Below are 57,671 nucleotides of genomic sequence, written 5' to 3'. Positions count from 1 at the left end.
GCCCCCGGTGCCCGACCACCGCCGGGTGCCGACCGACCGGGTGGCGTTGCCCGCCGGGGATGCCAAGGGCGGTCTTGTCCGGCGCGCGGGCAAGGCGGTGACCGGGTTCTTCGTCGAGGAGGAGGACGCGCGGGAGGCTCCGCCGCGCGAGTCCACCGGTGAATCTCCTGATCAGCCCGCCGGCAGGCACTGAGTGGGACAGCTTTTGGATCAAGAACGATACCGGGCCGCCCGCGGAGCGGGTTGTCAGGCGCGGTAGACACCGAGCAGTGCTCGATCCCGGACCGGGGGTCGTTGCGTCCGATACCAGGACGTAACGACCCCCGGTTTTCGTTTCGGTGGCTCTCCTCGGCGGCGCGGGTCGGGTGTTGGCCGAGGCCAGGCGCCTGATCCGGGTGACGGGAGAACGAGAAAGGCAGATAGTTAGTTGTAGGAAGGAAAAGATATGGAGGCTGGATGTCCATCGAGCAGTCCGTACGTGCCCCGTCCAGCGCGTCCTCGGGCGACCCGCCGGCCCCGCCGGCCCTGGCGGTCCGAGGCCTGACCTACCGGTTCGGCGGGCACACAGCGGTTGACGCGGTTGACCTCGACCTTGCGGCAGGGGAGATACTCGGCCTGCTCGGGCCGAACGGGGCCGGTAAGACCACGGCGATCCGTGCCGTTGTCACGCTGCTGCGGCCGGCGGCCGGGTCGGTGCGCGTGTTCGGGATGGACGCGGTACGCCACCCGATCCACGCGCGCCGCCTCATCGGCTACGTGCCGCAGATGCTCTCGGCGGATTCGGGCCTGACCGGGCGGGAGAACGTGGCACTGTTCGCGGGGCTGTTCGACGTACCACGGCGGCAGCGGCGGGCGCGGGTCAACGAGGCCCTGGCCGCGATGGGGCTGACCGATGTCGCGGACCGGTTGGCGCGTACCTATTCCGGCGGGATGGTGCGCCGGCTGGAGCTGGCCCAGGCGCTGGTCAACGCGCCACGCCTGTTGATCCTCGACGAGCCGACGGTGGGGCTGGACCCGATCGCCCGCGACAGCGTGTGGGCGCACGTCCACCGGCTGCGTGCTGAGCAGGCGATAGCCGTCCTGCTCACCACACACTATATGGAGGAAGCGGACGCCCTGTGTGACCGGGTCGCGCTCATGCACACCGGCCGGGTACGCGTCACGGGTGTCCCGGACGAGCTCAAGGCGGCCATCGGAGCGCGGACGAGCCTTGAGGACGTGTTCCGCCACCACACTGGTGATGCGCTTGAGGGTGGCGGGGGAGGTGATTTCCGTGATGTCCAGCAGATCCGCCGTGTCGCCAGCCGGGCCGGTTGAGCGTGCCGATCCACCGAGCCCCCTGTCCTCGGTGGGGATCACTTTTGGCGGAGATCGTGACGGGCCGTTCGGCGCGGCGCGGCTGTTGTTCCGCCGCTTCGCGACCCTTTCCCTGGTTGAGCTGCAGAAGCTGCGCCACGACCGGGTCGAGCTCTACACCCGGGCGGTCCAGCCCGCGCTGTGGCTGCTTGTTTTCGGCGTGACTTTCAGCCGTATCCACGCCATTCCGACCGGATCCGTGCCCTACCTGGACTATCTGGCACCGGGGATTCTCGCCCAGTCGGCGCTGTTCATCTCGATCTTCTACGGCATCCAGATCATCTGGGACCGGGACGCGGGCGTCCTGGCCAAGCTCATGGTCACCCCGACACCACGAACAGCGCTGGTCGCGGGCAAGGCGTTTGCGGCCGGGGTGCGGGCGCTGATACAGGTGGCCGTCGTCCTGTTACTGGCGGCTCTGCTCGGTGTCGGGCTCACCGCCAACCCGCTGAAACTGGTCGGCGCCGCGGCCGCGGTGCTCCTTGGCGCGGCCTTCTTCTCCTGCCTGTCCATCGTGATCGCTGGGCTGGTGCTCTCCCGGGACCGGCTGATGGGAATCGGCCAGGCAATCATGATGCCGATGTTCTTCGCGAGCAACGCCCTGTACCCGGTGTCCATCATGCCGAGCTGGGTCCGCGTGGTCAGCTATCTCAACCCGCTGAGTTATCTGGTCGACGCGTTGCGCGGCCTGCTCATCGGTACCCACGGCCACCTCGTGCTGGATTTCGCCGTTCTCACGGGCTCCGCGGTCCTGACGATCATCGTGGCCAGCACGCTGCTCGGCCGTCTGGCTAGATGATCATGAGCCTGTTCCGCATCACGCTCGCCCAGGCGAGCCGCGTCCAGCCGGTCCCTGGCTTCGGCTGTCACAGCCCCTGTCCCAACCGGAACATCTCCCGGGCGGCTCCGTTCGCCGGCGAGGCCCATTCGCCGTCCAGGACGGCAAGGCGGACACCGGGAGCGGACAGCCAGCGCTGGATCCGTTCCGTCTCCTCCGCGCTGGCGCACGGCGTGGGCCCTGGCCCCGGGCGCACGGTCTCGGCGCTGGCCTGGGCCGCGGCGACCCAGGGCCGCGGATGCGCTCGCGGCGGGGTGCGGGCAGCCGCGACCAGCCTGCCGTGACGGATCACCGCGATGTCCCAGCCACCGTCGCCGCTGGGCGCGGCCGCCGCCATCTCGGCCACGCCGGTCAGCGCTGACAGGCGTTGCAGCCGCCGCGCGCCGTGCAGAAACGCGAGCAACCGGTCCCGCTGGACGGCCGCGTCCTCGAAACGTTCTTCGGCGGCGAGGCTGTCGATGCGTTCCCGCGCGGCGGCAACGACCACAGACGGGTCGGTGGTGATGGCCCGGCGGGCCGCTTCCACATGCCGGGCGTACTCCTGCGGGTTTTCCCGGCCGTCGCAAGGGGCTCCGCAACGTCCCAGGTCCGCGAGTGCGCAGGCCGGCACCGGACGCCGCGGCGACAGGCGGGCGGTGCACTGCCGCAGTGGAATCGCCGCGTGGATCGCGGTCGCGGCGAGCTCGGCCCCGGCGGTCCCCGCGAACGGGCCGAGGTAGATCCCGTCATCGCGGACCGCCCGCACCCGTGCCAGCCGCGGGAACGGCTCGTCGGTGATCCGCAGGTAGACCGCCCGCTCCGGATGCCGGGACCGGCGGTTGTACGGAGGCTTGTATTCGGCGATCAGTCGCAGCTCGCGGACCTCGGCCTCCAGCGCATGCGCGCACGCGATCGCGTCCACCCGCTCGGCCGTCGCCACCATCTCGGTCATCCGTGCCCGTGGCTCACTCGCGGTGAAGTAGGAGCGGACGCGTGCGCGCACCGACCGCGATGTCCCGACGTACAGCGCCCGGCCGTCGCGATCGCGGAACACATAGACCCCGGGCCCGGTCGGCAGCCCGTCCGCCAGGTGCCGTTTCCGCCGCCGCGCCGGGGAGACCTTACGGGTGAAACCGTGGACGTCCTCCAGCGTGGTCACGTCGAGGCTGCCGAGCCGCTCGAACAGGCCGTGCAGGACGGCGACAGTCGCCCGTGCGTCCGCGAGCGCCCGGTGAGACGGCTCGGCGTCCGCGCGGAAGAGCCGGGCCAGTGAGGCCAGCGTGTGGTCCGGGCATTCATCCCTGGTCAGGGCCTGCCGGGCGATCCGGAGGGTGTCCAGATACTCCCACTCGGGAACCGGGTAACCGCCGCGTACGCACGCCTGGCGCAGGAAGCCCAGATCGAACGGGGCGTTGTGGGCGACCAGGACGCTACCGCGGGCGAACTCCAGAAAAGTCGGCAGCACGGCGCCGATGGGCGGCGCGGTGGCGACCATCGCGTCGGTGATCCCGGTCAGAACCGAGATGAACGGCGGTATCGGCGCGGCCGGCCGCACGAGAGTCGCCATCTCCGCGAGGATCTGCCCACCGCGTACCTTGACCGCGCCGAGTTCGGTGATCTCACTGTCGGCGCTGCGGGTACCGGTGGTCTCGAGGTCCACCACAACAAAGGTGACCTCCCGCAGAGGCCGGCCCAGCTCCTCGAAACTGGCCTGTCGCGGTTGGGACCGGGCCGTGGGTCGCGACGGTTGCGTCGAGGGGCGCACCGGCGGGGTCTGGTGGCCGCCGCCAGGCGCCTGTGAGAACAGGCTCATGTCCGCGCAGGCTATCGGCCGCCTCGGACAGTTCTGCCGCGGACATGTTTTGTGCCGTAGCCGGGTTTCGCCGCGGACGGCCCTCTTCCAGCAGGTGGCTTTCTCGTCATCCTCGGCGGCGGGGCCGGCCGGCCGGAGCGCCCGGGCGGCACCTCGTGCCGATGACCCTCCTACCGATAGTGTCCAGGTATGGTCAGCGTCTTCACCCGGATCATCAATCGTGAGCTGCCCGGGCGGATCGTCTATGAGGACGGCCACTGCGTGGCGTTTTTGACGATTGCTCCTATCACGCCGGGGCACACCCTGGTGGTCCCGCGGCTGGAGGTCGATCACTGGATTGATCTTCCGTCGGACGTGCTGCGGGAGCTGTGGAGCGGAGCCGCGCGGGTGGGACGGGCTGTGGACAAGGCGTTTCGTCCCCGGAAGGTGGCCGCGCTGCTGGCCGGTCTGGAAGTGCCGCACGTCCACGTGCATATCGTCGCGATCGATTCTGAGGCCGAGCTCTCCTTTGCCAGAGCTGATCACAATCCCGACCCGGCCGCGCTGGATGACGCGGCCGACCGTATCCGGGCAGCGTTGATCTAGGGCGTGTTTCACAAGCCATCTGTCCGGCTCACCGCGCCCAGGCGGCCCCTGGCCGCGTTCTCGGCCACACCGATACAACTCATCCGGTATCGGTGTGGCCTGCGGCCTTGCCAGGAACCACCTGGGCGCGGCTTCCTGATCGAACGACGACTTCTGAAACACGCCGTAGTCAGCTGACGGCCGAGCCCGGCCGCGTAAAATGATCAACTGGGCTTGGCGCGCCCGGCAGGAGGCGCGTGCCCCAGCCCCGCGATGCCGCGTCTCCCGGTTTGTCACCGCTGGGACGAGCCGGCGCGGAACGCTGGCGATCCGGAAGGGCCTGCCTGCTCCCTATACGCTGATGCGTCATCGTTGTTCCCATCGCGCCCCGGAGTCCGCGCCGTGCCCGTCGACCTGCCCGGACCGCATACCCGCTGGCGGTGCGGGATATGTGGTAATCTAACCCGTTTCGATGTGGCCAGAACGCTACGGTCACGGGATTATGTCCATGTCGATCTTGCTGGTGCCCCGCGCGTGGAGGAACGGGACATCGTGGACGAGAAGATCGAACATGTCTGGTGTCGCTGGTGCGGCGCGGTGGACAGCGTGGTGTGTGAGCCTCGGCCGGCGTCCGGGTGAGCGAGCCACTCCCGCCCAACGTCCGGGCGCAGGTCGTCACGTTTGCCGCCGACACTCTCGCGGACATTCCGGAGCAGGACGTGCCGGCCGCGCTCATCGCGGTCCGGCGCTTCATCCCGTCGCGACGCGCTCGGCTCGGGGCCACTCCGTTGGCCGCCGCGATCGCGAACGACGCGGTTTTCCGCGGGCGGGTGGCCGAGCGGGTCCGGCTCGCCCTGCCCGATCTCGTCGCGGCACTTTCCTCAGCCGAGGGACCGCCCGAAGCGGCCCCACCCGAGGAGATCGCGGCCGTCGCCTACGTCCTGCGCCTGCCCGGCTGGGAGCGGATGGTCGAGGCCGCCGCTCAGGAACTGGCCGAGACGGCGGCTTCGGCCCGCGCGGCGCAGGCCGCTGATGCCGCCGCACGTCTCAATGAGCAGCTCGAGGCGTTGAAGCGCAGTTCCAGGGCTGAGAGCGATCAGCTGCGTGACCGGCTGGCGGCGGCCCGGACCGAGGTTGAGGATGGTCGTCGGCGGCTGAGATCATCCGCTGACCGGTCGCGTCGGGTCGAGCTGGACGCCCAGGAGGCCATCCAGGCGGCTGAGCGCAGTCGCGACGACGCGGTCGCCGCGACCCGGGAGGCCGAGACCGAGACCCGCCGGTTGCGACAGCGGGTCGCCGAGCTCGAGGCGGCGCTGGCGGTGGCACGGCGAGGCAGCCGGGAAGCCAGGTCCGTGGAGGACGTGCGCCTGCGCGTTCTGCTGGACACCCTGATGGCCGCCGCGAACGGTTTCCGCAAGGAGCTCTCGCTGCCGACCGCCGTACGGCGGCCCGCGGATGTCGCCGGCCGCGAGAGCGATGGCACGGCACTGTTCGATCCGTTCTGCGGGGTGGGCGTGCGCGGCCTGGCTGAGGACGATCCCGGGGTTGTCGACGAGGTCCTGGCGGTTCCCGGAGTTCACCTCATTATCGACGGTTACAACGTGACCAAGCGTGGTTATGGCTCGTTGACCTTGCAGGCGCAGCGCGCCCGGCTGCTGTCCGGGCTCGGCGCGCTGGTCGGCCGCGCGCCCGAGAGCGAGATCACGGTGGTCTTCGACGCGACCGCGGTGATCGCGCGGCCGGTCGGGGTGGCCGCACCCCGCGGGGTGCGGGTGGTGTTCAGCCGGTCCGGTCAGCTTGCCGACGAGGAGATCATCCGGTTGGTGCGGGCTGAGCCTGCGGGCCGCCCGGTGGCTGTGGTCACCTCCGATCGGGAGGTGGCGGAAACGAGCCGGATGTCGGGTGCCCGGCCGGTCCCGTCCGCCGCGCTGCTGACTCGCCTTGACCGATCCTGAGCCGCCGGGGCCTGGGCGCTGACAGGGCGGCCGGGCCCCAGCACGGTCGGGACGGTTGTGAAAATTTGTCGGACCCCGTGGCTACGTTGTGTCTCGATGCTACCCGTTGCCTGTGTTGCCGCGGGTGCTGGCGAATCTTGACGTAGGCGGCCGGTACCGGCCGGAGGGGCGGAGACGATGTTGATCGACTGTGGCACCTGCGCGGTTCGCGGGGACGCCTGCGGCGACTGTGCGCTGCACGTCCTGCTCGGGCCTGAACCCGCGGCCGGCTGGGAGGAGACCGAGCTGCGGGCGTTGGCGCTACTGGCCGACGCCGGGCTGCTGCCGCGGATGACCCCGTGGCCGCGTCCCGTGCCGCTCGCGCCGCCCCCTGCCGGGCCGGCACGCCTCTCGCCCGCGCAGGACTCACACGGACGTGCGCGCCGAGCCGGCTGAGCCCCGCGGCACTGGCCGATGGCGCTCGTCATCGAGGGGCCGGCCATCGTTGCGCGGTCCGCGGCGACAGCCGAGACGATGGCCGCGGCGATTGTCATCGATTGTGATCGTGGTTGCGCTCGTGCTCCTGCCTGTCGCGGCCGGCGTCGGGGCGTCGCTGGTCGCCGTCGTTCCTTCGGGCCAGGCCGATGCGGCCCATCGCCCCACCGACCAACTCACCGTCACGGGTTACGGCGTGTCACCCGCACGGCTTACCCGGGTTCGGCGGGAAGCCGGTGACGCGCTGCGCTACGTGCGTGGTGTCTGGGACGGGGCATGGTCCGCCCATGTCGGGATCGACCTTCCCGCGGACAGCGCGGGGTTTCGCGCACAGGTGGGTCGCGCGAGCGCGGACGGCGAGGCTGCGGTCGCGGTGATCCCATGGGCGGGTGGGGCTGGAGCGCCGGGCAGCGATGCCGCCCGGGTGGTCATCAATCCCGATGTCTATGAACGGCTCACCCCCGAGGGCCGCCAGGTGGTACTGCGCCATGAGCTGACCCATCTGGCGAGTGCGGATGTGACCGGCCCCGGTACCCCCACCTGGCTGGTGGAGGGTCTTGCCGAAACCGTGGGTCATGCCGGCGTGGCCCTGAGCGTGATCAGAGCGGCCCCGGAACTGGCGGCCGAGGTCCAGGCTGGCTGGCTGCCTGACGCGCTGCCAGATGATGCGGCGTTCACAGCCACGGATGGGACGGTTCCCCGTAGTTACCAGGAGGCGTGGCTCGCCTGCAAGTTGATCGCGGACACGGTCGGCACGGACGGGCTCATCGGTTTTTACCGACAGGTGGGGTCGGGCGAAGGCGGCCCGAATACTCGGCTGGCCGGGGCTTTCCAGCGGTTCCTGGGCACCACGGAGGCCGGTTTCGTCGCCCGGTGGAGGTCGTACCTGCGTGTTCAGCTCCCGACCGGGACGGACCGGCGGCCGCCCGCGTGAGCCGGCGCTGACCGGCGCTGAGCGGCGTGGACGCCCGGGCCCGAGCCGGCCGCCGCGGTGTTGATGGAACAGGGGAGTGAACAGGGGAGTATGGCCTGATGCGGGTGCTTGTTGTGACCAACGACTTTCCGCCCCGTCCGGGTGGGATTCAAGCCTATATACATAATTTTGCCAGCCGTCTTCCCGGCGGAGCGGTAACCGTGTACGCGCCCGCCTGGAAGGGGGCGGCCGCTTTCGACGCGGCCGCGCCGTTCCCGGTGGTGCGCCATCCGACTTCGCTGATGCTGCCTACCCCGGATGTGCTTCGCCGCGCCCGGGAAGTCGCCCGGTCACACGCCTGCGATGCGGTGTGGTTCGGGGCCGCCGCGCCGCTGGGCCTGCTCGCGACGGGGCTGCGCCGTGATCTGGGGGTGCGCAGGATCATCGCGAGCACGCACGGCCATGAGGTGGGCTGGGCGGCGTTGCCAGGCCCCCGTCAGGTGCTGCGCAGGATCGGGCGGTCGGTCGACGCTGTGACCTATCTCACCGACTACACCAAGGTGCGCCTCGCGTCGGCCTTTGGCCGCCATCCGGCCCTGGCCAGGTTGCCCAGCGGTGTCGACACGGAGCTCTTCCGGCCGGAGGCGGGCCGCGACGACATCCGCAAGCGCCACGGCCTGACCGATCGTCCGGTTGTCGTGTGCGTGAGCCGGCTGGTTCGGCGCAAGGGGCAGGACATGTTGATCAAAGCCCTGCCGGCCTGGCGCCGCAGGGTCCCCGGAGCCGCGCTTCTGCTGGTCGGCGGGGGAGCACACCGAGCGGCGCTGGCGCGTCTCGCCCGGGATGCCGAGGTCGACAAGCACGTGGTGATGACCGGTCCCGTGCCCTGGGCGGAACTGCCGGCCCACTACGCCGCCGGGGACGTGTTCGCCATGCCGTGTCGGACGCGGTTGGCGGGGCTGGAGGTCGAGGGGCTCGGCATCGTCTACCTGGAAGCGTCCGCCACGGGGTTGCCGGTGGTGGCCGGGCGCAGCGGCGGAGCGCCGGACGCGGTGCTCGACCGCCGGACCGGCATCGTGGTCGATGGCGGTGACCTGGCACGGGTCACCGACGCTGTCGGTGGGCTGCTGGCCGATCCTGAGCGCGCGCGGGCGATGGGTGCGGCCGGCCGCGCCTGGGCCGAGGTGTCGTGGCGCTGGGACATCCTCGCGGCCAGGTTGCATGACCTGCTTACCTCCCCGGGGTAGCGGCCTCGTCGTGGTCCGGGGAGTCCGAGTTCGTGAGCGGGCACATGCTCGCGGTCAGCGAGTCATGGCGGCGGGTCAGCGGGCCTGTGATCAGCATCATGATTGTGAAGCCCGCGGTCCCTAGACTTACCGCGCATGAGGGTACACGTGGTCAGTGACGTCCATGGGCGTGCCGACGCGCTTGCCGCGGCGGGAAGGGACGCGGACGCCTTCGTCTGCCTGGGCGACCTCATCCTCTACGTGGACTACCGCGATCACAGCCGGGGGATCATGGGTGATCTGTTCGGCCCGGTGGCGGTCGGAAGAATGATCAAGCTGAGGACCGAGCAGCGTTTTGACGAGGCACGCGAATGGTCGCGCGGTCTGTGGGCGACGCTGGGCGACAGCCGTCAGGAGATCATTGAAGCGGCAATCCGCAAGCAGTACGAACAGGTGTTCGCCGCTTTTCCGGCGCCGACCTTCCTGACCTACGGCAATGTGGATCTTCCGCATCTTTACCAGGACTACCTGCGCGACGGGGTCACGCTCCTGGATGGTGAGGTGGCTGAGATCGGCGGGCTGCGTTTCGGTTTCGTGGGCGGGGGGCTGCGCACTCCGATGCGTACTCCCTGCGAGATCGACGATGACATCTATGCCGCGAAGGTCGCCGCCGTCGGGGTGGTGGATGTACTGTGCTGTCACGTTCCGCCGCACCTGCCCGAACTCGTGTACGACACGGTTGCTCGGCGTTACGAGCGAGGCAGTGTGGCGGTACTGGAGGCTATTCACGAAATTCAGCCCAGGTATGTGCTTTTTGGGCATGTTCATCAGCCCTATCGTGAGGTTCTTGAGATCGGACGAACGCGGTGCGTGAACGTCGGACATTTCAACGCTCGAGGGACGCCGTTCGTGCTGGAGTGGTAGGTGTCGGACGAACCTGCGGGCCATCCGGTAGCCTCGACGACCGGTCACGATGATTATCCTGGCTTCCAGTGGGTGGAAGACCTCTTGATCATGAATCTTCTCGCGTCGGGGTTCCCGGGTTCCGGGAGGCCTGGAGAACCTGGAGAGCCGGTATGTCAGGCAACCGGTATGTCAGCGACGCCGGGTATGCCCGGGTAGTTTGTGGAGGCACTGTCACCGATGGCGGATCAAGCCCGAGCCACCCTTACGATCAATGCCGAGCCCGCGGAGGTGATGGCTGCGATTGCCGACACCGCGGCGTATCCGACCTGGTCGGGGCCAGTGGAACGAGCCGAGGTCGTCGAGGCCGGGCCGGATGGTCGTCCTCGCCGGAGCCGCTTCCTGGTCAACGCGATGGTGGCGAAGGAAGAATTCGTCATCGAGTACACCTGGTCGGGTAACGAGTCGGTGAGCTGGACGCTTGTCGAGGGGCACAACATGACTGCCCAGGAGGGCAGTTACACCCTATTTGATCTTGGTGATGGCAGGACGGAAGTCACCTACGACCTGACCGTCGAACTTAAGATCAAAATTCCTGGCCTGCTCCGGCGCAAGGTCCAGAACGGCGTTGTCGACGCCGCGTTGAAGGATCTCAAAAAGTATCTCGAGAGCTGACAGCGCGTGCGATGCGTGCTCTTTTCCGGCAAGGGGGGCGTCGGGACAACCACGGTCGCCGCGGCAACGGCAACTCTGGCGGCTCAACGCGGTAACCGGACGCTGGTGATGTCGGCTGATCCGGCGCGAGGCCTCGCGGCTGTCCTGGATCATCCGCTGGCCGATGTTCCTGTTGAGATCGAGTCCGGCCTGTTCGCGCAGCAGGTGGACATCCAGCGGGCGTTCGAGGACCAGTGGCAGGTGCTTCGCGGTTCCTTCGGGCGGCTGTGGGAGGCGACGGGAACCGAACCGATCGACGCCGGTGAGCTGATGCCGCTTCCCGGTGCCGAGGAGGTGCTCACGCTGCTCCAGCTGCTTGATCAGATCAGGTCCGGAGCCTACGACGTCGTCGTGCTCGATACCGGCCCGGTCGCGCAGCTGCTGCGCCTGCTGACGCTTCCCGAGACGCTGTCGTGGTACCTGCGCCGGATGATCCCGGTGGATTACCGCATTGCCCACCTGCTGCGCCCGAGCTCTCGCATACTCGGGCGCGGCGACGTGACGGAACCGCTGACGGGCGCCGCCACTCGTCTACGGGAGATCATGAACGAGGTCCGGGAGGTGCTCCTGGACCCGTCACGATCGAGCGTGCGGCTCGTTCTGACTCCGGAGAGCGTGGTGGTGGGACAGACCCGAGGAGCGTTGACGGCACTCGCGTTGCACGGTTTCGGCGTGGACGCGGTGGTGGCTAACCGGGTGCACACCCAGGCCGGTGCCGATGCCTGGCGGGCCGGGTGGGTGGCCGTCCACCGCGAGCAGCTGCTGGACGTCGAGGTGTCCTTCGCGCCGATCCCGGTCCTTCGCGCGGCCTACCGCGCTGGTGAGCCGATCGGTCTGGAGGAGCTGGCGGCTTTTGCCGCCGCCGCCTACTCGGGCCTGGACCCCGTGGCTGTTCTCGGCGGTGGCGGACTGACCGGCAGCGAGGCGCTGCGCGTCGAGCGCACCGGTGATGGCTTCTCGCTCTCGCTGAGCCTGCCGTTCGTGGAACGCTCCGAGATCGACCTTGCGCGGATCGGGGATGACGAGCTGATGGTGTCCGTCGGACTGCAACGACGGCTGTTCAGCCTGCCGTCAGCGCTGCGTCGTTGCGACGTGCGTGGCGCGGTGTTGCGAGATGATCGTCTGGTGATTTCTTTTGTGCCCAATCCGGACTTCTGGGTACGCACATGACCCGTAACACGGGTGGGCCGCTGGCGCGGGAGGCAGCCCTGCTGGCGGCGGCTCTGCGCGACCTGCTTGCCGAGCCGGCGGTGCACGCCGGTGCGGGCGGTGCGGATCATAATCATGATGGTGCGGCGGCGGGATTCGGCGCCGGACCGTTTTTCGGGCGGGCCGCGGGCTGCGACGGCAGCCAGGCCCATACCGGTTTTCCAGCGGGCCAGCAGGACGATCGATCTGGTAGGGCGCCGATCGTGGCCTGCCAGGTGTGTCCGGTGTGTCGGCTTGTCGCGACTGTCGCCGCCGGTCGGCCGGAGGTGGCGGTACATCTGTTCGCCGCCGTGACGTCGCTTGCCGCGGCGCTGCGGGCGACCCTTGCGGCTCCCGTCTCCGACGTCCCCGGAAGTGCCGGCAGCCATGCTGGGACAGACAGGCAGGAGAGCACGACCGAGCGACCGCGGCCCCGGTCGCGTGTTCAGAGGATCGATGTCGAATGACTGCCGCAACGGCCTTGGGGCACAGCCACCCAGAGTCGGGTCTGGTGATCGGCGTGGATGTCGGCGGAACCAAGGTCGCCGCGGGCGTCGTCGACCGGGACGGGGCGGTCCTCGCCTCGGTCCGCTGGCCGACTCCTACCAAGGAGCCGGCCGAGGTGGCCGACTCGATCGCCGCGGCAGTCGATGACCTGCGCGCCGCCGTGTCGCCTCGTCCGGTGGAGGCGGTCGGTATCGGAGCGGCCGGCTGGATCGACCGTGAACGGTCACACGTCCTGTTCGCGCCGAACCTCGCCTGGCGGAACGAGCCGCTGCGGGACGAGGTCAGCGCCCGGATCGGGCTGCCGGTGATCGTCGAAAACGACGCGAACGCGATGGCATGGGGGGAGTACCGGTTCGGCGCCGGCCGTGGCCACGACGACCTGCTGTGCGTCACCGTGGGGACCGGTATCGGCGGCGGGATCGTGCTCGACGGGAAGCTGTACCGGGGACACGCTGGCATCGGTGCCGAGATCGGGCACATGCAGATGGTGCCCGGGGGCCACCCGTGTGGCTGCGGGAACAGGGGATGCTTCGAGCAGTACGCGAGCGGTCGCGCACTGGTCCGGACCGCCCAGGAAATGATTATGGTTTCGCACGCGGCCGGCCGTCGGCTGTTGGAGCTGACAGATGGCGATGTGGCCTGCCTGACGGGCCCGATGATTACTGATGTTGCCCGGCAGGGCGATCCGCTCGCGGTGAAGTGTTTCGAAGAGGTCGGCAGCTGGCTGGGCCGGGGGCTGGCCAGCCTTGCCACGATCCTTGATCCCGGCCGTTTTGTTGTCGGTGGCGGAGTGGCGGAAGCAGGGGATCTTCTGCTCGGCTCGGTGCGGGCGGAGTTTCGTAACAATTTGTCAGGTCGCGAATACCGCCCTGAGGTGGAGATAGTCGTGGCGGAACTCGGGCCGCCAGCGGGGATCATCGGTGCTGCGGACCTGGCTCGACGCTGAGTTCCCGCTGTCGCACCGCGCGGGGTGCCAGCCGTCGTTCAGACAGACCCCGGCAGCGGCCCTGTCCCGGAGCGGGACGGGTAGTCCGCGACCAGTTCCTGAGCCAGCTGTTCCAGGAACAGCCCGCTGTCGGTGACGACACCGACAGCCTGGGCGAACCCGCGGTCGACCAACCTGGTGACGTTGCTCGGGTCGATGTCGACACAGGCTACCGGGATGGACGCGGGCAGGATGTTCGCGGTTGCCACCGAGTGCAGCATCGATGCGATCATCATGGCGAATCCGACACCGTGCAGGGCCTCTCGCATGGCTCGCTGCCCGGCCAGCACATCGGTATGAACGTCAGGCAGCGGACCGTCGTCGCGAACCGAGCCGACCAGGACGAACTTCTTGTTGGCCTTGACGATCGCATGCATGATCCCGCTGGTGAGGATGCCGTCCTCAACCGCCGTGGTGATCGAACCGGCGCCCCGGATCGTGTTGATCGTCCGGATGCGCTGTTCGTGACCACGCTCAGTGGCATGGGCGCGGGCCGACTCGTTGCCGATCGCCGCGCCGTAGAGGGCCGCCTCGATGTCGAGGGCGGCGAACGCGTTCCCGGAGAACAACACGTCCACATAGCCCGCCTCGACCAGGGCGACCATGGCGGGAGCCGCGCCGGCCTGTACGACCGCCGGCCCGGCCACCCACAGGACTGAGAAACCCTCGGCCTTGAGCTCGCGGATCTGGCGTGCGATCGTGCGGACCAGCAGCGCCTGGTACTGCGGTGACATCGATGTCGTTGACGACGACAGGGACTGGAAGGTTCCGTACATGCGGGTCGAATGATCGCTGACCGGTAGCACGGTCTTCACTCCGGACACTCCACACACGATCATGTCGCCGGCCCGGACCTCGGGCACCGGGATGGTGCGGACCCGCCCGCCGGAGACGACCAGGCCGCAGTCCATCTCGGGATGTTCCACCGGCACCCACTGGCCGCCGAGATGGACCACGGTCTCCAGATTGGTGGTCGAGTAGAAGTCCGCGGGGAAGACGCCGTCGCGCTCGGCGGGCCGTAGCAGCACCTCGTCAGAGCTCACGCTGTTGACACCATGCACCTGGATGTGCATGAGAATCCGGGAAAGCTGGTCCGCTGAATCCGCGCCAACGATGATCTTTGCGTGTGACTCGTCGTCGTGGCTCTTGCCGAGATCAATGCTCTCGACCTCGTAATCGCCCCCGTAGCTCAGGACGTCATCGAGCACACGAGCGAGAATCCCGGTGTCCATCAAGTGACCGTGGATCTCGACCGTTTCGTGAAAGCGCACGCAGCCGCCCCTTCCATGCCGTAGCTCTGGCGCCGAGGCCCACCCGGAGCCAGGCTCAGACGACCGCGCCGTCGTCGCCGTCGTCGGAATCGGTGGGTGGTCGATCCCCCAGCTGTGCTATCAGTGTGGCGACTCCGCCCAGCACAAGCACGACTCCGGCAATGTCATGACCCGTGCCCTGCCTGATGCCGGCCACCGCTGGTACGAGCAGGATTCCAAGGCCGAGCGCGAGGGAGCACAATGCCCACCGCGTGACAGCACGCATCCGTGGTACCGGCGGCGGCGGTGGTGGTTCGTAGTGATCGGACTGTCCGTACGAGCCCGCCACCTGATCGGATGTCGGCACGTAGCCGGGGCCACTGCCAGCTGTTCCGTTGCCAGCTGTTCCGTCGGTCAGGCGGGCGACCAGCGCGGCGAACGCCGCGTCCCACTCCGCCGCGTTGTCGCTCAGGGCAGCGGCCGGCGCTGGCGCCCGGAGCGCGGAACTTTCGTCCACCGTCGCGTCAGCCGGGAAATCGCCAGGTGCCGGCTCCCGGTCTGAAGTGCCGTGCGCGGGTGCGGGGCCGCGCTGGCGTGCGTCGTACGTCTGGGCGGGCCCACCCGTCGGCCCGCCCCGGCCGCCGCCCTCGCCCCCGTCGCGGCGGTTGGCCTCGGCATCATGCCGCGCCCGCTGGCCCGAGTCGTGATCGGAATCTTTTCGGTCGCCGGGTGTCATGTCGGTCATGGCTCAGCCCGAGAGCGGCCCGGAGGCCTGGGCCTGCGGCAGCGCGTGGGTACGGATGAACTCAAGACTTTCCTCGAAGATTGTTTGGCGATCGTTGTCCAGTGTCGCCACGTGATAGCTGTCCTCCAGGACACGTTCGGAGACGGTGCACGATGCCGCTCCAGCCAGCAGGATCTGCCCGGACGAGGCCTCGACGACGTGGTCGACGCGGCTGCGGAAGGTCAGTACGGGGCACACGACGCGTCCCAGCTCCGCGACTGTCACCCGCCACAGGTGGGACAGGGAGACGTAGGCCCGCAGCGGCACGCGCTGATAGGCGATCTCCCGCTCGCCGCGGGCTTTGATGTCGCTGGCCACCCCCGGCACAGCCGGTATGATGCGAGAGAGCAGCGGGGCGAGTACTGAAATCTTCCGATCGGTGCCAAGACTCGGGTTGACGGTGACCGCGCCGGCCACAGCTGAGCCGTGTACCTCCGCGAGGCGCAAGGTCAGCGTTCCACCCATGGACAGCCCCATGACGAAAACAGTCTCGCAGCGTTGCCGGAGCCGCGTGAACGCGTCGTCCGCCGCGCCGAACCAGTCCTGCCAGGTTGTGGCGTTCATGTCCTGCCAGCGGGTGCCGTGGCCCGGCAGCAGCGGACAGCACACTGTCAGGCCGGCCTCCGCGAGGAACTCGCCCCATGGGCGCATGCTGTGCGGTGTGCCTGTGAATCCGTGGACCAGCAGCACGCCGGTGCCACCACCGCCGAGCTCGAACGGCTCAGCGCCCGGTATGACCGAACTCCGCGGTCCGCTCCCCATGGTTTCCGCCCTCTCGTCAGATGCGCGGGACCGCTCGCCCCCCGTAGGGGCGGATGGCTTCTCCGTCATCGTCACGCAAACCGGTTTTGCAGCATGCTCGCACGCCCGGGAGAGACAGGCCATGCTCAGTGCGCCGCTCGAGGCGGCGCGCCCGTTGCCGGCGGCCCCGTGCATGGGCTCCGAGCTGGTGTCCGCGAGTGGGAGGCAGCGGAGGTGGCTGCGGCGAGGCGTTTGTGACGGCGGCAACACGCTGGCATGGTTCGACACCTGCCGGTGGACGCCACCAGCGAGGATACATAGGGTTATTCCGGCCACCGTGCGCGGGTGTGTCCGGCGAATATTTGGTGGACGACCACACCGGGAGCTGACGTGTTTTACTGGGTCGTCAAGGCATTTCTCACCCCCTTCCTGCGACTCTTCTGGCGGCCCTGGGTGGAGGGGCTGGAAAACATCCCGGAGCGGGGTCCCGCCATCCTCGCGGGTAATCATCTGTCCTTCGCGGACCACTTCTTTCTCCCGCTGGTCGTGCCGCGCCGGGTCACCTTCCTGGCTAAAAGCGACTACTTCACCGCGCCGGGGATCAAGGGCTGGCTCAAGCGGGTGTTCTTCAGCGGCGCGGGGCAGCTCCCTATTGACCGCAGCGGCGGGGCCGCGAGTGACGCGGCGCTACGAACCGGGGTCAGGGTGTTGCAGCACGGCAAACTGTTGGGCATCTATCCGGAGGGCACCCGGTCGCCCGACGGGCGGCTGTACCGTGGTAAGATCGGCGTCGCTCGGATGGCACTGGAATCGAAGGTCCCAGTGATCCCGATCGCGATGATCGGTACTTTCGAGGTGCAGCCGCAGGGGAAGGTGATTCCCCGCATCCGCCGCGTCGGTATTCGGATCGGCCGTCCCCTCGACTTCAGCCGGTACGAGGGAACAGCGGATGATCGTTTTGTGCTGCGCTCCATGACCGACCAGATCATGTACGAGCTTATGGTGCTGTCAGGCCAGGAGTATGTCGACGTGTACGCCCAGCGTGCCAAGGTTGAGATTGCCGCCGCGCGTGCGGCCGCGGTCGAGGCGGCCGGGGGTATGGGCCCAGGTCCCGCCGGGCGGACGCACGATCGCCAGGCTGCCGCGGTGTCCCGGGCCGCGGGCGCTCATGGCGGGATTGCCGGGGACCGCGACAGCCACGACGCCGCGGACGGGACGGATACCCGCCAGGCAGGCTGACGGCTCGCGCGGTGGGCACGGCAGGATGGTTGGCGTGTACTCATCGGGGGGCCCCAAGGCGCCGAGGCCGCGCTGGAACGAACACCGGCCGACCGGGCGCTTCGCGCCGGGGCGGCGCGGCCTGGGACGGCTGATCACAACGGGTGTGACCGTGACTGTCACCACAGTAGCGGCGATGGCCGGCGTTGTCTCGGCGCTCGGGGCTCAGCCCGCGCGCGGCGCGGAACCGACGGGCCTGGCGCTGACCGCGATCGCGGCGGGTGGCCCGCCCGCTGGCACCGTGCTGCGCGCGGGCCGCTTTATTGTTGATCTTGAAGGCCGCGTGTTGTTCCTGCACGGTCCCTCGGTCCCTCCAGGGGCTGTCGTTGACACCGCCACCGTTGGGCAGTGGGCGGCCGAGGGCTTCAACGCGGTGAGTATCGGCGTGCGGATGGACGCCGACGGGACGTTCGCTGGTAGTTCCGGTAGCTCCAGCCACGCTGGCATGCCAGCTCGGGCAGCCGCCGATGGCTCCGATCCCGGGCTTGAGCAGCTTGCCACGGCCGTCGATACCGTTGTCGCTCAGGGACTGCGAGTGATGATCCAGATTGTGCCGACCGCCGCCGCGATGCGAGCCGGTGATGAGGCATTCGCCGCTGGCCTACGGCGGGTGGCTGGCCGTTTCCACGATGTCGCCGGGCTCGTCGGCTTCGAGCTCGCTGCCCCGGCCGGTTCACCCGCGCTCAACGGGGCGGTCCGGGACACCGATGCCCACCATCTGCTGTGGCGGCAGGGCATCGCCCCATTCGACGCGGCCGCGAGTGTCGTGACCAACGACGAGGCCACGCTGCTGGCCGGGTGGGCCGCCGGCGATCCCGCGACCGTACTGCGGCTGGTGTCGGCCGCCGACGCGACCCAGCTCGGCTGGTTCTTCGACCGGCCGCTGAACGACACCACGCTCGGTGCCGTCGCCAGGCCCTATCCGGCCGCGGTCGCCGGTGTACCGGTCGGCTTCACCTACAGTCCGTCGGGGCGGCTGCTGACACTGTCCTACGTACCGGTGCCGGCCGGCGGAGGTGCCTTCAGCGGTGGGGCCGCGACCCAGATCCGTGTTCCCAGGCGCGTCTACCCTGACGGTTACGTGGTCCGGGCGAGCGGAGCGACGGTCGTGTCCGCTCCCGGCGCGGGTGTGCTCTGCCTGGTCACCGATGCCCGAGCCGCCCGGGTGGACGTCAGGGTCGAACCCGCGGCCGCCGGGCGGGAACCACCGGTGGCGGCGCCGACGGCCGGTGACCCCTGCCCAGGGGCTGCCGCGCGGCCAACGGCGCCCCCCGCCGCAGGGCAGGCCGTGGACGGCGCCATGCGGACGGACAGAGCCGTCGCCCGTGCCACCGGCAGGGCTGGCGGCACGGGCGACGGCCAGGCTGGCGGCGGGGCCAACGGCATGCTGCTGTGGGCACTGCCGCTGGCCGGCGCCGTGGGAATGGCGTCGGTCCTGGGCGGTCTGCGGTGGAGAATGCGCCGCGGCCGCGGTGGACGGGCGGCTGTCGCCGGCAGCCGGCGCTTTCCCTGACGTGGGCAGGCAAACTGGACGGGTGGGCACCCGATATCTTTATGACACCGAGTTCATCGAACGTTCCGAAGCCGGCCACCACTGGCTGGATCTGGTGAGCATCGGGATCGTCAGTGAGGACGGCGCCAGAGAATACTATGCTGTGTCCACCGAGTTCGATCCAGCCTTCGCGGTGCCGTGGGTGCGGCGCAACGTGCTGGACAAACTTCCGCCGCCGGCTGATCCGTGCTGGCGGTCGCGGTCGCGGATCCGTTCGGACATCGCCGAGTTCCTCGGTGTCGACGGGCCGCCGGAGCTGTGGGCCTGGTACGCAGCTTATGACCACGTGGTGCTTTGCCAGCTTTTCGGCACAATGACCGATCTTCCCCGTCCTTTCCCCCGGTTCACCCGTGACCTGCGCCAGCTCTGGGAGGAGGTCGGCCGGCCATCGCTGCCGCGGCCGCCCCACGACGCCCATGACGCCCTCGCCGACGCCCGGCACAACCTGGCCCGTTGGCGTGTGCTGGCGCCGTTGCGGGCAGCCACGTCATCGTTGGCCGCGGAAGCCGCGGAAGCCGCCGGATAGGAGCGTCTCTTCCGGCGGTCCTTCCGGGGGCCGCCGACGGCCGTGCGAGCGGAACTATGATCTTTTGGTTTTTGTTCGACCGGATTTTCGCGCCACGGATGCCGGTTCTGTTCCTGGAGCGCTCTGCCACGACTACGCTCCGCCCTGATGGGCTCGATGCAGGTCATCAAGGCAGGTCGTCAAGGCGGCGAAAAGGGGTGCGGTCGTGCGGATCGGCGTACTGACAGGCGGTGGGGACTGCCCAGGACTGAACGCGGTCATACGGGCGGTTGTCCGTAAGGGAGTCGATATCTATGGATATTCTTTCGTAGGTTTCCGGGACGGCTGGCGCGGTCTTCTGGAAAATTCGACGGTGCCGCTCGGTGTAGCCGCGGTCCGGGGGATTCTTCCGCGCGGTGGGACGATTCTCGGTTCCAGCCGCACAAATCCCTACAAGGTGACTGACGGGGCGGATCGCATCCGGCAGACAATCAACAGCCTGGGGATCGACGCCCTTGTCGCCGTCGGGGGCGAGGACACCCTCGGCGTCGCCGCCCGGCTGCACGCCGAGGGCATTCCGATTGTCGGGGTTCCCAAGACCATCGACAACGATCTGTCGGCCACCGATTACACCTTCGGGTTCGATACGGCGGTGAACATCGCGATGGAGGCCATCGACCGGCTGCACACCACCGCCGAGAGCCACCACCGGGTCCTCATCGTCGAGGTCATGGGCAGGCATGCCGGCTGGATCGCCCTGCACAGCGGGATGGCGGCCGGCGCCAACGTCATCCTCATCCCGGAACGGCCGTTCGACATCGACAAGGTCTGCGCATTCGTCGAGCACCGTTTTGCCTCGCACTATGCGCCGATCATCGTGGTGGCCGAGGGCGCGAGCCCGGTGGCCGGCAGCCTGGTGGTCAAGGAGGGCGAACTTGATGCCTTCGGACATGTCCGGCTGCAGGGAATCGCGTCCGTCCTGGAGACCGAGATCCGTGGCCGTACCGGGCGCGAGTCCCGCGCCACCGTACTCGGCCATGTGCAGCGGGGCGGTACACCAACGGCGTTCGACCGCTGGCTTGCGACCCGTTTCGGCCTGCATGCCATTGACGCCGTGTACGACGGCGCCTGGGGCACGATGGTCGCTCTGCACGGCACCCGGATCGACCGGGTACCGCTGACGGAGGCGACCCGTCAGCTCAAGCTGGTCCCCGAGGAGCTCTACACCGAGGCGGAGGTGTTCTTCGGCTGAGACACGGCTGGGGCACGGCGAAGCCGACACGACCGAGGCATGGCACGGCCGTGGTGATTCATGATCAAATATTTACGCCGTAGCCTATTACACTGTGGACGAACTGGATGTCTGGCGGACCCTGCCGGCTAAGCAACAGCCGAGCTGGCCCGACCCGGTGGAACTGGCGGCGGCCCGTGACCGGTTGGCGATCCTCCCGCCGTTGGTCACCGCGCCGGAAATTCGGGTGCTGACCGAACGGCTGGGGTCGGTCGCCCGCGGCGAGGCGTTTTTGCTCCAGGGCGGCGACTGCGCGGAAACCTTTGCCGCGAACACCGCCGACAAGATTCGCGACAAGGTGAAAACGCTGCTGCAGATGGCGGTTGTGCTTACCTACGGCGCGAGCGTGCCGGTGGTGAAGGTCGCCCGGATAGCCGGCCAGTATGCGAAGCCGCGGTCAGCCGACATCGAGGCGAGCACGGGGCTGCCGTCCTACCGCGGTGACGCGGTCAACGGCATCGCCGCGACGGCGTCGGCCCGCCGGCCCGACGCCCGCAGACTCGTGGATGCCTACCATGCCAGCGCGGTCGCGCTGAACCTCATCCGCTCCTTCGCCACCGGCGGATTCGCCGATCTGTCGAAGGTGCACGAGTGGAACAAGACGTTCGTGCGGGACTCCGCGGCTGGGCGCCGGTACGAGCTCATGGCCACCGACATCGAGCGGGCGTTGTCGTTCATGGCGGCCTGCGGCATCAGTCCCGAACGCGCGCCCAGCCTGCACGGCGTCGAGCTGTTCACGAGCCATGAGGCGCTCCTGCTGGAGTACGAGCGGGCGCTGACCCGGACAGAGGAGGCGAGCGGCGCGGTCTACGACCTCTCCGCGCACATGCTCTGGATCGGTGAACGTACCCGTCATCTCGATGGCGCGCATGTGGACCTGATGTCCCGGGTCGGCAACCCCATCGGGTGCAAGGTGGGCCCGAACGCATCCCCGGACGACGTCCTCGCGTTGGTCGATCGGCTTGACCCTGAGCACATCCCAGGCCGTTTCACGGTCATCACCCGGATGGGAGCGGGCCGCGTCCGCGAGGTGCTTCCCGCGATCATCGAGAAGGTCAACTCCGCCGGGCATCCTGTGGTGTGGTCGTGCGATCCCATGCACGGCAACACCCGTGACGTGAACGGGGTGAAGACCCGGCACTTCGACGATGTCCTCGACGAGGTGTTCGGTTTCTTCGAGGTCCATAAGTCGCTGGGCACCCATCCTGGCGGCGTGCACATCGAGCTCACCGGTGACAACGTGACGGAGTGCCTCGGTGGTGGCGAACAGATCGGTGAGGCCGATCTTGCCGGTCGGTACGAGACCGCATGCGATCCGCGTCTCAACACCGGCCAAGCCCTGGAGCTGGCCTTCCTCGTCGCCGAGATGCTTCAGCAGGGCTCCTCCGGGGTGGCGCCTGCCAGCGCCCGGGTAGCGCCTGCCAGCTCCACCGGGGCAACATAGATCATCTTTGTCGATTCAGCAGCGGGCGTGGCGGAGCTGATCGCGGGAGCTGGCGGGGTCAGCCTGGGCCGGCGGAGCCCAGCAGACCCGCCACGATGCCCTCGGGATCGACAGCGGGATCGCTCTCGGTCGGTGATGCGCTCGGCGTCCGCGATGCCCCGGTGGCCGGGGTGGTGGTTGCCGTCGCGGTGCTGGTGTTCGCGGGCTGTCCGGTGCTGGCCGGGCTGGTGGGGCTCACCGCCGGGACATCGGTGGTGGCCGTGCTCGGTGCGCTGGGGGTTGTCGGGACACCTGCGCCCAAGACCGGTGCGGGGGACGGGCTCACCGGTGGTGTCCCGTCTGTGTCCTGGCGGGCCGGCTGCCGGGTGCGTGAACCGTCCGTCTGGGTGGGAGTGGCCTCCGAGGCGCTCCCACGCGACGGCGCCGCGATTGCGGCGGTGACGGTGTCGTTCACACCATGCACGTAGTCAAGGGCTGCGGAGGTCATCGTGCGCAGCTGACCGCCGGGCAGACCGTCGAGCAGTGCGCGCAGATCTCGGGACTGGTCGGCGGTGAAATCCCGGACCGTGCGCAACGCGTCATCGCTGCCGTTGCGGGCCTCGGCGACCAGCACCTCCCCACCGGCCGACGCCTCGTTGCGCCAGGCCGTGAGGAGAGCGCGAACCTCGGTGGTCCTCCTCGGGAGCAGACCGTCGTCCATGATGGTGCGGATCTCCCCGAGCCTGGTCCGGGCAATGTCGAGATGGACCTTGGCTTTTTCCACCCGGCTGTTGGTGAGATCGAGCTGGATCTGCTCGACTCGGAGCTTGAGCCCGTAGAAAGGCTCACCGGGAAGCGCCCGATGGGTGTTGACCGCGATGCCCGTCACCACGACCGAGGTGGCGAGGGCACCGATCAGGGCCGGGCGGACGCAGACCCGCGCGCGGGAGCCGCGCGCGGGAGTACGCCCGTCGCTGGTCAGGAGTTCGGTAGCTGGTAGCTCGGTAGCCGGGAGGTCGGTAGCCTGAAGCGCCCCGGCCGGTAGCTCGCCGCTCAGCAGCGCGATGTCCGGGGTTTCCGCGCACAGCAGGGCGCGCAGGGACGCGCGGAACTCCTCCCGCGGCGATACCTGTTCAACCGCTCGCAGCGCGGTGACGACATCCATCCTGGCGCGGTCGCGCGAGCCGACGGCGGGCTGTCGACCGTCCGTTAACCGGTCGAAGTGTTCCGCTCGCCGCCGAGTGAGTGGCACTCCCACGGACGTCCCCCTGTTCCCCCTGTACGGTGCGCCGTCCAGGCGCTGATCGGCACCCGTATACACCGTCCGGTCCCATGGTGACGGGGAACACCCCGCGTGGGCACGTATCTCGCCCTCGCCGCCCATGGTGATTCGTCCGGGTAGGCCGGTACACCCGGGGATACACCCATTCTGAACGATCGCCAGATAATCATCCGCGCTATCCCACTGTGAGGGTCACCTTGGTGCCCCGGTCGACCGTGCTGCCGGCGGGCGGGTTCATGCTCTTGACGGTGTCACCGAAGATGCCGAGCCCGTCGCGCTCGGCCTTCAGCCCGGCGCGCTGCAGTTCCCGGGCGGCGGCCGGGTACCTGAGCCCGACAACATCGGGAACCTGGACCAGCTGGCCGTCGCCACCCCCGCCGTTATCGTTGCCCCCGTTGTCGGCGGGGCCCTGGGAGACGAACAACGTGACCGTGGAGCCGCGATTGACCTGCTGTCCTGGATCAGGGGAGGTACGTACGACGCTGTTGACGGGGACGGTGTCGTCGTTGATGTTCTGAGCGGTGACTTTGAGGCCGATGGCCTGGAGCTGGTTCCGGGCCTGCTCGAAGGTCTGCTGGATGACGTTGGGCAGCACGAGGGTGGCCGGACCGGTGCTGACGACCAGCGTTACCTGGGTGCTCTGGGCGAGCTCGGTGCCCGCGACCGGGTCTGTTCTGATCACGTTGCCGGCCGCGATCGTGTCGCTGGCCTCCTGGCGTGACACGGCCGCCACGTTGAGCTGCTGACGAGTGAGCCGGCTCTGGGCTTCGGCCACCGTCAGGGTGGCGACGTCGGGTACCCGGACCTTCGCCTTGCCCAGGCTGAGGCGTATCCGCACCGTGCTGTTGGGCTTCACCTCGGCGGCAGCGGCCGGAGCCTGCTCCATGACCTTGCCCTCGGCGAACGTGTCGCTGGTGGCGGGATCGTCGAAGGCCGCGAGCAGCCCGGCGTCGGTGAGCCGGCGTTCGGCCGTGGCCCGGTCGAGACCGACCAGCGGGGGAACCCGCACCGTGCCCGGCCCGGCCAGCAGCTTCATCACCGCAAGCCCCCCGAGCAGGGCGATGAGGGAGACGATCGCTATCGCGGCGAGCCGGCCGCGCGACCAACGCGGCTGTGGCCGATAGCGCGGCTCGAGACCGTGCGGTTCCCCGCCAGCCAGTTCGTAGCCGGTGGTTGCTCGCGACCGGCTGGCTGCCGGCAGCCCCCAGTGGGCACCGCCGGCGTGATCGGCGGGTTGGCCGGAGTCCTGACCGGGCTCTGGCAGGTACGCCGCGAGCTGGCGTAGCTCGTCCAACATGGCGCCGCCGTCGGGTGGCCGTTGGTTCGGGTCGCGTGCCGTGGCGCGCAGCACGAGCGTGTCCAGCGCGGCGGGGATGCCCGGCACGACGGTGGATGGCGCGGGAACCTCGCCGTGGACCGCCTGGTAAGCCACTGACATCGGGGTGCTGCCGGTGTGGGGCAACTGCCCGGTCAGCATCTCGTAGAGCACGACCCCGGCGGCGTAGATGTCACTGCGGGTGTCGGCCGATCCGTCGCTGACCTGTTCCGGCGCCAGATAGCCGACCGTCCCCATCACCACACCTTGTGTCATGGCGTAGGTTGACTGGTTGAGGGGCCGGGCGAGCCCGAAGTCCGCGACCTTCACCTGGCCGTCGTTGCCCAGGAGGATGTTCTCCGGCTTGATGTCGCGATGTATGATCCCGGCCTCATGAGCCGCGGTGAGAGCTTCGAGGACCGGCTCGATGATCTCGACGGCATCGGTCGGGGACAGCCGGCCGCAGCTGCCGATATACTGGCGCAGGGTCTGGCCCCGCACAAGCTCCATCACCAGGTAGGTCACATTCCCGTGGGGGCCGTGATCACTGCCCTGGTCGAGGATGGAGACCGCGCGCGGAGTGTTCAGCCGGGCCGCGGCGGTTGCCTCCTGGTGGAAGCGCCGGACGAAGTCCTGGTCGTGGGCGAGGGCCGGATGCATGACCTTGAGAGCGACCAGCCGGTCAAGCCGGTTGTCGTGAGCGACGTAGACCGTCGCCATCCCGCCTACGGCAATGCGTTCCTGCGCGGTGTAGCGCCCGTCCAGTAACCGTCCGATGACGGGGTCTGCGACGGTCGCGTCCATATCGCACAGCTTACGATCGAGCGCTGCCACCGCGGGCATCCGGTCGTAAGAGCGTGGTTGAGATCGGGCTTTCGATCAGTGAGCCGTGTCCAGGCGCCCCCTGGCAAGGCGGGAGGCCGAAGCGATACCGGATGAGTTGTATCGGTTTGGCTGACAACGCAGCCAGGGGGCGCCTGGGCACGGCGAGCCGGAATGACGATCTCAAACGCGCTCTGAGAGCCGGGTGTGAAACGCGGATATGCCGCAGTCGCCACCGGCTACCCTCGCTGGCATGGAGCGGATCGTGGTTGTGGGCGCGGGGCTCGCGGGGCTGCGTACCTGTCAGGAGCTGCGGGCCGCCGGCTACACCGGGGTGCTGGTCCTGCTCGGCGCGGAGGAGCACGTCCCGTACGACCGGCCGCCGCTGTCGAAGGCCGTGCTCGCCGGGCGTCGCGACGACACCGCGTTGCCCCTTGGCCAGGTCGATGCCGAGCTGCTGCTCGGCCGGCGCGCTACCGGACTGCGGCCGGGGAGCGTCGAGACCGATCGCGGTCCGCTTGATTGCGACGGGCTGGTCATCGCCACCGGAGCCGACCCGGTGCGGTTACCCGGGGACGGGCCGCAGCGCGTCCTGCGCACCATCGACGACGCTCGCGCGTTACGGGCCGTCCTGCGTCCCGGTCTTCGGCTGGCGGTGGTCGGAGCGGGCTGGATCGGCGCGGAGGTGGCGACGACCGCCGCGGCCGCGGGGGCGGCGGTGACCGTCGTCGAGGCCGCGAGCGTCCCGCTGGCGCAGGCACTGGGGGAGGCGGTCGGCGCCCGTATGATCGACTGGTATGCCCAGGCCGGCGTGGCGTTACGGCTGGGCACATCGGTGCGTGCCGTCCAGCCGGACGGGCTTGATCTCGTCGGCGGGGAGCGGCTGCCCGCCGACGAGATCGTGGTAGGCATCGGGGTGCGGCCGGCCACCGGCTGGCTCGCCGGCTGCGGGATCGCGCTCGACCGCGGGGTCGTCGTGGATGAGCACCTTGCCGCCGCGTGGTCCACACCGGTCGTCTGTGTGGGTGACAGCGCCGCGTGGTGGTCACGGCGCTACTCGGCACGGATGCGGGTCGAACACTGGGACTGCGCCCAGCAGTCACCCGTTGTCGCCGCAGCCACCCTGCTGTGCGCGGCCGCGGGCTCACCACTGGCGGACGCCCCGGTCTACGACCCGGTGCCCTACTTCTGGTCGGAGCAGTTCGGGCGCATGATCCAGTTTGTGGGCCGCCGCCCGGCCGGCACGAAGCCGGTCTGGCGGGGTGACCCGAGCCAGCCCAAGGGCTGGTCGGCCGGCTGGTTCGACGATGCCGGCCAGCTGACGGGGGTGGTCGCGGTCGGCCGCCCAGCTGACGCCGTGCGTGGCCGGCGCATGATGCTGGCCGGCGTGCCGATCGATCCGGCCGGGTTCGCGGACGTGTCGGTGCCGTTGGGCTGAGCCGCGCTGTTGGGCTGAATGGTCATGAGTCGCCGCTGTTTCCGGGCAGCCCCCTGTCGGGATGCTGGTGAGACGATTACTACAGTGCCTGGGTGCCCCGCATTCACCTGGTCTCGAACCTGCCCGGCGCGAGCGTTCTCGGCGACCACCTGCGGGGTGCCGGGCTTGGGCCCACGTCCGCACGATCCGCGGACGCGCTGCTCGTGCTCATTGACCGTCCCCTCGACGGTGTCGAGCAGGACGTGCTGGACCGTGCGCGGCAGTCCGTCCCCGTGTTGCTCGCCGGTCCCACGCTGCGCTCACTGCCACCGGACAGCCCGCTGGTCGAGGCGCTGGGGCTGCTGCCCGGGAGAGTGACGCCGGTCCACGAGCTCCGGCTGATCCCGGGGCCGGACGGCGGTGAGTTCACCGCACGGATCGGCGCCTTCCGCCCGGTCGACCAGTGGGTCGTTTCCGACAAGATCGCCGATGACGTGCAGCAGCTGCTGATGGTTCGCCACGAGCTCGCGGACCATCCGGTGTGCACCTGGCGCCCGTCGACAGGGCTCGGCATGTTCACGGTCGGCTCGAGCGACCGCACGCTGGCTGATCCGGCCTACCACCGACTGATCGGACGGTGGCTGCGCCATGCCCTGGGGGTCCTGGACGCGCCGCCGGTACGGGTGGGGCTGCTCGGTACGGCCGACTCCGCCGCCATCCATCACCTGGCCGTCGAGGCGACCGAAGGCCTGGAGATGGCCGCGGTCTGTGACGGGGGATCCCGCCCGCCGGCTCGTGGTGGCGATCGCGGTGCCCGCCGGATCGCCAATCCAGCCGAGCTGGTGGGTGATACTGACGTGGGCCTCGTCATTGTCGCCACACCGACGCATACCCACGCCGAGTGGGCCATGCGGGCGCTGGAGGCCGGGAAGCACGTCGTGGTCGAGGAGCCGTTCTGCCTGTCCACCCAGGAAGCTGATGATCTCATCTCCGCCGCGGCCGAGCGGGGGCTCGTCCTGGCCGTGCACGCCGACCAGCATGACGACCCCGGTTACCGGGCGCTGCGGGCCGCGGTGCGGTCTGGCGCGGTCGGCGACGTGCTGTGGCTGGAGACCTTCCAGGGCGCATTCGCGCGTCCCGCGGGTACCTGGCATGACGACACCAGGGTGAGCGGGGGTGTCATCTACGACCGTGGCTTCGCCCATCTGGACTGGGTCCTCGATCTGCTTACCGAACCTGTCGAGTGGGTGTCGGCAACCACGCACAAGCGGGTCTGGCACCACGTCAGCAACGCTGACCACACCCGGGTCCTGCTCCACTTCGCGGATGGCGCCGAAGCTCAGGTCACGATTTCCGACCTCGCCGCGGTGGCGTTGCCAAGGTTCCACGTCGTCGGTAGTACGGCTTCGATTATCAGCGAGGTCACGGCGGAGCCGGCGGGGCCCAGCGCCCGGTCCGGGCGGCATTCCGAGCGGGCGCTTGACGCTTTTCCCGGCCCGCTGAACCTGGTCACCGGGGACGGGAGCCGGACCCGGCTGGCGTTTCCGCCGCCCGCCCCCTCGGTTTTCCACAGCGAGCTGGCAGACCGCCTGGTGTCGGGCTGGCCGATGCCATACCTGGTGGAGACGGCCCGGCGGGTGGTGGCCGTGATGGAGGCGGCCACCCGATCGGCGGCCGTCGGCGCGGCTCCCATCCCCCCGGCGTGACCAAGAGCTGTTGCCCGGTGTTTACTTTGACCGTGGACTGGCTGACCCTGCCCGATGTCGCTGACCGGCTCGGGGTGCCCATCACGCGGGTGCGTCAGATGGTGCGAGACCGCAAGCTGCTGGCCGTACGCTCCGAGGGTGTCCTACGGGTGCCTGCCGATTTCATCGTCGACGGAGCGGTCATCAAAGGTCTGCCCGGCCTGCTGACAGTGCTGGCGGACGCGGGGTTTTCCGACGAGGAGTCGATGGGCTGGCTCTTCCGGGACGACCCGACCCTGCCCGGTACCCCGGTGCGGGCGCTGACGGAGAACCGCGGCCGGGAAGTCAAACGCCGGGCTCAGGCACTGGCCTTTTAAGGCCCTTTTAGGGACCATCCGGTCGCCGCTGGTCGACGTCGGCCGATGCGGCTGTTGATCCGCGAGAATGAGAACGAACTGGGCAGGCCCGATCGCGGCCGGTATGCTGTGCCGCCGGGTGCGTCGCACGTAAGGTCATGGGTATGGTGCGGGATTCTGATGCGCTGGTATCTCGTACGGCCGAGGCGCGGCTGGTGCGGCTTGCCGATGCCCGGCTCTACCTGTGTACCGGGCTCCGGCCGGCGTTTCCCGAGTTTCTCGACGATGTCCTCGCCGCTGGGGTGGACGTCGTCCAGCTGCGTGAAAAGGGTCTGGAGTGGCAGCCCGAGGCCGCTGGGCTTGCCGTGACGCGGGAGATCGCCCAGGGGCGTGGCGCGCTGGTGAGCGCCAACGATCGGGCCGATCTCGCCGCCTTCACCGGGGTGGACGTGCTGCACGTGGGGCAGTGCGATATCCCGCCCCGGCTTGCCCGTCAGCTGCTCGGTCCGGACGTGTTGATCGGGCAGTCCACGCACGATATTGATCAGCTCACTGCCGCGATAGAGGATCCCGACGTGGACTACTTCTGTGTCGGGCCGGTGCGGGCGACCCCCACCAAACAAGGGCGGGCCCCGGTCGGGCTGGAGCTACCACGTCTGGCCGCCCGGCTCGCTCCACCGTTCGTGCTCGGAGCCAAGCCGTGGTTCGTCACCGGCGGGGTGGACGGGACAACCCTCGACGAGGTCCTTGACACCGGCGCACGGCGGGTCGTCGTCGTCCGGGGCATCACCGAGGCCGCCGATCCGGGTGCCGCCGCAGCGGCCTTGAGCGGCCGGCTCCGCGCGGCCTGACTCACCCGACAAGCGCGGTGCGGCACCTGAGCTACCTCGCCGTCCTGGCGGCCTGCCTCGTCGGTACGGCGCCGTTGGAGCTGTTCCTGCGTACACGGGTGTACGCGCGTCCACTGCGGCTGGTGCTGACGTTGCTGCCGGTGGTCGCCGTGTTCGCTGGCTGGGACTTCTACGCGATCTCTCGCCGGCACTGGGGCTATGACCGCGGCCAGTTGACCGGGGTACTGCTGGCCGGCTGTCTCCCTCTGGAGGAGCTGCTGTTCTTCCTGGTGGTGCCGGTCTGCGCGGTGCTGACGCTGGAGGCCGTCCGCGCGGTCACGGGCTGGCCGGCGGGAGACGAGCCAGCGGGAGACGAGCCGGCGGGGGACGACGGGGTGCTGGGTGAGGAGCGGTGAGCTATACCTTTCTCGCCGTCGTCGGCGTTGCCGCCACCGTGCTGATCGACTTCGTGGTGCTGCGGACCAGAGTGCTTGCCCGCAGAGCCTTCTGGGTTGCCTATGCCGTCATCGTCGTCTTTCAGTTGATGACGAACGGTGTCCTGACCGGCTTGGCGATTGTCACGTACGACCCGAATGCGATCATCGGCCGCAGGTTCGCGTATGCGCCGGTCGAGGATCTTCTCTTCGGGTTCGCACTGGTCACCCAGACACTGTCCTGGTGGGTCTTCTGGGGGCGTCGGCTGGAACGTCGGTGACCGTGGTCAGCGCACCTGCCAGAGCCGCACTGTATTGTCGGTGCCGCCGCTGGCCAGGGTGTTGCCGTCCGGGGCGAAGGCCACCGAGGTCACCCAGCCGGTGTGGCCGGTCAGCGGCCGTCGTCGCTGTGCGTGATCGACCGCCCACCTTCCAGAAGTTCGGGTTGCATCAGAAGCGCGGCTGGCTAGAGCGCGAGGTGCAGCCGCAAGGCGTTGTCCAGCGCGGCCATCGTCGCGGGCGGGACCTCTGCGATCCGGTTGCCGAGCCGGTCCGCGGCTACCGCTCGTACCTGCTCGGCTTGAGCTTTTGAGTCGACCGCGAGCCCGCACTCAGCGGCTTTGAGCAGGACCTGGAACGGGAACACCCGGTCGGTGCTGGACGTGATGGGTACGACGGTGACCACACCACGCCCGGCACGCCCGGCCGCGCGGTTGGCGGCGTCATTACTCACGATCACCGCGGGGCGGGTCTTTGTTCGCTTCCGCTCCCCGGGCTGGTTCCAGGCTGACCCAGCAGATGTCACCGCGACGCATCGGCGAGCCCGTCCGCCGTGGTGGCATCCCAGAGCTCGGCGTCACTGGTGGCGGCCCACTCGTCCCAGGCCGCGGTGTAGGCGGTTTCGATGCTGGCCGCCCGCAGCAGGCCAACAGCCTGGTGGATTACCGCGGACCGTGACGGGATGCTGCTTGCGGCACTGAACTCGTCGATGAAGCGCACATCGTCGTCCGGCAGACTAACAGTGATCTTCATGCTTTTGATGCTACCCATTGTGCTACCCCTGTGCCTACCGCATCGATGGGTGGCGGCCGGGTCTCGGCCGGCCACCACCCATCGGCCCGCGTCACCCAGTTGGCTCGGTGGCTCTGGCCGGCGCGGCTGCCACAGTGTCGGTCGGTTCTGCCGTGTCAGCCTGTGCTGAGCTGCCGGTTTGTTCCATGGCACCGGGGAGCCCGGCAGGCGAGTCCTCGGTGGTCAGGTGGCCTGGGGCGTCCGCCGGATAGGGAGGGTAGCCGGGCCACCAGCGTGCGCGGGCCTGCCAGACCGCCCGCCAGCTGCCCTGGTTGCCGGTGGTACCGCGGGTGCGGGCGGCGGCCACGCCGAGGCCGGCCCGCAGCGCCACGCCCAGCGCGAGCATCGCCAGGCAGAAGGTGCGCTGCCAACCGGTGCGATGGGTCCGGGCGAGGGTGGTCTTGCCGGTCAGCGTGAGGATCGTCTTGTCCGCGTGCCGGGACGACGACGCGCCGCTGTGGTGGACCACGGTCGCTTCCGGCGTGATCACCGGGTCGTAGCCGGCGGCCCGGGCCCGAAGGGAGAAGTCGACGTCCTCGCCGTACATGAAGTACCGCGGGTCGAGCCCGCCGAGCTGGGTGAACCGGTCCCGGCGCACCAGCAGCAGACAGCCGGTCACCACCCCGACGGAGGCGACATTGTCGCGCTGCCATCCGCCGAGTGCCTCAGGGTCGAACAGCCGGGAGCCGCGCCGCGCGGTGGTCAGGCCGAGGCCGAAGCACAGGTGGCTCCACAGCGTCGGCGCGCCCCAACAGGAGCTGGGGTCGAGAGCCCGGTCGGGGGCCAGCGTGCGTCCCCCGTACACGCCGTGATGTGGATGCTTCTCGGCGAAGGCGACGAGGCGGCCCACCGCGTCGTCGATAACGACCGTATCGGAGTTGAGGAGCAGCACGTAGCGGCCGGTGGCGGCGCTCGCCGCGATGTTGACCGCGCGGGCGAAGCCGAGGTTGGTCGGCTGTTCGATCAGCCGCACCCACGGGTAGCGCTCCTTGAGCACGGCGACGGTGTCGTCGCTGGAGGCGTTGTCGACGACGAGCACCTCGGTGCTCACGGTGCCCGGTGCCGCGTGCAGCGAGTCCAGGCAGGCCGCGGTGAGCACGCGGGTGTTGTAAGAAATGATCAGGATTGAGACGTCGACGGCCACGCTGTCCCCCGTCCGTTGCTGCTCGGAGTACCGGTGGGCTTGTCGTCGGTCGGCGTCGCGCTGGCCGGCGTCGCGTCGGGCGAGCCGCCGCGGTGGCCGACGACCCGGGCTGGCGCGCCGACAGCGATGGCATCCGGCGGTAGCGACGTGGTCACCACCGAGTTGGCACCGACGATGCAGCCGTCGCCGATCGTGACACCCGCGACGACGACCACCCGGGCGCCCAGCCAGACGTTCGCGCCGATCCGGATGTCGCGTTCGTCCTTGTCCTGGTGCATGACGGGCACACCGGGCGGCGTCCGGTAGTTGGACGCGGTCACGAAGACCTCGGGAGCGAACAGCGCGTGCGCACCGATGTCGATACGGCCGGTCGAGTCACCGGCCCACAGGTAGCAGCGTTCGCCGATCTCGGCGCCGGCACCGATCGTGATGCGCTCGCCGTTGCGGATGGAGACGTTCGGTGCCAGGCGCACCCCGGGCCCCACGGTCATCAGGCGGCGCGGCCGCACGTGCGAGTAGCCGTAGAAGTGTGCGATCCGGAGGATGTGTGCGTAGGCCAGCGGGTCGAGCAGCGAGCGAACCGCCCGTAACGACCTGGTCAGGCCGCCCCCGCGCTGGTGGTCCGGCTGGTGTTGTCGCGTTCCCATGTTCTGAGGTCCCCCCGACGTAGCTTGCGGCGGGCCAGCAGCTGGGCCAGCACCACCATACCGACATAGCAGGGTATGTCGACCGCTCTGCGTGGATCTTCCTTTACCACCCGGGCCCAGCCGCTGCGGCCGTTGGCGGCGGTCTCCGGTTTCGCCTCCGTCTGGCCCAGCTGGCGGTTGCCGGCATAGACGCGGACGAGGCGGTGCAGGTGGGCGCGTACCGTCCGGGCCGGGAAGATGGTGAAGTCCAGGCCGGGGCGGGCGGCCCGTCGCTCGTCGGCACTGAACAGGGTGTAAAGGAAGAGGTCGTCGGCGATGATCTCGGGGAAGCGCTCGAAGCGTCCCCGTCCGGCCTCGTTCAGGCCCACCACGCCGGAGCCGACGTGGCTGTCGCCGACGAACGGCTGGCGCATCCACAGCCGGTAGAAGCTGCGCACCGGCCAGCTGACTCCGGTCAGGTCGACGGCCAGCCGGGGAGCCGCGGCCATCGCGGCGTCCGTGCGGAGCAGGTCCGCGGTTTCCAGCAGGACGTCGCCGCGCACGACCACGTCCGCGTCCACGTAGAAGCGGGGGAACGAGGCCACTGCCGCGTCACCGAGGTTGAGTGCCCCGGCCTTGCTGGGACGCGGCGTCTCCACCACCCGTACCCCGGCGGTTCGGGCGATCTCCGCCGTGCCGTCCGTGCACCCGTTGCACACCACGACGATGTCCAGGGCGTCCGTGGGTACCCCGGCACGCAGCGCCGTCAGGCAGCGACCGATGACCGCCTGCTCGTTGTGCGCGGGTATCACCACGCTTACGGGCGGACCGCTCGGCCCGCCGTCGGCATGGGTCGGACCCACCGGAACCCGAAACATCGGGTAACTCCCCCCTGACGGATATGACTCGTCAATATCCCGACCGAATCCTAGGACGTCACCCAGCCGAGGCGCGACCGGGGTGCGGCACGACCGGGTGCGGTGCGGGTTGGCCGGCGTCGCCTCCACCCACGCCGATGAGCGACGCGGTGCAGCCTGTCGACAGCCGCCCGTTCAGCTGATTCGGTGGCGGCGGCCGACGACAACCGATCCGGTTCAGCTGCGCTCACTTGCGAACGCCGTTACCGACTTTCCCGCGACTATCGGCCTACCTGCGGCCGGCGCAGGCGGGAGGAGAGGGAGGAGGGGAAGGAGCGCCTGATGGAGATTGACTGCCCAGCATCGACGGCCTTGATCCGCCGCTATCGATGTCGTCCGGGCTGTTTCGGGCTGAGTCGTCCCCGCCACGGAGCGCTAGCGTCAGGCCAACAAGATCTGCAGATTGTCCAGCGGTCGTGCCGCGCTCGAAGGCAGCCAAGGTGAGCCAAAGACGTTCTCATTCAAGATCAATTAATTGAGAGTGTTTGATCCGTTCGGTCCGCTGCCTGGAGAGGTACATGATCATTATGGCGATTGAGCCAAGGACCGTCGAGATCGAACCCGACACGAGGGGGATGAGCACCTCTGGCGCCACAGGACACTCCAGCCCGGCACCAGTCCCGAACCCCCGCCTGTTTCCCGGTTTCAGAGGGGCTGGATGCCTAACTGAAGAGTGATCCTGCATCGGGCGCGAACCGGACACCGCCCAACACCGCCCATTTTAGCCTGGATGCGCTGTCGTGGTCGGCAACTCGCTCGTCCATCTACCTTCAGGGTCTTTTACCGCGAACGCCGCGCGGCTGGCGCTGGCCGGGATCGCGGCACGATCTGCTTCGCTCCGCTGGGACGGCCGCCTCGAACCTTCCACGGCCGCGCTTCGACCGCGTGCCACCGGCCCTGCCGGACCCTCTCCTCCGACCCGAGGAGTCCCGGAGGAGGGGGCGCCCGAGCGGTGCTGTCTCTGATGTCGGGCTCGCTGGGCTATGGTTGAATCACCGGCAGTGATGGTTCTGGTGTGGTCCGCGATCGGGGGACGGGATGACTCAACAGGCGCTGTCGCGTTCGGGCGACGCCGAGTTTTTCGTCGGGGTGACTGACGCTGGTGGTTCTCGTCCGATGCGGGCGGACGGGGTCTTGAGGGCTGTCCTTCGTTAGCCTGCCGGTCAGTGGCTGACCGTCGTGCGGGCAGCCGCGCTGGCATGTCACCCCAGCTCACAGGGCCAGACCGGTTTCTGGTAGCCCGCAGGGTCACAGGGCACATTGACCACGTCCTGTCAGTGCCTTGAATGAAGGCCGGTAGCAACCAGGCAGCTTATATCTGGGGCATGATTGAGGGCGCGATTGATTGTCGGGTCCACGGATGCCGAGACCAGCGGGGGGAGCAAAGTGAGCAGTACTGACGAGCAGGAATCCAGTACGATGATGGCGGTTTTCGCCGGATTTACGATCTTGGTGCAGCTTGTCAAGTCCATAGTGACGCGCTCGCGGCATGCCAACCGGTTTGGCCGTGCTGACTGGCGGATACCGGTGCTGTGTTTGGTGGATGCGGGCACGGCGGACTCGGCGTTGAAGGTACTTGCCGGGCGGTTTGTCGAGTCGGGCAAGCGACGTGTGCCGCATACGTACGTCGACGTCACACAGGTCAGTGGGCTGCAGCCGCTACTCCACCAGTTACATGAAAAGTTGGCGGTAGGTCGTTTCAGCCGTGACCAGCTGCGCTTTCGCTGCTTCACGCTGGTCGACTGGCTGACCGCGCAGAACCTGTCCAACGTGCCGGTCGCCAAGCGGCAACGGGAGCTGGCCAGACGGCTGCGCCGGGAGTTCGGGCTGCGGGGAGGCCAGGGTGAGGGCGGATTAGACCACGGTTTTACCGGCTGGTTGGGGCTGCTGCTGTCGCTGTTTGTCAGGGTGTTGCCGGTGGTGGCGCTGCGGCTCCTCGTCAGCGGACGACTTCCCGGGGCAGGGCATGAGTTCCGCTGGTTCAGGAGGCAGCAGTACCTCGCGTCTGGGCCAGCCTCGACCTTCCTGGCGGTCGCCGAGCGGTTGACTATCGGTCCACGCGCCGATGAGGAACCCGAAGCCATCGATCGGCTCCTGACGGACGCGTTTCTGGAAGATCTGCGGGTGCAGTATCGGCGTCGACCGTGGCGGCTACGACCGTGGCGGCGTACGGCGTACCCGGTGATACTGCTGGACGCCGTAGCGCCCGACAACGCCGGATACGCACTCATACGAGCGGTTACCGCTGTGCGCGGTGACGGGTGGACCGACCCCCTGCTGATCGTTACAAGGGGGGTGGATGTGCCGCTGAACGGGACGCCACTTGCTGAGGCCGTCACCGATGGCAGAGTAGTGCCGTTGATGGGCCTGGATGCCGCGTATTCGACTGTTCATGACCGGCTGCCCATGGCGGGCAAACGAGGGCATCCCGATACGTGGCTGTTGCCGGTAGCGGTATCTGGTATCAATAATCTGAACATCAAGGACAGGTTACCGGTAGTCATCCCGGCGCGTCCGCCGTGGCTGGCTCAGCCCTGGATGCCAGCCGTGGTTGTACTCTTACTCATAAGCACTTTCGTGATTTGGATAGTAGGTCAGATACACCCTGGATGCGCGACGCTTCCTCTTCATCGTGGCGATACGCTGCGGGTTATTTATATCGATCGGCAGTGCATCGGTTACAGTGGCTCCGATCGACAGGCCTTTGGACCAGATGAACGATTGACAGGCGTACAGAAGAAAATTTTCGCGCAAAATCGGGAAGCTGCCAGTGCCCACCAGGTCAAGCGCAACCGGCCGTTGGTGACACTGGTCTATCTTGCCGCGTTCACCAGGACTGACTCCCGTCTTGGTGACGAAGTCTTTGATGCTGAGCGGGAAGGACTGGAAGGTGTAGCGGCAGCTCAGTACCGAGCTATGCATGAGGCCGATAACAATCCGGCCAGTCCATATCTACGAGTGATTGTGGGTAACGTCGGCGACGAAACACGCCATGCTGACAAACTTGTACCGATGCTGGCCCGGCTGGTACATGACGACCCGACAGTGATCGCGGCAGTAGCTCAGCTGGATAGCCGGACAAAAACCCAGGACATGCTCCAGTCGCTTGACGCGGTCGGGCTGCCGACTCTCACGCTGACCACCTCGGCCGATGGCATCGCCGGCGCCTCCAATCTCTACCTGCAGCTCTCGCCGTCCAACAGGGAGGAGGTAGGTATGATCCATTCCTATGTCAGCCAGATACTGCATCGCGATTCGATCATCAACTTCTACACCTATGGCACCAAGGTGCGCATCGGTGGCGACGAAGACCTGTATGTCAACACTCTTCGTAATGATCTACATGCTGAGTTTGTAGATCATTACAGTGAAAAATTCTGGCCCAGCGGAACAGATGTCAGTGACATCTGTTCTGACAAGTTCGGCGGAATAGTCTTCTTTGGTGGCCGATACACCGAATTTCCCGCATTTGTTTCCCGGGTGTACACCGACTGCGGCGGTAGGCTCCCGACCCTGTTGGCCGACGGATCGGTGAGTCGTTACATCGCTAATGCCGAAATGCGGGCTGTTGCTCCGACCACGCTTCCGGTGGCTTATATATCCCATGGGCAGCTCGGCTTCTGCGAGCAGCTAAAAAATGCCCATCAGCCTGAACGCATAAACTTTCTCAATGATATCCGTGACGCGCTGGGCTTCTGTGATGGAAGCAAGCCAATCCAGGAATGGGTTGGCCTCGGCTACGATGCGGCCCGCCTCTTGTTGCGTTCAGTCACCGATATCGCAAGCCGTCGGCCAGCTGTTGGTATTGATCATTCGTGGGATTCAGCGCAAATCAATCCGAAAATGGTGTACAGTCAGATTCGCCAGTCTGTCGACCTTCATCAGTATGAAGGGATCAGTGGCATTCTTGCATTCGACCAGAATGGGATTGCCCGCACTCGGCACATTGCAATCATGTGTGCCGCGGACCTTAAGCGGGTATTTCAGACGAATAATGACGTTCCATATGAGGTGTATCGCTCTGGTCTCATATATTCTGACGAGCCGCCGCTGAGGCCGCGTCCCTGCTCGAGTTAGAGCGCCCGGCAACAGGACTGTCCGGCTCGCGCCGCCCGGGCGGCGCCTCGCATCATCGCTCCCCGTCCATCGCTGCCCAGCCATTGCCGCGCGACGCGCGGGTACCCCGGCTTGCCGGTCGACGCCCAACACGGGGCGACTCCCGCACCCCAGCTCCCTTCCTTGATCCATTCCCCTGTTGCCGGGCACTCGTAATCATCAGATCGCAGGCGGGGTTACGCGGGTGGCGCGGCGGACGCGGGCGGCACGGACGAGGCCGGGGCCGGCGACAGCGACCCGCCGGCCGAGCCCGACGGCCACCCGCCTGTCCAGGACCTGGTAGTCGGCGCGTTCCACTTCATCCAGAATGCCCTGATAAAGCTGGAACGCGGTGTGGACGCAGTCGCGTGATGTCGGGTGCAGCAGCCGGATGCCGGGCTTTGCCGCGCGGAACAGTTCCCGGGCACGGCTGATCTCGAACGCGAGCAGCCGGCGGACCGGGCCATCCACCACGCCCGCGCCGAGGTGCTCGGGCGTCACACCGAACAGATCCAGCGACTCCCGGGGAAGGTAGATCCGGCCGCGGCGCAGGTCCTCGCCGACGTCCCGGATGAAGTTCGCGAGCTGGAAGGCCGTACCCAGATCGCGGGCGTAGGGCAGGGCCGCGGCGCCGTTGGCTTCCAGGACGTGCACCATCTGCAGGCCGATCGCCACGGCCGAGCCGTGGACGTAGACCATCAGATCGTCCCAGGTCGGGTAGGAGGTCATCGTGAGGTCCATCGCCATGGATCGCAGGAAGGCCTCGAAGTGCTCAAGCGGGATGTTCCACCGCCGGATCGTGTCGACAACCGCCGGTAGCACGGACGTCGTGCCGGTCGTGCCGGTCGTGCCGGTCGTGCCGGTCGCGGCTGGGCACGACCGTGCGTAAGCCAGGAACTCCTCACCCCAGCCGCGCAGCCAGACCGCCCGTTCGGCGTCGGGGAGCATGGAGTCAAGATCGTCAACGATCTCGTCGGCATACCGCGCGAATCCGTAGAGCGCGTGGACGTATGGCCGTTTCCAGACGGGTAGTAACAGGGTCGCCAGAAAGTATGTGCGGCCATGGGCGGCGTTGAGCTGGCGGCATGCCAGGTAGGAACGCCGCAGCTCGGGCGCGGTGATCCCCGCGGCGGTCAGCTCACATATACGCACAGTGCTTCTTCCCAGCCAGGGGATTCGGTGGGTCAGAGCGGCCGGCAACAGGGGACGCAGGATCGCGGGGCTGGGGGTGCGCACTTCGCGTCATCGCTGCCCATCCATCGCCGCGCGATGCGGGAATATCCCGGCTCGTCGCCCGCCACCCAGCACCTCCGGTGATTCCCTCCGTCGCCTCGCGCTCCATCCAGCCGGACGCCGCTTCCTGATCGAACGCCCTGCCACCGGAGCCTTTCAGGGGATTCGGGACGAGAAGGCCAGCGACAGTGCCGTGGCGGTCAGGCCGAGACACAGCGACAGCCCCACAAACCACATGGTAATTTCATGGAACTCGGTACGGTATCCGATGGAGCTGCCCAGCTTTTTATACACCGACCGCAGTTCGTCGCCGGACGTGGCCCGGTGGTAGGAGCCCCCGGTCATTCGTGCGATCTCGCGCAATGCCGCCTCGTTGACCGGGACGGGGAGCTGTTGGCCGCCGACGTCGAGGGTACCGTCCGGGGTGCCGTAGGCAATCGTGTCCACCGGCACCCGGACGCTCACAGCGGCCTGGCTGGCCTCGGAATTCGGGCGTCCCCGCTGGGTCTCCCCGTCGGAGAGCAGCACGATGGCCGCCGGTGGTGGCGTCTGGCCGTCCGCGGTGACCTGGTCCCCCAGCACGGTGATGGCCTGCAGGCTGGCGAAGATACCCTCGCCGATCGCGGTGGACGGACCCAGCTGCAGGCTGTGAATGCTGGAGCGGACCGTTTCGCGGTCCGTGGTCGGCGGGACGAGAACCGCCGCCGAGCCGGCGAACGACACCAGGCCGAGGTTGATCCGCGGTGGTAGTTGATTGACGAACGCCTCGGCGCCCTGTTTGGCCGACTCGAGCCGGTTGGGAGGGATATCCGTCGCTGCCATCGAATTCGAGACGTCGATCGCCAGCATGATTGTCGCGCGTTCGCGGGGCACCCGATCCGCCCTTGCCGGCCGCGCGAGGGCGAACACCATGGTGGCCAGCGTGAGCAACAGGACGGTGGCCGGGACATGCCGGCGCCACCACTGCGGGCGCCGGGGCAGCACCGACGCGAGCAGCCCGGCGCTGGCGAACCGGGCCGCGTAGACCTTCCGGCGCAGCGCCAGCACGATGTAGGCGACAGCCAGCGCGCTGACCACCAGCAGCAGCCACAGCCAGTGGCCGGCGAGGAAGGTCATTGTGCCGGCCCAGCCGGCCGGGCCGTGACCGGCGGACGCCTGCCCGCGCCGCGGCTGCGGCGGGTGGCCAGGACGAAGCGGACGATGTCGGCGAGCCAGTCGGTGTCGGTCCGCAGGACGAGGTGGGCGGCGCCGGCCCGGCGAAGCGCGGCGTCGGTCTCGCGGCGGTGCGCCGCGGCGGCGCGGGCGTAGGATTCGCGCAGCCGGCGGGACGAGGTCGGTACCTCCAGCATCGCGCCGGTCTCCGGGTCCATGACGGTGAGCAGCCCGACCCGCGGGAGCTCAAGCTCGCGCGGATCGACTATCTCGACGGCAAGTACCTGATGGCGTCCGGCGAGCGCGCGCAGTGGCCGTTCCCACGACATGTCCGTCGACAGGAAGTCCGAGATCACGACAGTCAGGCCGCGGCGCCGGGGCGGATTGCGCAGTCCGTTCACGGCCGCGGCCAGATCGGTCGCCGCGGAGACGTCCGGCGCGCTGGCCGGGCGGTCCAGCGCGGTACGCGGTGTTGCCAGCAAGGTCCGTAGCAGCGCTCGCAGGTTGTTGCGACCGGTACGGGCGGGTAGTACACGCGGGCCGGTACCGGAGAGCACATACGCTCCCAGCCGGTTGCCGCCGCGTGCGGTCAGGTAGCCGACCGCGGCGACGGCGGCGATCGCGAGGTCGCGTTTTTCCCAGGCCACGCTGCCGAACTCCAGGCTGGCGCTGAGGTCGACGAGCACCCAGGTCTCCAGCTCGCGGTCGGCGATGAGGTCGTGTACGTGCGGGACGGTGGTACGGGCGGTGACCGCCCAGTCCATCCGCCGGACGTCGTCGCCGACGTGGTAGGTGCGGCTTTCGGCTTTTTCGGTTCCGGATCCGGGTACCAGGCCCAGGTAATCACCGAGCAGCAGCCCGTCCAGGCGCCGGGTGACGGTCAGTTCCAGCCGACGCAGGGCGCGTTCGATCGACGGATCCGCGGCGAGCTGGCCACCCGTTCCCGATGCGGGGGAGGAGCCGTAGGCCCCAGCGGAGGCGCGGTGGGCGCTCACGCGGTTGTCCCCTGGTTGTGGTACTCGGGAAAGCCGTGCGGGTTCGTGGTCCAGCGCCCGGAGTAGCCGTGCTGGCGTGGCGCGACCTGCGGCGGTGGGGTGCCCTGGAGAACGCGCTCGGCGATGGCGTCCGTGGACAGCCCTTCCGCCAGCGCCTCGTAGGAGAGCACCAGCCGGTGCGGCAGGATGTCGAGGGCCACCGCGGCGACATCGTCGGGCACCACGTAGTCCCGGCCGCGCAGCAGTGCCAGCGCCCGGGCCGCCGCGACCAGACCGAGCGAGGCGCGCGGCGACGCGCCGTAGGCCAGGTGGCCGGTAAGCTCGGGCATCCCGAATTCGGTGGGGGACCGGGTCGCCAGCACCATACGCACGGCGTAGTCGGCGATCGCGTGGTGGACGAACACCTCGGCGGCATGCCGCTGTAGTTTCAGCAGCGTCTGGGGGTCCAGCACGCACTCGGCCGCGGGTGGTCGCACACCCATCCGCTGGACGATCTCCAGTTCCTCGCTGCCGGTCGGGTACGGCACGTTGATCTTCATGAGGAACCGGTCGCGCTGCGCCTCCGGAAGCGGGTACACGCCTTCTGACTCGATCGGGTTCTGCGTGGCCAGCACCAGAAACGGCGCGGGCAGCCGATGGGTGACACCGCCGAGGGAGACCTGCTGCTCGGACATCACCTCCAGCAGCGCCGACTGCACTTTCGCGGGCGCGCGGTTGATCTCGTCCGCGAGGATGAAGTTCGCGAAGACCGGGCCCAGCTCGACGTCGAAGGTCTCCCGGGTCTGGCGGTACACGCGGGTACCGACGATGTCGGACACGACCAGGTCGCTGGTGAACTGGATGCGCGCGAACGTTCCGCCGACCACTGTCGCCAGCGTCTGGACTGCGAGGGTCTTGGCCACTCCCGGCACACCCTCCAGCAGGCAGTGCCCGCGGGCGAGCAGCGCCACCAGCATCCGCTCGATCATGTGGTCCTGGCCGACGATCACTTTTTTGATCTCGAAGAGAACACGTTCCAGGTGATCGGCATCGGTGCTCGTGTCCGGGCTGGCCAGTGTCCTGCCGTCCCGGCCGGGGCTGGGCGCGGTGAGGCTGGAGCCGGCCGGCGCGGTCTCGGGGGCGTGCCGTTCGTCCATGGCCTCAGTCTCGCAGCCAGCGCCTGGAACCGGGACTTGAAGCGAGGGCACTCAGCCGTTTCGAACGATGGCTTCAGCGCGGCCGGCAACAGGTAGGAACCAACAGGTAGGAATGGACGCCAGGCAAAGACGGTTTTTCGTTCCGGCGCGGTCAGGCCGCTGGTTTGCGCGGCGCCCGGGAGCGGTAGGCCCGGTCGCGCCCGAGCACCCGTTCGGCGGCCAGGCGGCCAGAGATGATCACCATCGGCACGCCGACGCCCGGTTGGGTCCCGCTGCCGACGAACACCACGTTGTCCAGGCCCGGAGCCAGGTTCGAGGGGCGAAACGGGCCGGTCTGGCCGAAGGTGTGGGCGGCGGCGAACGGTGTGCCGGCCGCCATGCCCTGGGCCCGCCAGTCCGCTGGGGTGATCACGTGTTCGACGTCGATCGCCGCGCCGAAGCCGACGTATCCACGCCGTTCGAGGGTCTCGATCACCTCGTCACGGTAACGCCGGCCCAGTACCGACCAGTCCAGCGGCGCGGTGAGGTTCGGTGTCGGGAACAGCACGTAATAACTGTGCCGGCGGGCCGGAGCCAGTGTCGGATCGCCGATCGTCGGCGTCGTGACCAGGAACGACGGATCGCTCATCAGTTCGCCTCGGTTGATGATCTCGTCGAAGGTGCGTCGCCAGGCCCGGCCGAAGTGGATCGTGTGATGGGCCTGGTCACCGTAGTCGGCTCCTGACCCAGCCAGCAGCAGGAAACACGACGGTGAGTAGCGCAGGCCGCGGACCCGGCGTGGCATGACAGCGGCGGGCAGCAGCTCGCGGTAGGCGGTCGGGAGATCGGGATTGAGTACCACCACGTCCGCGGCGATGCGCTCACCCGAGGATGTGTGGACCGCGACCGCCCGTCGGCCGCGGATCTCCACCCCGGTCACGGTGGTGCCGTAACGGAATGTCACCCCGTGCTTGACAGCGGCGAGGGCCATGGCAGCCGGAACGGCGTGCATGCCGCCCACCGGGAAGTACACGCCGGCCACCGAGTCCATGTAGGCGATCACAGCGTACAGCGCGAGAGCGTCCTGCGGGGACAGGCCCGCGTACATCGCCTGGAACGAGAACACCCGGCGGGTTCGCTCGTCGTGCAGATAGCGGCCCACCATGGGCTCGAGGCGGCGAAAGGCACCGAGGGCAACCAGCCGGGCCAGGGACGGCCGTAACAGGCTCAGGGGCGAGTCGATCGAAGCGTCGATGAAGTCGCGCAGCTGAGCCCGGTACAGGTCGGACACGAACGTGACGAACCGGCGGTACCCGGCGGCTTCGGCCGGCCCGCACACACGGGCGATCTCATCGGCGGTCGCGTCCGGGTCGGCGTGGATGTCGAGGGTGGAACCGTCGGCGTAGCAGGCCCGGTACACTGGGTCGACCGGACGCAGCCGCAGCCAGTCGTCGATGTTCTCCCCGACGCAGTCGAATGCGTCGGCGATCAGGTCCGGCATGGTGAGCACGCTCGGCCCGGTGTCAAACTGGTAGTCGTTGATGCGCAGCCGGCCAGCCCGCCCACCCGGGACCTCGGCACGTTCGACCACGGTGACGTGCCGCCCGGCGCCGGCCAGCCGCAGGGCGGCGGACAGGCCGCCGAGACCCGCTCCCACGATCACGATTTTCTCGGTCGGGCCGGTCACCGTACGCATCCTTCTCCTCAGGGGATCACCACCAGCGAGAATGTGCGGATCACATTCGCGCGGAGCTTGGTTCACAGCTTGGTTCACAGCTTCGCTCATGGAACGGGGGACAGATGACAAGCGTGGTCGTGGTCGTAGCGGCCGTCGTCCTGGTGTGCGCGGCGGCCGGCGGCCTCACGCTGCTGTACCGGCCGCCGGCGGAGATCTGCCAGACAGTGGCGGGGGTCGGTGCCGTCGAGGTCCGGTTGGCCGCCGGCCGGGTCGAGATCGCTGAGACCGGCCGGGCCGACGCCCGCCTGGAGATGACCGTCCGGCGGCGAGTCGGGCGGACCCGCCCGGAGCTGGCCCGCAACGGTGACCTGCTGCGTATCGACGGCCGGGCCAGCGAGGCCCGCGTGCGGCTGACGTTGCCGAAGGCGACCGGCGTCCGGGCGGAGGTGCGCCGCGGGGAGGTGACGCTGTGGGGATCCGACGGCGATCTTGTCCTGCTGACGGATTCCGGCACCATCGCCGGACGTGAGCTGGGCGGCGGCAGGGTCACCGCACGCAGCCGGCTGGGGGATGTCATCCTGCATTTCGCGGCTGCGCCCGAGAAGGTGAGCGCGCACAGCCACAGCGGCTCGGTCACGGTCGTCGTCCCGGACGGCCCGTATGCGGTGGACGTCGAGTCGGCGGACGTCGGTGCCGTCGATGTCAGTGTTCCGGCTGACCCGGCGGCGCAGCGTCGTGTGTCGGCCGGCAGCGGCTCTGGGCGGGTACGGGTGTGCAGCCCCGCTCCGGACGGCCCGGTGCGCTTGTGAACCCGTGCTCGCGGGGTGGTACGCACTACCCTCGAGCGCATGACGGTGGTCAGGGGTGTGCTGGGATCACGGGCGTCGACGGTGCGGGACTTCCTCGCTTCCGGGCGGACGTCGTTCTCGTTCGAGTTCTTCGCACCGAAGACCCCGGCGGGGGAACGCCATCTGTGGACAGCGATCAGGGAGCTGGAGCCTCTGCATCCGTCCTTCGTGTCGGTGACGTACGGCGCGGGCGGGTCCAACCGCAAGGGAACCATCGGTGTGACCGAACGGATCGCGGCCGACACCACCCTCACACCGATCGGTCACCTGACAGCGGTCAACCACTCCGTGTCCGAGCTTCGGCAGGTGATCGGTAGTTACGCCGGCGCCGGGGTGCACAATGTCCTCGCGCTGCGTGGCGATCCGCCCGGTGATCCGCGGGGCACGTGGGTCGCGCATCCACAGGGCCTGCGCTATGCCGAGGATCTTGTACGCCTTGTCCGGTCGCTGGGTGACTTCTGCGTCGGGGTCGCGGCGTTCCCGGATCTGCATCCACGTTCGCCCGACCTCGACACCGACGCGCGGCATCTGGTCGGCAAGCTGGCCGCTGGCGCGGACTACGCGATCACCCAGTTCTTCTTCGATGCGGACGCCTACTTCCGTCTGGTCGAGCGAGTCCGCCGGCTCGGCTGCGAGGCGCCCATCATCCCCGGGGTGATGCCCGTGACGAACGTCGCGCAGATCGAGCGGATGGCGCAGCTGTCCGGCGCCGCTTTCCCCGCGGATCTGGCCGAGCGGCTGCACGAGGTGGCCGACGACCCGGTGGCGGTGCGGGCGATCGGCGTGGCGGTCGCAACGGACCTGTGCGAGAAGCTGCTGGCCGGTGGTGCGCCCGGCATCCACTTCATCACGCTGAACCGCTCGACCGCCACCCGTGAGGTGTTCCGCGCCCTGTCCGGCTGACGGGAGGCCCGTCAGTCGTGATCCTCGTAGGCGTCGAAGACGCACAGCAGCCATTCGTCCCGGAAGGGCCGTTCGCGGACGAGGGCAAAGCCGGCCAGGTTTGCCGCGTCGACGACCGCTGCTACCAGGTCGAGATCCAAGGTGCCGAATACGGGTGTGATACGGACCGCAACCACCACCTGGTCACGTTCCGCGTTGAAAACCGCTGTCGGATTCAGGTCGTCGAGTGTCTCCACGACCAGGGGCGAGTGCTTGGTCACCGATGTCTCCTGCGGCCGCCTGGCGGCGGCTTCTCGAAGGGGGCTGACAGTCGTCGGTAGTTGGGCCGTCATCCAAAGTGGGTCATGCCGGACGACGGAACCATACGCAGAAGGCACGATGGCTTGGTGACCACCCCGGTGCCCGACCGTGACGGTTTTCTCAGGGAGTGGTCGGGCCTGCACGGAGGCTACGATGCCACAAGCGGCATGTGGTTCGTTCGCCGTTGGCTCGCTCTGGTCTACCGGCTGGGACGCCCGTTGGCCATGCGTGGCATCGCCCCGACGTCGATCACGGTCGCCGGGATGCTGCTGACCAGCGCCATGCTGCCGGCCGCGGCATCGGGTGGCCTGTTCCCGCTGATTGCCGCGATGATCGTGGTAGGTGGTGGTTTGCTGGACAACCTTGACGGATGTGTGGCCGTCCTCACCCGTCGGGTTACCCCATGGGGGTATGTCCTTGACTCGCTGGCCGACCGGATCTGTGACGGGTTCTACATTGTCGCCTTCTGGCTGCTGGGTGCGCCCGGTGCGGCGTGCGCAGCCGCGGGGGCCGCGGTCGGCCTGCTGGAATACCTGCGCGCCCGAGCCGGGAACGTGGGGTTCGCCGAGATTGGCGTCGTGACGGTTGGTGAGCGGCCTACCCGGATCATCATCACTGTCCTGACGATGGTGGGCGCGTCGGTCGACCCCGGGAGAGCCGGCCTTGCCGGTCTGGCCGGCGCTGTCGCCACGGCCACGGTGTGCGCCTGCGGTCTGGTCCAGCTCGGCACGGTGGTTCACCGGGTGCTTCGGACGCGGCCACGGCCGGCTTCGGCCGTGGCCGGCGGTGGGCTGTGGGCAGCCGCCGGATTGTCAGGTGGGGAAGTAGGTCCGGCTGCGGGCGGCCGTGGTGACAGTGGTGACGGGCACGGACAATAGAAGCGGTTTCTTCGCTGTGCGGCCGGCGGTCGCGCAACGCTTTGGATCGTGGTCCTTACGGCCGTATGGTGCGGTATGCGGCACTAAGAGCGCCCGAGGACAGGACTGTCCGGCTCGCGGCTCCCCGCGTCCCGCCCGGCCGCGTTGTCGTCGGTCGCCACCCAACACCAGGGTGCCTTCCTCCTCCGCCTTGCCGGATCGGGCGCGGATGAGCCGCTCGCTGATCGAACGCCCTATCCTCGGGCGCTCTAAGCGGGGCCGATCATGTCGGCAACGATTTTCGCGGACATGGCGACCAGGGGAAGCCCGCCCCCGGGGTGAGATGACCCGCCCACGAGGAACAGGCCCGGAATCGGCGACCGGTTGCCCGGCCGCAGGAACGCCGCTCGCAGGCCGTTGGACGACGTCCCGTAGATCGCCCCGCCGACCGCGCCCGTCCGCTGTTCCAGATCAGCTGGAGTGATCACGTGTTGCCACCGCAGCCGCTCCCGGACGTCCAGGCCGCGCTCGGCCATCAGGTTCAGGATCCGGGCGGCGTAGGCGTCAGCAAGCCCTGGCCGGTCCCAGTCCAGCCCGTGGCCGACCGAGCGGTTGACCGGGCGGTTGACCGAGCCGCCGTCTATGTCGCCGCTGCCGCTGGTGGTGCCACCGGGCGAGGCACGTCCTGTCGCGGAGCCTGGCGGGAGACGCGTTGCATGCGGGGCCGCGTTCACCAGGACGAACCATGCTTCACAGCCCGGCGGCGCGAGGGCGGGGTCGTCGGGCGCGCTTATGTAGATCGTCGGATCGACCGCCAGGCGCCCGCCGAATACCGCGTCGAACTCATCGTCGTTGTCAGTGGGGAACAGCACCGTGTGATGGGCGAGATCTGGCGTCCGCCCGCGCAGGGCGAGCAGCAGAACGAAGCCGGCCAGCGATGCCCGCGCTCGGCGCAGCCGCCGCTCCGCCCGCCGGTGGGGCGCGAGCATGCCGTACACCGTCTGGGCGTCGACGCCCGACACGACCAGATCCGCGTCGATGCGCCCGCCGTCGGCGAGCTGTACTCCTGCTGCCCGGCCACCCGCACCGCGCGTGATCGCGATGACCGCCTGGCCGAGCAGCAGGCGCGCGCCAAGGCGCACAGCCCGCTCCGCGACGGCCTGGCCGAGCTGGTGCAGGCCGCCCGGGAGGTACCAGCCGCCGTAGCAACGCTCGACATGCGCGATGACCGCGAGGGCCGCCGGTGCCCGGCGCGGATCGGAGCCGGTATAGGTCGCATACCGGTCCAGGAACATCCGCAGCCGGTGGTCGGCCAGATGACGCTGGCCGAGCCCACGCAGGGTCAGCCCCGGCGCGATGGTGGAGATGTCGCCTGGACGCCGTAGCGCCAGGCTGGCCAACGACCGGACGCCGGCGGTGGGGGCGGACAGGAACGGCTCCCGGGTCGCCTCCCACAGGCGTTCGGCGTGGGCGGCGAGGCGGCGCCACTGCTGGCCGGAGCCGGGCGGAAGGACGGTGTCCAGCTCGGCGGTGAACGCGTCGTCGTCGGCATGGGCGTCAAGAAGGGTTCCGTCGGCGAAACGGTAGCGAGCGATCGGGTCCAGCCGGCGTAGCTCGAGGAGGTCGCTCAGGGGCGCGCCGGTGGCGGCGAACAGGTCCGCGAAGACCTCCGGCATGGTCAGCAGGGATGGCCCGGTGTCGAAGGTGAAACCGTCCTGGCTGAACCTTCCGAGCTTGCCGCCGACGTCGGACGCCCGCTCGCAGATGGTGACGCGATGCCCGGCGGCGGCCAGCCGCGCGGCCGTCGCCAGCCCGCCGACCCCCGCGCCGACCACGACGACCCGAGCCACCCCGTGACCCTACGCGGGTACTCTTGCATGCGCTGCCGTTTCGTCCTTTTTCTCGTCCTTGGCCTGCTTGGCCTGCTTGGCCTGCTTGGCCTGCTTGGCCTGCTTGGCCTGCTTGGCCTGCTTGGCCTGCTTGGCCTGCTTGGCCTGCTTGGCCTGCTTGGCCTGCTTGGCCTGCTTGGCCTGCTTGGCCTGCTTGGCCTTGCCCGAGCTGGCTCGGCCCGATCGTCAGGTTGCCGCGACGACGCCCGTCCCGACGAGGAGCAGCACGGTCACGCCGAGGATGATTCGGTAGATGATGAACATGTCGTAGTTGTTCTTGCCGATGAATTTCAGCAGCCAGGCTATGGCGACATAGGCGACGGCGAAGCTGACGAGCGTAGCGATGATCGTCGGTGTCCAGCCGACTCCGTGCGAGATGTTGCTGGCCGCGCTGACGCCCTGTAGGGCCGCGGCGCCGAACAGCGCCGGGATGGAAAGGAAGAACGACAGTCTGGTGACAGTCACTCGGTCGAGGCCTCGGGTCAGACCGGCCGACATCGTCGCGCCGGACCGGGAGATGCCGGGGATGAGCGCGGCACACTGGATCAGGCCGATGGCCAGCGTGTCCTTCCAGGTGACGTCCTCCTCATGTCGCTTCTGGGTGGCGTTGCCGTCGGCGTATGCCATGACACCGCTCCACACGATGAGCGCGGTGCCCACGAACCAGAGGCTGCGCAGGGTCGTTTCGATCACGTCCTTGAACAGCAGCCCGACCACGCCGATGGGCAGCGAGCCGAGCAGCACCGCCCATCCGAACAAGTAGTCGGGGTGGCCGCGCCAGCGAGGCTGGACGATACCGCGGAGCAGGACAGCCAGGATCCTCCCCAGATCCTTGCGGAAGTACAGCAGCGTCGCGAAGACCGCGCCGACCTGAATGATCGCGGTAAACGCTGTTATGTCGGGATCATCGATGGAGTACCCGAGCAGTTTTTCCAGGATCGTCAGATGCCCTGTGCTCGATACCGGGAGGAACTCTGTCAGTCCCTCGACCGCACCGAGAAACGCCGCCTCCAGCAGGTTCACGCCCACCCCTCTTCATTGCCGGTCCTGTCGCTCCTGGCGATCCTGTCGGTTTCCGCGGTACCGGGCGGACGGCCCGTGGAGGCAAGCCGAGCGCGACCAGATCGCCTGTCGCTGTCGCCTGACAGCGCAAATCGGGTGAAATCGACTAAACCTTGTAGCATCACAGAATGTACCGTCGCATTGCCGTTCGCGATTGTATGGCCGGCCTTCGGGGCCGCGGCCGCGACCGCGGACGTCCGGGGAAGGCGTCATGGCCGATCCGCTCGGCGTAACGCGGCGTCGCGGGCCTGTTGCCGGAGTCTCTCAATCTTGGCTCTGGGTTCAGATCTGGGACGGAGACGTGTGGTCCACTGGAACACGATCGGACGATCAGGCGGGAGCGAACCCATGAGCGGCAGCGAGATCGCGGCATCCGAGTCGGCCACCGACAGCCCGTCGGCATCAGCGGCCCGGCGGGCTCGAGCCGGATCGTCAGCGCGGCCCGGCCGAGATCAACTGGTGAACCTGCGCGACCTGGGCGGCTTGCCGACCGAGGACGGCGGGTGCACCCGAGCCGGTGTGCTCTACCGCAGCGACGCGCCACGGCATGGCGATCGGGCGCCGGTGTTCGACCTCGAATGGCCGCCCCGCGTGGTCATCGACCTGCGGTCGCCGGTTGAGCAGGACGGCGGCCCGCACCCGCTGGAATCGGCGACGACCGATGTCCGGAGGATCCCGCTGCTCGGTGATGTCGACCCCGCCAGCCCCACGTCCGAAACCGCCGCCGCGCTCGCTGGTGGCCTGGGCACGATGTACCGGGCGATCGTCGAGCTCGCCGGACCACGGGTGGTCGAAATCATGCATCTCGTGGCCCACACGCCTGGCCCGGTACTTGTGCACTGTGCTGCCGGCAAGGACCGGACCGGCCTTGTCGTGGCGGTCCTGCTGCGCGCGGCGGGCGTCGGACAACAGGCCATACTCGCGGATTACGCGGCCACAACCGCGAATATGCCGGCAGTGTTGCGTCGGGTTGGTAACAATCCGTTGCTACCTGGCGCGGGCTGGGGTGCTTCCGATCTGATCACGACCTCGACCTCGGCCGTTGAGCGGGTGCTGGCCACCATCGACGATTACCCGGGCGGCCTGTTGGGCTGGTTCGCGGCCAACGGCGCGCATCCGGACGCGGTGGGCAACTGGCGGTCCCGGCTGGTGGTCTGACCCTGTTGCCCGGCTCCGTGACCTGCCGCATGGGCCCAACCGTGCAGCGGCGAGATCCGCGTCCTTGTAGTTGCGCTCTGTAGTCAGAGTCCTCAGAATCCCGTGGGTGGACCGACGCATCCTTGTTAAAATTCTCGCCCTCGGAGCCGCTGACATGCTTGTCGGCTGTGCCGGGGAGCGGCCGAAGCCCACCCCGCCAGCGGTCGCTCCGCAGCCTGGCGGTCTGTCGGCGCACATGTTGCCCGATACGCCGATCCCCCGGTCGCAGGCACCGGTGGCGTCATCGAGCGTGGGGCCAGCAGTCGGCCCGTCGGCGTCGTCCGCCGTGCCCCAACAGCAACAAATTCTGTTCAGCGCGCCGGAGACGACTCGCCGGGTTGCGCTTACCATTGACGACGGCTTTAATCCCGTCGCGGTTGCCGGATATGTCGGCTTCGCCAGCCGGACGAGTATTCCTCTCTCGTTCGCGCCGAACGGGATGTACCGTAACGTCTGGAACCAGCATGCTGACACCATCCGGCAGCTGATTGAATCCGGACAGGTCACGATGGTCAACCACACCTGGAGCCACCGGAGTATCCGCACCCTTTCCGACGCGGCGCTGCGGGCTGACGTCGAACGCAATGATGACTGGGTCAGCCGGACATTCGGTGTCACCACCCGACCGTGGTTCCGCCCACCGTACGGGGAGCATAACGAGCGGTCGCGAGCGGTTCTCGCCGAACTCGGCTACTCGCGGATCCTCATGTGGAGCGGATCGGTGGGTGACGCGCGGATGGGGGTCACGGCGGGCGAACTCATCGCGGCCGCGCGCCAGGCCATCCAGCCGGGGGCGGTGGTGCTGGGGCACGCGAATCAGGCGGTTGTCGTCAGCCTGTACGGAGAACTCGAGCGGCTCATCACGCAGCGGGCGCTGGTGCCGGTCACGGTCAAAACAATGTTCACGGCCGACCAAAACGTTCGTTGAACCCAACGGGCCGCCTGTTCACGGGACCGCCTCTTTACCGGAGCGTTTGCCGTAGGGCTCGTATACTTCGATCATAAACGAAGCCGTCGAGGCTGCGCCGGCCGGCCATCGTTCCTCGATGAGCAGCTGTATTTCGGCAGCGCGCCGGTGGTGTGCGGTCGGACCCATCATGACGAGGTGCAGAAGATCCTGTGTGGCAAGCGACAGATCCAGATCGAGTGTCCATTGGTTCCGCTGGACGAAGGAGTCAGCCAGTTTCGAGCGGAGGCGCTCGGGTTTTCGTTTGTCAACCGTGACGAGACCCAGCGAATCAACAAGTCCGGCCAGATGGCGGACGGTGGGCGTTACGATGACGAGATGTCCGTCCGGCCGGAGGATGCGGTGCATTTCCGTGACATTGCGCGGCGCGAAGACATCGAGCACGACCGAGGCGGTGCCCGTCCGCACCGGCAGCGGCCCGCGCAGGTCCACACCGACCGCGCCGATCCGCGGATGCGCACGCGCCGCGCGCCGCAGCGCGTGCCTGGACACGTCAATCGCGATGCCGACCGCGCTGGGGCACAGGTTCAGCAGATGCGCCAGATAGTAGCCAGGGCCCGCGCCGACGTCGACGAAGACCTGTTCACCGCCGGTCGCTCCGTTTTTGATCGTATAGTTTCGGATGACCGCGCCAAGCTGGTCGGCGAGCGCCGCGTAGTGGCCGCCAGCGAGGAACGCCTCTCGTGAGCGGACCATTTCCGCATTGTCACCGGCGACTTCCGCGGCCCGGCCGGTTGTGAGCGTCAGATGGCCTCCTCGAGCGAGGTCGTACGCGTGGCCGTCCGGGCAGCACACCTGCCCGGTGCCGACGGTGAGAGACAGCCCGCATATCGGGCATGTGAGATAGGTGAGAACCGCATGAATCACGCGTGGCCCACCGTCATCATCGGCCGCATGGCAACGACGGTACGTGCCTGGCGCAGCCTACCGGATCAACCCACGGCCAATTGGCGTTCCGATGGTGAGGTGGTATGACGCACTGGTCCGCTGACAGGAGATCAGAAGCAGGCCCGGTATCCGTGGGCTCCGCTGCCGGCCGCGGGTCGCCCGGGACGGAACAGGTGGCGGTTGTCGGTGCCGGCATGGTCGGGCTGGCCACCGCGTGGTTTCTCCAGGAGCGCGGAGCCCGCGTGACAGTGTTCGAACGTGCCCAGGTGGCCGCCGGGTCGTCCTGGGGCAACGCCGGCTGGCTCACTCCGAGCCTGGCGGCACCGTTGCCGGAACCGGCCGTGCTGCGCTATGGCCTGCGGGCCGCGTTGAGGTCGACATCCCCCGTGTACGTACCGCCGCGTGCCGACCCGCGGCTGCTGCGATTCCTTGCCGGATTCGCCCGCAACAGCACGGTCAACCGTTGGCGGACGGCGATGGGTGCCTTTGTGCCTGTCAATCGGCGGGCGTTCGACGCCTTCGACCTCCTTGCCGCCGGTGGCGTGGCGGTACCCACCCGTACTGCCGTGCCCTTTCTGGCCTGTTACCGTGATCCACGGGAGCGGGATGCGTTGGTCATTGAGCTGGAGGAGATCCGCGACGCTGGCCAGCACGTTGACTTTGACCTGCTCGATGGCCCCGCGGCACGCACACTGCAGCCGGCGCTGACAGATAAGATCAACGCCGCGGTCCGCATCGATGGCCAGCGATTCTGCGATCCCGGGAGCTTTGTGCTGTCGCTCGCGAACAGCGTCCGGGCGCGGGGTGGTGAGGTGCGGGAGGGCGTCGGTGTGCTCGCCATCCACGCTGATCGCCATGATCGATACCGTACTGGCGCCGCTGATGTAAGCGTGGAGCTCTCCACCGGGCAGCGTGGCCGGTTCGACGCGGTGGTAGTTGCCAGCGGTGCGTGGTTGCCCCATCTTGTTCGTTCGTTCGGGGTCCGGACTCCCGTCCAGGCGGGGCGCGGGTACAGCTTCAGCGTCGCGGCACGCGACTTACCGCAGGGCCCGCTCTACTTTCCCGCCCACCGGGTGGCGTGCACACCGCTTGGGGGGCGGCTGCGCATCGCCGGGATGATGGAGTTCCGGGAGCCGCATGCGCCGCTCGACCGCCGTCGTGTCATGGCGATCGTCAACGCGGTTCGCCCCTTGCTGGCCGGCGTCGATCTCGATATGCGGACACAGGAGTGGGTTGGTTCTCGCCCGTGCACTCCGGACGGTCTTCCTCTGATCGGGCGTACCGCGTCACCACGGGTGTTTGTCGCAGGCGGTCACGGGATGTGGGGTATCACACTCGGACCGGTTACCGGCCAGCTGGTGGCCGAGGCGGTCATCACGGGCCGCTCTCCGGCCGAGCTCGCGCCTTTCGATCCACTGCGCTGACGGGTAGCTCGGCCATCTGGGCGGGCCGACGTGTTTCCGCCGGCCGCGGGTTTGTCAGGTTGGCGGGTAGTGGCAATGTGAAGTCATTGAAATACTCTCAGTCGCAAATTGTGGTGAGGTGATCGGGTGTCGGCTGCGGCCGCCGATCGTGCTTTGACAACTCCCGCGCGGGGTGCAAGTCTGCCTGGGCAGGTGATGAGCGGTCGTGCCATCGGCACAGCGTCGGATGGCCGGCCGTTGGCCGACGGCCGCGCGGTTGGGAGTTTCTGTGCGGTGGGCGGCCTCAGAGAATCTGAATCTGGGGGCCAGAGGATGCGTAATCATTGTTCTTCACGCGCGCCCGGAAGCCGGGGGGAATCTGGCAGAGCGGACGGGCGGCTGGCGGCGCCCTGCCATTCACTTTCCAGGTCCTGGGCAGGAGCCCGCCGCCGTCCTCCCCAGGTGGCTGTCGTTCCCAGCGGAGCTGGGGCCGTTCAGGTCATCTGCGATGAGGGCCATCGCTGGTGGGTCGTGCGCTGGTCGATTGCCGGTCTGCTTGCTGACGGTCCTTTCGAGACGCGAACCGATGCGGTTGACCGGGCACGTAACCAATCCGGGCTCTGAGGCGGGGCCAAACGGCGGTCACGGGCCCCTACCGATCAGCCGAGTAGATCGAGCACGGTCGCGGCCACCGGACCGTCGGTCAGGTAACGGCCGGCTTCCAGCAGGTGTTCCCGCCAAAGATCTTCGGCGGCGCGAGCCTCACGAGCCTCGATGAGGTTCACGACGCGTTCATGGTCGAGGAGGCGCCGACGGATGGCGAGCCGGTGTTCGGGTCCGCGCTCAGGAGCGGGCTGGGAGATCGTTGCAAGATCGAGAATGTGGCGCAGCATGCCCGACAGAACCGAGAGCGTCGTGTTTCCGGCGAGATCCACTAGCAGGACGTGGAAGGCGAGATTGGCCTGTAGGCACTGGCCTGGATCGTCGGTCGCCGTGGCGGCGGCGGTCTCGCTTACCGCGAGCCGGAGTTTGTCGAGGTCATCCTGTGTGCGGTTCTCCGCCAGGATCGCCACGCAGGGCGGCTCAATCACAGCGCGGGCCTGGTGGATATCGGCCAGCGTGGTACCGCGGTACTCCAGAACCAGGGCGGCGTAGCGGGCGGCGATGTCGCCGTTTGGTGTGTGCACCCGTGCACCACCATGCGCGCCGCGCCTGACTGTGATCAGCGCCTCGGATTCCAGGACCCGGAATGCCTCTCGCAGTGTCGGCCGGGAGACACCGAACTGTTCCATGAGGGTGGCCTCGGGCGGCAGCGCGTCACCTTCGACGAGTTCTCCCCGCACGATGCGGCGCCGCAGGTGGGCCGCGACGAGTTCGGCGGTCTTCGGGACTCGAACCTGCTGCCCGATCGCGACCACCGTGCCGGCCCTGCTAGTAGCCGGCATCGCCAGCTCTTGTACAGCCATCGTGGGCGCCTCCATCGACAACGAACAGGTGAGTCTCTTTACAACACGGACCCGGCGAGCCAAGGGGTTCAGCTCAAATGTTGTTGGTGCTTGAGGTTACCAATGGGTCGTCCCTGTTCCCTAGAGAGCCCGGACACATCCGAGGCTTCGATGTTGTCCACAAGTAGTCTTTGCCTGCCCCGGCGGGGATGCTGGCTGGGGTTGTTGGGTGTGAGGGTGGCTGGAAAAAATTTCCAGCCACCCCTTCTGTAAAGAGCCGCCGACCCCTGTGCTATAAGAGCGTCCGGTCGCGATGGCCGAGCATCGGCCGCAAGGATCTCGGTCAGTCGTGTATCCACTCGGCGCCGCTGGTGCGGGCACTCCATTCGTCCGGTGCGGCCAGCGGAGCGGCACCGCTCGCGCGGGGCCGGGCGCATGGGCGAACCCGGCAGGCCCGCCGCCGTCTCGGCGCCTGCCGCGGCGCGAAGAAACGGCCATGAGCGGTCCTGGCCGAGTGTGGCGGCCCTGGTTGGGTGTGACGATCGGAATGAAGATCTAAAAGCGCCCGGCAACAGAAGTGTGGATCAAGGAGAGGGGCTGGGGGCGCGTGCATCGTGAGGAGGCGTGGGCAGCCGCTGGAGGCGGTGGACGGGTGTCCAGGCTCCTCTCGGCCAACGCCCAATACCTCCGGCGTCTCCCTCCTCCGCCTCACGATCCATCGACCCGGACGAGGGGAGCCGCGAGCCGGACAGCTGTCCTCGGGCGCTCTTACTTCTTCTTGTCGCGGAGCGCGGCCCGCTCGCGCGCGACCGCCTCGGGCGTGGGCGCGCAGCCACCGAGGTGAGCGGGCAGCCACCATGGCGACTCGCCTGGTGGCGGCGGCGGGTAGTCCCGCTGGGCGTCGGCGAGAAGCTTCGCCATCGCGTCAGCCAGCAGCTGCGTCCCAGTCTGGGCGTCCTTCAGGTCGACCGCCGGGATCGGTTCGCCAACCATGATCGAAACAGGGGTTCCTCGCGCGGCCCGGAAATTACGCGGACGCCCCTTGGTGAGGATGCGCTGGCTGCCCCAAACAATTACTGGGAGTATTGGAACGCCTGCTTCGGCGGCCATCCGGGCCGCCCCTGACTTGAAGGGCTGGAGACAGAAGCTGCGACCGACCGTCGCCTCGGGAAAGACACCCACGAGTTCACCGGCCCGCAGAGCTCGCACCGCGTGACGGTATGAGCCGGCGCCCGCCGATCGGTCGACGGGGATATGATGCATTCCCCGCATCAGAGGCCCGGCGAGCGGATGGGCGAAGACTTCATGTTTGGCCATGAAGCGTACCAGGCGGCGGTGGGAGTACCAGAACGGAACACCGGCAAGCGCGAAGTCCAGGTATGATACATGGTTGATCGCTACCACGCATCCACCGGTGGCTGGTACGCGTTCCTGTCCCCGGACGTCCAACCTGAGATCGAGGGCCTTGAAGACCCCGAGCGCGAAACGGACCACTGGCTTGTAGAC

At 68.4% G+C, this 57,671-nt stretch carries 54 protein-coding genes and 1 pseudogene (2 of these 55 only partly in view); 32 read left to right on the top strand and 23 right to left on the bottom strand.

What is annotated here, in order from left to right; translation table 11 throughout:
• The 3 genes from MJ797_RS01335 to MJ797_RS01325 all read left to right on the top strand — a co-directional run.
• Positions 1-193, top strand: the final stretch of a protein-coding gene (locus MJ797_RS01335) for a cytochrome bc complex cytochrome b subunit (RefSeq protein ID WP_239330748.1). The gene continues 1,418 nt to the left of window position 1, outside the view; the window shows 193 of its 1,611 coding nt (coding positions 1,419-1,611); its start codon lies beyond the left edge, outside the window; it ends in the stop codon at positions 191-193.
• A gap of 263 nt (positions 194-456) precedes the next feature.
• Positions 457-1,317: an ABC transporter ATP-binding protein gene (locus tag MJ797_RS01330; RefSeq protein WP_239330745.1), complete on the top strand. Its 861-nt coding sequence runs from the start codon at positions 457-459 to the stop codon at positions 1,315-1,317.
• Positions 1,277-2,155 (top strand): ABC transporter permease, encoded by an 879-nt coding sequence (locus MJ797_RS01325; RefSeq protein ID WP_239330731.1) that lies wholly within the window; start codon positions 1,277-1,279, stop codon positions 2,153-2,155. Before MJ797_RS01330 ends, MJ797_RS01325 begins: the two co-directional genes overlap by 41 nt.
• A gap of 67 nt (positions 2,156-2,222) precedes the next feature.
• Here MJ797_RS01325 and MJ797_RS01320 read toward each other — a convergent pair whose 3' ends face one another.
• Positions 2,223-3,986 carry a DEDD exonuclease domain-containing protein gene (locus MJ797_RS01320; protein WP_239330729.1) on the bottom strand — a complete coding sequence of 588 codons (1,764 nt, stop codon included), beginning with the start codon at positions 3,984-3,986 and terminating at the stop codon, positions 2,223-2,225.
• 189 nt (positions 3,987-4,175) lie between these two features.
• Here MJ797_RS01320 and MJ797_RS01315 point away from each other — a divergent pair, with 189 nt between their 5' ends.
• From MJ797_RS01315 to MJ797_RS01270, 11 genes are all read left to right on the top strand, one after another.
• Complete coding sequence (locus tag MJ797_RS01315; RefSeq protein WP_239330727.1) at positions 4,176-4,571, top strand: HIT family protein; 396 nt, start codon at positions 4,176-4,178, stop codon at positions 4,569-4,571.
• Positions 4,572-4,952: 381 nt separating this feature from the next.
• A complete protein-coding gene (locus MJ797_RS27330; protein ID WP_374581139.1) occupies positions 4,953-5,189 on the top strand; it encodes a hypothetical protein in 237 nt (78 codons plus the stop codon).
• Positions 5,186-6,505, top strand: coding sequence for an NYN domain-containing protein (locus MJ797_RS01310; RefSeq protein ID WP_239330725.1), 1,320 nt, complete (start codon positions 5,186-5,188; stop codon positions 6,503-6,505). Before MJ797_RS27330 ends, MJ797_RS01310 begins: the two co-directional genes overlap by 4 nt.
• 177 nt (positions 6,506-6,682) lie before the next feature.
• The gene (locus tag MJ797_RS01305; RefSeq protein WP_239330723.1) at positions 6,683-6,940 is read left to right on the top strand and encodes a hypothetical protein; all 258 of its coding nucleotides are present in this window, start codon (positions 6,683-6,685) and stop codon (positions 6,938-6,940) included.
• A 109-nt stretch (positions 6,941-7,049) separates the two neighbouring features.
• Positions 7,050-7,913, top strand: coding sequence for a hypothetical protein (locus MJ797_RS01300; protein ID WP_239330720.1), 864 nt, complete (start codon positions 7,050-7,052; stop codon positions 7,911-7,913).
• A 98-nt stretch (positions 7,914-8,011) separates the two neighbouring features.
• Positions 8,012-9,139 carry a glycosyltransferase family 4 protein gene (locus MJ797_RS01295; protein ID WP_305039661.1) on the top strand — a complete coding sequence of 376 codons (1,128 nt, stop codon included), beginning with the start codon at positions 8,012-8,014 and terminating at the stop codon, positions 9,137-9,139.
• 135 nt (positions 9,140-9,274) lie between these two features.
• Positions 9,275-10,042, top strand: a complete 768-nt coding sequence (locus tag MJ797_RS01290; protein WP_305039660.1) for a metallophosphoesterase — start codon at positions 9,275-9,277, stop codon at positions 10,040-10,042.
• A 219-nt stretch (positions 10,043-10,261) separates the two neighbouring features.
• Positions 10,262-10,696, top strand: coding sequence for an SRPBCC family protein (locus MJ797_RS01285; protein WP_239330714.1), 435 nt, complete (start codon positions 10,262-10,264; stop codon positions 10,694-10,696).
• A 6-nt stretch (positions 10,697-10,702) separates the two neighbouring features.
• The gene (locus tag MJ797_RS01280) at positions 10,703-11,905 is read left to right on the top strand and encodes an ArsA family ATPase (protein WP_239330711.1); all 1,203 of its coding nucleotides are present in this window, start codon (positions 10,703-10,705) and stop codon (positions 11,903-11,905) included.
• Positions 11,902-12,390, top strand: a complete 489-nt coding sequence (locus MJ797_RS01275) for a hypothetical protein (RefSeq protein ID WP_239330708.1) — start codon at positions 11,902-11,904, stop codon at positions 12,388-12,390. The genes MJ797_RS01280 and MJ797_RS01275 overlap by 4 nt, the downstream gene beginning before the upstream one ends.
• Positions 12,387-13,376: an ROK family glucokinase gene (locus MJ797_RS01270; protein ID WP_239330705.1), complete on the top strand. Its 990-nt coding sequence runs from the start codon at positions 12,387-12,389 to the stop codon at positions 13,374-13,376. Before MJ797_RS01275 ends, MJ797_RS01270 begins: the two co-directional genes overlap by 4 nt.
• Before the next feature lie 38 nt (positions 13,377-13,414).
• Here MJ797_RS01270 and MJ797_RS01265 read toward each other — a convergent pair whose 3' ends face one another.
• The 3 genes from MJ797_RS01265 to MJ797_RS01255 are packed head-to-tail and all read right to left on the bottom strand — an operon-like array spanning position 13,415 to position 16,211.
• Entirely contained in the window at positions 13,415-14,686 is a 1,272-nt protein-coding gene (locus MJ797_RS01265; protein WP_239330681.1) for a TIGR00300 family protein, read from the bottom strand.
• A gap of 55 nt (positions 14,687-14,741) precedes the next feature.
• Positions 14,742-15,410 (bottom strand): hypothetical protein, encoded by a 669-nt coding sequence (locus MJ797_RS01260; protein WP_239330678.1) that lies wholly within the window; start codon positions 15,408-15,410, stop codon positions 14,742-14,744.
• Positions 15,411-15,413: 3 nt separating this feature from the next.
• Positions 15,414-16,211: a carboxylesterase gene (locus MJ797_RS01255; RefSeq protein ID WP_239330662.1), complete on the bottom strand. Its 798-nt coding sequence runs from the start codon at positions 16,209-16,211 to the stop codon at positions 15,414-15,416.
• Positions 16,212-16,580: 369 nt separating this feature from the next.
• Between MJ797_RS01255 and MJ797_RS01250 the strand changes: the two genes are divergently transcribed.
• The 5 genes from MJ797_RS01250 (at position 16,581) to MJ797_RS01230 (ending at position 22,260) form a co-directional block, all read left to right on the top strand.
• Entirely contained in the window at positions 16,581-17,429 is an 849-nt protein-coding gene (locus tag MJ797_RS01250) for a 1-acyl-sn-glycerol-3-phosphate acyltransferase (RefSeq protein WP_239330660.1), read from the top strand.
• A 151-nt stretch (positions 17,430-17,580) separates the two neighbouring features.
• Complete coding sequence (locus MJ797_RS01245) at positions 17,581-18,981, top strand: hypothetical protein (protein ID WP_239330657.1); 1,401 nt, start codon at positions 17,581-17,583, stop codon at positions 18,979-18,981.
• Between the two features lie 22 nt (positions 18,982-19,003).
• Complete coding sequence (locus MJ797_RS01240; RefSeq protein ID WP_239330654.1) at positions 19,004-19,546, top strand: polyadenylate-specific 3'-exoribonuclease AS; 543 nt, start codon at positions 19,004-19,006, stop codon at positions 19,544-19,546.
• Between the two features lie 205 nt (positions 19,547-19,751).
• Positions 19,752-20,777: a 6-phosphofructokinase gene (locus MJ797_RS01235; RefSeq protein WP_239330634.1), complete on the top strand. Its 1,026-nt coding sequence runs from the start codon at positions 19,752-19,754 to the stop codon at positions 20,775-20,777.
• 94 nt (positions 20,778-20,871) lie between these two features.
• The gene (locus tag MJ797_RS01230; protein WP_239330631.1) at positions 20,872-22,260 is read left to right on the top strand and encodes a class II 3-deoxy-7-phosphoheptulonate synthase; all 1,389 of its coding nucleotides are present in this window, start codon (positions 20,872-20,874) and stop codon (positions 22,258-22,260) included.
• A gap of 58 nt (positions 22,261-22,318) precedes the next feature.
• Here the strand turns inward: MJ797_RS01230 and MJ797_RS01225 are convergent, their stop codons facing one another.
• Positions 22,319-23,404: a DUF5667 domain-containing protein gene (locus tag MJ797_RS01225; RefSeq protein ID WP_239330628.1), complete on the bottom strand. Its 1,086-nt coding sequence runs from the start codon at positions 23,402-23,404 to the stop codon at positions 22,319-22,321.
• A gap of 292 nt (positions 23,405-23,696) precedes the next feature.
• Positions 23,697-25,640: a Stk1 family PASTA domain-containing Ser/Thr kinase gene (gene pknB / locus MJ797_RS01220; protein WP_239330625.1), complete on the bottom strand. Its 1,944-nt coding sequence runs from the start codon at positions 25,638-25,640 to the stop codon at positions 23,697-23,699.
• Positions 25,641-25,911: 271 nt separating this feature from the next.
• Here pknB and MJ797_RS01215 point away from each other — a divergent pair, with 271 nt between their 5' ends.
• The 6 genes from MJ797_RS01215 to MJ797_RS01190 all read left to right on the top strand — a co-directional run bounded on the left by MJ797_RS01215 (position 25,912) and on the right by MJ797_RS01190 (position 30,661).
• Positions 25,912-27,096, top strand: a complete 1,185-nt coding sequence (locus tag MJ797_RS01215; RefSeq protein WP_239330910.1) for an NAD(P)/FAD-dependent oxidoreductase — start codon at positions 25,912-25,914, stop codon at positions 27,094-27,096.
• Positions 27,097-27,188: 92 nt separating this feature from the next.
• Positions 27,189-28,781: a Gfo/Idh/MocA family protein gene (locus MJ797_RS01210; RefSeq protein ID WP_239330622.1), complete on the top strand. Its 1,593-nt coding sequence runs from the start codon at positions 27,189-27,191 to the stop codon at positions 28,779-28,781.
• A gap of 26 nt (positions 28,782-28,807) precedes the next feature.
• A complete protein-coding gene (locus tag MJ797_RS01205; protein ID WP_239330907.1) occupies positions 28,808-29,137 on the top strand; it encodes an Rv2175c family DNA-binding protein in 330 nt (109 codons plus the stop codon).
• 143 nt (positions 29,138-29,280) lie between these two features.
• On the top strand, positions 29,281-29,967 hold the full coding sequence (locus tag MJ797_RS01200) for a thiamine phosphate synthase (RefSeq protein ID WP_239330619.1): 687 nt from the start codon (positions 29,281-29,283) through the stop codon (positions 29,965-29,967).
• Between the two features lie 17 nt (positions 29,968-29,984).
• The gene (locus MJ797_RS01195) at positions 29,985-30,362 is read left to right on the top strand and encodes a lycopene cyclase domain-containing protein (RefSeq protein WP_239330616.1); all 378 of its coding nucleotides are present in this window, start codon (positions 29,985-29,987) and stop codon (positions 30,360-30,362) included.
• Positions 30,359-30,661 carry a lycopene cyclase domain-containing protein gene (locus tag MJ797_RS01190; RefSeq protein ID WP_239330613.1) on the top strand — a complete coding sequence of 101 codons (303 nt, stop codon included), beginning with the start codon at positions 30,359-30,361 and terminating at the stop codon, positions 30,659-30,661. The genes MJ797_RS01195 and MJ797_RS01190 overlap by 4 nt, the downstream gene beginning before the upstream one ends.
• A 6-nt stretch (positions 30,662-30,667) precedes the next feature.
• Here MJ797_RS01190 and MJ797_RS01185 read toward each other — a convergent pair whose 3' ends face one another.
• The 6 genes and pseudogenes from MJ797_RS01185 to MJ797_RS01160 all read right to left on the bottom strand — a co-directional run bounded on the left by MJ797_RS01185 (position 30,668) and on the right by MJ797_RS01160 (position 34,099).
• Entirely contained in the window at positions 30,668-30,775 is a 108-nt protein-coding gene (locus MJ797_RS01185; protein WP_374581166.1) for a WD40 repeat domain-containing protein, read from the bottom strand.
• Between the two features lie 71 nt (positions 30,776-30,846).
• A pseudogene (locus MJ797_RS01180) lies at positions 30,847-31,195 on the bottom strand (type II toxin-antitoxin system PemK/MazF family toxin).
• Positions 31,182-31,412: a ribbon-helix-helix domain-containing protein gene (locus MJ797_RS01175; RefSeq protein ID WP_239330611.1), complete on the bottom strand. Its 231-nt coding sequence runs from the start codon at positions 31,410-31,412 to the stop codon at positions 31,182-31,184. Before MJ797_RS01175 ends, MJ797_RS01180 begins: the two are co-directional and overlap by 14 nt.
• Positions 31,413-31,503: 91 nt before the next feature.
• Positions 31,504-32,595 (bottom strand): glycosyltransferase family 2 protein, encoded by a 1,092-nt coding sequence (locus MJ797_RS01170; RefSeq protein ID WP_239330609.1) that lies wholly within the window; start codon positions 32,593-32,595, stop codon positions 31,504-31,506.
• On the bottom strand, positions 32,571-33,242 hold the full coding sequence (locus MJ797_RS01165) for a DapH/DapD/GlmU-related protein (RefSeq protein WP_239330607.1): 672 nt from the start codon (positions 33,240-33,242) through the stop codon (positions 32,571-32,573). Before MJ797_RS01165 ends, MJ797_RS01170 begins: the two co-directional genes overlap by 25 nt.
• Positions 33,194-34,099, bottom strand: a complete 906-nt coding sequence (locus tag MJ797_RS01160; protein ID WP_239330604.1) for a glycosyltransferase — start codon at positions 34,097-34,099, stop codon at positions 33,194-33,196. Before MJ797_RS01160 ends, MJ797_RS01165 begins: the two co-directional genes overlap by 49 nt.
• A gap of 1,425 nt (positions 34,100-35,524) precedes the next feature.
• On the opposite strand from MJ797_RS01160, the gene MJ797_RS01155 reads away from it, so the two are divergent.
• Positions 35,525-38,215 (top strand): hypothetical protein, encoded by a 2,691-nt coding sequence (locus MJ797_RS01155; RefSeq protein WP_239330601.1) that lies wholly within the window; start codon positions 35,525-35,527, stop codon positions 38,213-38,215.
• Between the two features lie 198 nt (positions 38,216-38,413).
• On the opposite strand, the gene MJ797_RS01150 is transcribed toward MJ797_RS01155, so the two are convergent.
• The 5 genes from MJ797_RS01150 to crtI form a co-directional block, all read right to left on the bottom strand.
• Positions 38,414-39,385 carry a phytoene/squalene synthase family protein gene (locus tag MJ797_RS01150; protein WP_374581124.1) on the bottom strand — a complete coding sequence of 324 codons (972 nt, stop codon included), beginning with the start codon at positions 39,383-39,385 and terminating at the stop codon, positions 38,414-38,416.
• A 237-nt stretch (positions 39,386-39,622) separates the two neighbouring features.
• The gene (locus tag MJ797_RS01145; RefSeq protein ID WP_239330598.1) at positions 39,623-40,582 is read right to left on the bottom strand and encodes a VWA domain-containing protein; all 960 of its coding nucleotides are present in this window, start codon (positions 40,580-40,582) and stop codon (positions 39,623-39,625) included.
• Positions 40,579-41,613, bottom strand: coding sequence for a DUF58 domain-containing protein (locus MJ797_RS01140; protein ID WP_374581122.1), 1,035 nt, complete (start codon positions 41,611-41,613; stop codon positions 40,579-40,581). The genes MJ797_RS01145 and MJ797_RS01140 overlap by 4 nt, the downstream gene beginning before the upstream one ends.
• Positions 41,610-42,749, bottom strand: a complete 1,140-nt coding sequence (locus tag MJ797_RS01135) for a MoxR family ATPase (RefSeq protein ID WP_239330595.1) — start codon at positions 42,747-42,749, stop codon at positions 41,610-41,612. The genes MJ797_RS01140 and MJ797_RS01135 overlap by 4 nt, the downstream gene beginning before the upstream one ends.
• 151 nt (positions 42,750-42,900) lie before the next feature.
• Positions 42,901-44,424, bottom strand: coding sequence for a phytoene desaturase family protein (crtI, locus tag MJ797_RS01130; RefSeq protein WP_239330592.1), 1,524 nt, complete (start codon positions 44,422-44,424; stop codon positions 42,901-42,903).
• A gap of 104 nt (positions 44,425-44,528) precedes the next feature.
• On the opposite strand from crtI, the gene MJ797_RS01125 reads away from it, so the two are divergent.
• Both MJ797_RS01125 and metF read left to right on the top strand, forming a co-directional pair.
• Complete coding sequence (locus tag MJ797_RS01125) at positions 44,529-45,215, top strand: DUF4097 domain-containing protein (RefSeq protein WP_239330589.1); 687 nt, start codon at positions 44,529-44,531, stop codon at positions 45,213-45,215.
• Between the two features lie 39 nt (positions 45,216-45,254).
• On the top strand, positions 45,255-46,157 hold the full coding sequence (gene metF, locus MJ797_RS01120; RefSeq protein WP_239330898.1) for a methylenetetrahydrofolate reductase [NAD(P)H]: 903 nt from the start codon (positions 45,255-45,257) through the stop codon (positions 46,155-46,157).
• An 11-nt stretch (positions 46,158-46,168) separates the two neighbouring features.
• Here the strand turns inward: metF and MJ797_RS01115 are convergent, their stop codons facing one another.
• Positions 46,169-46,417: a hypothetical protein gene (locus tag MJ797_RS01115; RefSeq protein ID WP_239310827.1), complete on the bottom strand. Its 249-nt coding sequence runs from the start codon at positions 46,415-46,417 to the stop codon at positions 46,169-46,171.
• Between the two features lie 126 nt (positions 46,418-46,543).
• Here MJ797_RS01115 and MJ797_RS01110 point away from each other — a divergent pair, with 126 nt between their 5' ends.
• Entirely contained in the window at positions 46,544-47,335 is a 792-nt protein-coding gene (locus tag MJ797_RS01110; protein ID WP_239330586.1) for a CDP-alcohol phosphatidyltransferase family protein, read from the top strand.
• A gap of 248 nt (positions 47,336-47,583) precedes the next feature.
• Here the strand turns inward: MJ797_RS01110 and MJ797_RS01105 are convergent, their stop codons facing one another.
• Positions 47,584-49,164: an NAD(P)/FAD-dependent oxidoreductase gene (locus tag MJ797_RS01105; RefSeq protein ID WP_239330583.1), complete on the bottom strand. Its 1,581-nt coding sequence runs from the start codon at positions 49,162-49,164 to the stop codon at positions 47,584-47,586.
• 225 nt (positions 49,165-49,389) lie between these two features.
• Entirely contained in the window at positions 49,390-50,226 is an 837-nt protein-coding gene (locus MJ797_RS01100) for an undecaprenyl-diphosphate phosphatase (RefSeq protein ID WP_374581164.1), read from the bottom strand.
• 387 nt (positions 50,227-50,613) lie between these two features.
• Between MJ797_RS01100 and MJ797_RS01095 the strand changes: the two genes are divergently transcribed.
• Both MJ797_RS01095 and MJ797_RS01090 read left to right on the top strand, forming a co-directional pair.
• Positions 50,614-51,423 (top strand): tyrosine-protein phosphatase, encoded by an 810-nt coding sequence (locus tag MJ797_RS01095; RefSeq protein WP_239330578.1) that lies wholly within the window; start codon positions 50,614-50,616, stop codon positions 51,421-51,423.
• 106 nt (positions 51,424-51,529) lie between these two features.
• Positions 51,530-52,390: a polysaccharide deacetylase family protein gene (locus tag MJ797_RS01090; RefSeq protein WP_239330575.1), complete on the top strand. Its 861-nt coding sequence runs from the start codon at positions 51,530-51,532 to the stop codon at positions 52,388-52,390.
• Between the two features lie 18 nt (positions 52,391-52,408).
• Here MJ797_RS01090 and MJ797_RS01085 read toward each other — a convergent pair whose 3' ends face one another.
• Positions 52,409-53,296 carry a putative RNA methyltransferase gene (locus tag MJ797_RS01085; protein ID WP_239330572.1) on the bottom strand — a complete coding sequence of 296 codons (888 nt, stop codon included), beginning with the start codon at positions 53,294-53,296 and terminating at the stop codon, positions 52,409-52,411.
• 215 nt (positions 53,297-53,511) lie between these two features.
• On the opposite strand from MJ797_RS01085, the gene MJ797_RS01080 reads away from it, so the two are divergent.
• Complete coding sequence (locus tag MJ797_RS01080) at positions 53,512-54,741, top strand: NAD(P)/FAD-dependent oxidoreductase (RefSeq protein WP_374581162.1); 1,230 nt, start codon at positions 53,512-53,514, stop codon at positions 54,739-54,741.
• A gap of 638 nt (positions 54,742-55,379) precedes the next feature.
• Here the strand turns inward: MJ797_RS01080 and MJ797_RS01075 are convergent.
• Positions 55,380-56,186 (bottom strand): FadR/GntR family transcriptional regulator, encoded by an 807-nt coding sequence (locus tag MJ797_RS01075; RefSeq protein WP_239330554.1) that lies wholly within the window; start codon positions 56,184-56,186, stop codon positions 55,380-55,382.
• 747 nt (positions 56,187-56,933) lie between these two features.
• Positions 56,934-57,671, bottom strand: the 3' portion of a protein-coding gene (locus MJ797_RS01070) for a 1-acyl-sn-glycerol-3-phosphate acyltransferase (protein WP_239330538.1). It continues 12 nt past the right edge of the window; 738 of the gene's 750 nt are visible here — the last part of the coding sequence; the start codon falls outside the window, past its right edge; it ends in the stop codon at positions 56,934-56,936.

This window comes from Protofrankia sp. CiP3, assembly GCF_917627345.1.
Lineage (GTDB): Bacteria > Actinomycetota > Actinomycetes > Frankiales > Frankiaceae > Protofrankia.
Note: the sequence above shows the minus strand (reverse complement) of the source record. Positions and strands in the feature narration are given on the sequence as shown.

Coding starts and splice junctions, on each gene's coding strand:
- MJ797_RS01330 (WP_239330745.1), top strand. CDS start 457: ATGTCCATCGAGCAGTCCGTACGTGCCCCGTCCAGCGCGTCCTCGGGC.
- MJ797_RS01325 (WP_239330731.1), top strand. CDS start 1,277: ATGTCCAGCAGATCCGCCGTGTCGCCAGCCGGGCCGGTTGAGCGTGCC.
- MJ797_RS01320 (WP_239330729.1), bottom strand. CDS start 3,986: ATGAGCCTGTTCTCACAGGCGCCTGGCGGCGGCCACCAGACCCCGCCG.
- MJ797_RS01315 (WP_239330727.1), top strand. CDS start 4,176: ATGGTCAGCGTCTTCACCCGGATCATCAATCGTGAGCTGCCCGGGCGG.
- MJ797_RS01305 (WP_239330723.1), top strand. CDS start 6,683: ATGTTGATCGACTGTGGCACCTGCGCGGTTCGCGGGGACGCCTGCGGC.
- MJ797_RS01295 (WP_305039661.1), top strand. CDS start 8,012: ATGCGGGTGCTTGTTGTGACCAACGACTTTCCGCCCCGTCCGGGTGGG.
- MJ797_RS01290 (WP_305039660.1), top strand. CDS start 9,275: ATGAGGGTACACGTGGTCAGTGACGTCCATGGGCGTGCCGACGCGCTT.
- MJ797_RS01285 (WP_239330714.1), top strand. CDS start 10,262: ATGGCGGATCAAGCCCGAGCCACCCTTACGATCAATGCCGAGCCCGCG.
- MJ797_RS01275 (WP_239330708.1), top strand. CDS start 11,902: ATGACCCGTAACACGGGTGGGCCGCTGGCGCGGGAGGCAGCCCTGCTG.
- MJ797_RS01270 (WP_239330705.1), top strand. CDS start 12,387: ATGACTGCCGCAACGGCCTTGGGGCACAGCCACCCAGAGTCGGGTCTG.
- MJ797_RS01260 (WP_239330678.1), bottom strand. CDS start 15,410: ATGACCGACATGACACCCGGCGACCGAAAAGATTCCGATCACGACTCG.
- MJ797_RS01255 (WP_239330662.1), bottom strand. CDS start 16,211: ATGGGGAGCGGACCGCGGAGTTCGGTCATACCGGGCGCTGAGCCGTTC.
- MJ797_RS01225 (WP_239330628.1), bottom strand. CDS start 23,404: ATGGATGTCGTCACCGCGCTGCGAGCGGTTGAACAGGTATCGCCGCGG.
- pknB (WP_239330625.1), bottom strand. CDS start 25,640: ATGGACGCGACCGTCGCAGACCCCGTCATCGGACGGTTACTGGACGGG.
- MJ797_RS01215 (WP_239330910.1), top strand. CDS start 25,912: ATGGAGCGGATCGTGGTTGTGGGCGCGGGGCTCGCGGGGCTGCGTACC.
- MJ797_RS01200 (WP_239330619.1), top strand. CDS start 29,281: ATGGTGCGGGATTCTGATGCGCTGGTATCTCGTACGGCCGAGGCGCGG.
- MJ797_RS01175 (WP_239330611.1), bottom strand. CDS start 31,412: ATGAAGATCACTGTTAGTCTGCCGGACGACGATGTGCGCTTCATCGAC.
- MJ797_RS01165 (WP_239330607.1), bottom strand. CDS start 33,242: ATGGGAACGCGACAACACCAGCCGGACCACCAGCGCGGGGGCGGCCTG.
- MJ797_RS01160 (WP_239330604.1), bottom strand. CDS start 34,099: ATGTTTCGGGTTCCGGTGGGTCCGACCCATGCCGACGGCGGGCCGAGC.
- MJ797_RS01145 (WP_239330598.1), bottom strand. CDS start 40,582: ATGACCTTCCTCGCCGGCCACTGGCTGTGGCTGCTGCTGGTGGTCAGC.
- MJ797_RS01135 (WP_239330595.1), bottom strand. CDS start 42,749: ATGGACGAACGGCACGCCCCCGAGACCGCGCCGGCCGGCTCCAGCCTC.
- crtI (WP_239330592.1), bottom strand. CDS start 44,424: ATGCGTACGGTGACCGGCCCGACCGAGAAAATCGTGATCGTGGGAGCG.
- MJ797_RS01125 (WP_239330589.1), top strand. CDS start 44,529: ATGACAAGCGTGGTCGTGGTCGTAGCGGCCGTCGTCCTGGTGTGCGCG.
- metF (WP_239330898.1), top strand. CDS start 45,255: ATGACGGTGGTCAGGGGTGTGCTGGGATCACGGGCGTCGACGGTGCGG.
- MJ797_RS01095 (WP_239330578.1), top strand. CDS start 50,614: ATGAGCGGCAGCGAGATCGCGGCATCCGAGTCGGCCACCGACAGCCCG.
- MJ797_RS01080 (WP_374581162.1), top strand. CDS start 53,512: ATGGTCGGGCTGGCCACCGCGTGGTTTCTCCAGGAGCGCGGAGCCCGC.
- MJ797_RS01075 (WP_239330554.1), bottom strand. CDS start 56,186: ATGGCTGTACAAGAGCTGGCGATGCCGGCTACTAGCAGGGCCGGCACG.